This is a genomic window from Micromonospora sp. DT233, from assembly GCF_049841815.1.
GTDB lineage: Bacteria > Actinomycetota > Actinomycetes > Mycobacteriales > Micromonosporaceae > Micromonospora.
Window position 1 is genome coordinate 610039 of record NZ_JBNCLB010000002.1, and the last position, 57671, is coordinate 667709.

The window sequence follows — 57671 nt, forward strand, 5'->3', positions numbered from 1 at the left end:
GGGCGAGCCAGCGTCAGCCGGGCGAGCCAGCGTCAGCCGGGCCAGCCCGCAGCGCGCAGGGCCGCCCGGAGTTGGGCGACTACCTCTTGGGGGCGGCTTCGGACGGCCCAGGACGGAAACCGGAGCACCCGGTCCCCGTCCACCCAGAGCGCGTTCTGCCGGAGCATGTCGGCCCACGCCTGTCTGGGGTCAAGGTGCTGACCACCATCGATCTCGACGTGCACCTGCCACTCGTCGAAGTAGGCGTCGAGGTAGCGGCGCCGGCCGGTGGAGTCGTACCGGACCTTCTGCCGGGTCGGCTCCGGCAGGCCGGCGCGGCGGACCAGGCCCAGGAAGTCCAGCTCGGCCAGGGAGTGCGCACCGCCGGCCGCATCCGCGGCGGTCGCCAGGATCAACCGCCGTCGCCGGATCCGGGGCAGCCGGTCGAGCACCCGATGCAGCTCGTCGCCGCCGATGAGCCGCTGCTGGAAGCCGGCGGCGATCACCGCCCTGGCCGCGTCGTCGTCCTGAGCCCACTGGGCCGCGTCGATGATCGACCGGGCGGGCATCGTCCGGCGAGGTTGCCCGACGGCGAGCAGATCCTCTTCCGGCAGCCGGGTGGTGCGGTGCGTCAGCACCCCCGGCGGCAACGGATCCCGCCGACAGGTGGCGGGCAGCAAAAGGTGGATCGGGGCGGTGGGGAACCCCCGCAGGCCGCCCGCCTGGGCGGCGGTCAGCCCACCGAGCACCGCCGACGGCCCGGCGGAGAGCACCGCGATCCAGCGAAGCTGGCCGGCGCTGACGGGGCCGTTGTGCGTGACGAAGACGGCCCGGTGCACCTGACGCCAGCGGCCGGTGGCGACCCGGTGCCGGATCGCCTTTCGCGACAGGTGCCGTAGGGCCTGACCGAAACCGATCACGTCCTCCTGGCGAAACAACAGCCAGGTCAGCTCGTCGGCGTCGTCGCCCGGCAGCGCCCGCCGCCATCCCGCCATCGACCTCTGCTCACGACTCCCCACACGTCGACCCTGCCCGATCCGACGCCTTTACCGCTGCCCCTGTGGACAACGTCGAGATCTTGGAAGGAAATGGCCCCCAGAGGGGCCATCAGCTTCCAAGATCTCGGGCGGGTTGGGTCAGTCGGTGGAGGTGGTGGCCTTTTTCGGGGTCGCCTTCTTGGCGGGGGTCTTCTTGGCGGTCGTCGACTTTGTCGCCGTGGCCTTTTTCGCCGTGGCCTTCTTCGCCGTCGACTTCGCCGCTGCGGACTTCGTCGCCGTGGCCTTCTTGGCCGGGGCCTTCTTGGCCGCCGCCTTCTTCTTCGGGGCCGGGCCCTTGGCGCGCTTCTCGGCGAGCATCTCGGAGGCTTCCTCGATGCTCAGCGCCTCCGGGGTCTGCCCCCGGCGCAGCGACGCGTTGAACTCCCCGTCCGTCACGTACGGGCCGAACCGGCCGTCCTTGATCACCAACGGCTTCTCGGTCAGCGGGTCGACGCCCATCTCCCGCAGTGGGGGCGCGGCGGCGCGGCGCTGGCGGGTCTTCGGGGCGGCCAGCAGGGCCAGCGCCTCGTCCAGGGTGACCGTGAACATCTTCTCTTCGGAGTCCAGCGAGCGGAACTCGTCGCCCTGCTTGACGTACGGGCCGTAGCGGCCGTTGTTGGCGATGACCTCGTCGCCGTTGGGGGCCACCCCGACCAGCCGGGGCAGGGTGAGCAGCTTCAACGCCTCGGTGAGGGACAGCGAGTCCGGCGACTGCGAGTTCAGCAGCGACGACTTCCGCTCGCCACTGGCCACGTACGGGCCGTACCGGCCGGACTTGAGCAGGATCGGCTCCCCCGTCGCGGGGTCGTCGCCGAGCTTGCGCTCGCCGCCCCCGCCGAGGAACAGCTCGTGCACCTTCTCGGGGGTCAGCTCGTCGGGGGCCAGCCCGTCGGGGATCGGCGCCCGGTCGCCCTGACCGCCGCCCTCCTCGCCCTCCCCGGTGGCCGCCGGCTCGCCGCCGGGCAACTCCCGCTGCAGGTACGGCCCGTAGCGGCCGACCCGGACGACGACCTCGCGCCCCTCGTCGTCGGTGAAGAGCGGGATCGAGTTGACGCTGCGCGCGTCGATCTCGTTGAGGTTCTCCGTGACGAGCTTCTTCAGCCCGCCGGAGCGGGCGATGTCCTGGTCGCCGGCGCCGGTGGTGCCGCCGAAGTAGAAGGCGGTGAGGAAGTCGACGGCCGCGTGGTCGCCGTCGGCGATCTCGTCCAGCTCGTTCTCCATGCTGGCGGTGAAGTCGTAGTCGACCAGCCGGGGGTAGTGCCGCTCCAGCAGGCCGGTCACCGCGAACGCCAGGAAGCTCGGGATCAGCGCCTGACCGCGCTTGGTCACGTACCCCCGGTCCTGGATCGTCTGCATGATCGACGCGTACGTCGACGGGCGGCCGATGCCCAGCTCCTCCAGGGCCTTGACCAGCGACGCCTCGGTGTAGCGCGACGGCGGCTGGGTGTGGTGGCCCTGGGCGGCGAGCGCGTCGGCGCTCAGCGGCTGGTCCTTGACCAGGTTGGGCAGCCGGCGCTCGGCGTCCTCGGCCTCGGCGTTCTCGTCGTCGGAGGACTCGACGTAGGCGCGCAGGAAGCCCGGGTCGGTGATGGTCTTGCCGGTCGCCCCGAAGTCGGCCTCCTCCTGGGCGGTGGAGACCGCGCGGATGCGCACCGAGACGCTGGAGCCGACCGCGTCGGTCATCTGCGAGGCGATGGTGCGCCGCCAGATCAGCTCGTAGAGCTTGAACTCCTCGGCGGAGAGCTCCTTGGCCACGTCGCCGGGGGTGCGGAAGTTGTCCCCCGCCGGGCGGATCGCCTCGTGCGCCTCCTGGGCGTTCTTCACCTTGCCGGTGTAGCGGCGCGGCTCCGGCGGCACGCTGCGCTCACCGTAGAGCTCGACGATCTGCCGGCGGGCCGCCGTGATGGCGGTCTCCGACAGGTTCACCGAGTCGGTACGCATGTAGGTGATGTAGCCGTTCTCGTAGAGCCGCTGCGCGGTGCGCATCGTCTGCTGCGACGAGAACCGCATCTTGCGGGCCGCCTCCTGCTGGAGGGTGGAGGTGATGAACGGCGCGTACGGGCGACGCCGGTAGGGCTTCTCCTCGACCCGGGTGACCTTGAACGGCCGGCCGTCCAGCCGGGCGGCGAGCCCGCGCGCCCCGCCCTCGTCGAGGTGCACCACCCCGGCGCCGGGCTTCACCCGGCCCGTGGTCGGCTCGAAGTCCTTGCCGGTGGCGATCCGGTCGCCGCCCAGCGCGACCAGGGTGGCGTTGAACGAGCGCGGCCCCTCGCCGGCGTCGCGCACGGCCAGGGTGGCCAGGATGTCCCAGTACTCGGCGGTGCGGAACGCCATCCGCTGCCGCTCCCGCTCGACCACGATCCGGGTCGCCACGGACTGCACCCGGCCGGCCGAGAGCTTCGGCATGACCTTCTTCCACAGCACCGGGGAGACCTCGTAGCCGTAGAGCCGGTCGAGGATGCGCCGGGCCTCCTGGGCATCGACGAGGTCCCGGTCGATCTCGCGCGGGTTCGCCACCGCGGCCTGGATCGCCGGCTTGGTGATCTCGTGGAAGACCATCCGCTTGACCGGCACCTTGGGCTTCAGCGTCTCGACCAGGTGCCAGGCGATGGCCTCGCCCTCGCGGTCCTCGTCCGTCGCCAGGAAGATCTCGTCGACCTCCTTGGCCAGCTTCACCAGCTTGCTGATCTGCTGCTTGCGGTCGGCGGAGACCACGTAGAGGGCGTGGAAGCCGTGGTCGACGTCGACGCCGAGGCGGGCCCACGGCTCGCCCTTGTACTTCGCCGGCACGTCGGCGGCGTTGCGCGGCAGGTCGCGGACGTGACCGAAGCTGGCCTCCACGACGTACCCCGGGCCGAGATAGCCCGAGATCGTCTTGGCCTTCGCCGGTGACTCGACGATGACCAGACGGGTGGTCCTGGCGTTGCTCGGCACGTCTCCTGCGACCTCACTCCTGCTCGTGGCCGGGCGGCCCGGGGTGCGGGTCGCCCTCGATCCGCCCGGGACCGTCGACGGTCCGGACGTCCAACGTAACGCGTCGCCCGCGTTTCGGGTTTCGCGGGCCGCGAACCGCCCGCCCGCGCTCGACAGCGCCGAGAACGGTCTTACCGGACGGCGCCACCGTACACCGTGGGTAGGCCCCTGAGCGGGTCACTGTGACGATGCGGCCCTTCGATCCGCCGTCGACCAGCCACTTCGCGCCGCAAGCGGCGTCAGGGGCGGGCCGGCCAGTCGTGGGCCGGTGCGGTGGGTGGGGGGTCGCCGATCAGGTCGGCGAGGCGGGCCAGCCGACGCCGGCCGGTGATCCGGTACGCCGGCCCGCCGGCCTCCGCGTCGAGCAACGCCCCGGGCAGCCCGACGGCGGCCAGGCCCGCGCCGACCCGCTCCTGGCTCACCGCGTCGGCCAGGCCGAGGCGCAGCAGGAAGCCGGGCGGGTCCGCCGTGCCCGCGGCGGCCACCCAGAGCCGCAGCCTCCGACCGTTGAGGTGCAACCCGGCGGGAGGCCGCTTCACCGCCACGGGGGGCGGCGGGTCGGGCAGCCAGGCCGTCGCCAGGGGCGCCAGCCGGCTGGTGTACGAGGTACGGACCAGGTGCCGCCCGTCGGGGGTCGCCGCCCAGCTCGCGGCGAGCCCGCGCCGGGCCAGTTCGGCCACGAGCACGTGCACCCGCCAGGCGGCGTCCACGACGATCGACAGCCGCGCGGTTCCCCCCATCCGGGACACCTCCCCCGGGCCGGCCAGCAGGCCGGCCAGGTCGGCCACGGAGGGGTCCGCCGCCTCGGCGCCGAACAGGGAGAGCTGGCGAACCGGGTCGGGCGGTCGGTCGGGGGGCGTCAGCGGCACTCCGGGACCTCGTCGAAGGCCTTCCTCAGTTCTTCGGAGCTGAGCCGGCTGGTGTCCAGGGCGCTGGCGTCGTACTCCTTGTTGAGGGTCTCCACGGCGGCGCGCACGCCGTCGTAGAAGGCGGTGGGCTCGCCGGTGCCCAGCCCGGCGATGGTGCCCCGGGCCCGGCCGTAGGCGTCGCGCACCTTCGCCAGCGACGCCTGGAAGCCCGCGGAGATCTCCGCGCCGTCGTCGGTCTCCGGGATGCCGGCGTCGTCGACCTTGCGGCGGGCGGTCTCGCTGGCCTGCTCCGCGCCGGCGAAGAGCCGCACCAGGTTCTCCTTCGCCTGCGCCGGGGTGGTCTTGGCGGTCATCTGCTGCTGGGTGCTGCTGGTCAGCTTGTTGATCTCGGCGCGCCACGGGGTCAGCGCCTCGCAGACCGACGCGGCCCACGCCCGGGGGGCCGGGCCGCCGCCGCAGGCGGCCAGCGTCAGGACGAGCGTGGCGAGGACCACCGTGAGCTTTCCGGCGGTCGCCGCCCGGCACGTGCGCATGCGTTGCAGCGTACGGCCTCCGCGCGGATGCGCCACCGCTCGGTTTGCCGGCGGTGGCGCAGCGGCGGCCGACCGCCCGCCCGCCCGCGCCGAAATCGAGACGGCGCGGGCGGGCACCCGGCCGGCGTGGGCCGACCGGGTGCCCGCCGCGTCACCGCTGGAGGGGCGAGCCGCTTCGCCGCTGGCGGCGGTCGACGGCAGCACTCCGACGAGCTGTGTCACCGCTCAGGTGTCGAGCTGTGTCACCGCTCAGGTGTCGAGCTGTGTCACCGCTCAGGTGTCGACGGCTGCGCTCAGGCGTTGACCGTCGCCGACCGCTGGTCGGCGCCGCCCGCGCCGGCGTCGCTGCCAGAGTCGTCCATCGCGATGCCCTTGCGCTTGCTGAACACCACGGCCGCCACGATGATCAGCGTGGCCACCAGCGCGATGCCGAGCCGCAGGCCGACGTTGCGCTCGTCGCCGACGCTCCACGCCACGACGGCCGGCGCGATCAGCAGCGAGACCAGGTTCATCACCTTGATCAGCGGGTTGATCGCGGGGCCGGCGGTGTCCTTGAACGGGTCGCCGACGGTGTCGCCGATGACCGTGGCGCCGTGCGCCTCGGAGCCCTTGCCGCCGTACGCGCCGTCCTCGACGAGCTTCTTGGCGTTGTCCCAGGCCCCACCGGAGTTGGACAGGAAGACCGCCATCAGCGTGCCGGCGCCGATCGCACCGGCCAGGTACGCCGCCAGCGCGCCCGGCCCGAGGCCGAAGCCGACCGCGATCGGGGCGAGGATGGCCAGCAGACCGGGGGTCATCAGCTCGCGCTGCGCGTCCCGGGTGCAGATGTCGACGACCTTGCCGTACTCGGGGCGCTGGGTGCCGTCCATGATCCCGGGCAGCTCGCGGAACTGCCGACGGACCTCCATCACGACCGCGCCGGCCGAGCGGGAGACCGCGTTGATGGCCAGGCCGGAGAAGAGGAAGACCACCGCCGCGCCGATGATCAGGCCGACCAGGTTGCGGGGGTTGGCCACGTTGAGCGAGGCGAGGATCTCCGCCCCGACGTCGCCCACGCCCGCGTCGGCGTACGCGGAGCGCAGCGTGTCGGTGTACGAGCCGAAGAGCGCGGTCGCGGCGAGGACCGCCGTGGCGATCGCGATGCCCTTGGTGATCGCCTTGGTGGTGTTGCCGACCGCGTCCAGCTCGGTGAGGATCCGTGCGCCGTTCTCGTCGATGTCGCCGGACATCTCGGCGATGCCCTGTGCGTTGTCGGAGATCGGGCCGAAGGTGTCCATCGCGACGATCACGCCGACGGTGGTGAGCAGGCCGGTGCCGGCCAGCGCCACGGCGAAGAGCGACAGCGTGATGGAGCCGCCGCCGAGCAGGAACGCGCCGAAGACGCCCGCGCCGATCAGCAGCGCCGAGTAGACCGCCGACTCCAGGCCGATGCTGATGCCGGCGAGGATGACGGTGGCGGCACCGGTCTGCGAGCTCTTGCCGATGTCCTGCACCGGACGCCGGTTGGTCTCGGTGAAGTAGCCGGTCAGCGCCTGGATCGCGGCGGCCAGCACGATGCCGATGACGACGGCGGCGATGGTCACCCCGCGCGGGCCCAGCGGCGGTTCCCCGCCGTCGACGCCGAGGCTGGCCCGCCACTCGGGGCCGAGCAGGTCGGCCCAGGTCGGCTTGAGGTAGACGTAGGAGGCGATGGCGACGAGCACCGCCGAGACGACGGCGGAGATGTAGAAGGCCCGGTTGATCGCGGTGAGGCCGTTGCGGTCGGAGGCGCGCAGCCGGGTGATGAAGACGCCGACGATCGCCACCAGCACGCCGATCGTGGAGATGATCAGCGGGAGGACCAGGCCCTCGTCGCCGAAGGCGGCCCGGCCGAGGATCAGCGCGGCGACCAGCGTGACCGCGTACGACTCGAAGAGGTCGGCGGCCATGCCGGCGCAGTCGCCGACGTTGTCGCCCACGTTGTCGGCGATGGTCGCGGCGTTGCGCGGGTCGTCCTCGGGGATGCCCTGCTCGACCTTGCCGACCAGGTCCGCGCCGACGTCGGCGGCCTTGGTGAAGATGCCGCCGCCGACCCGCATGAACATGGCCAGCAGGGCGGCGCCGAAGCCGAAGCCCTCCAGCACGGTCGGCGCGTCGCCCTTGAAGAGCAGGACGACCACCGCCGCGCCGAAGAGGCCGAGGCCGACGGTGAGGAAGCCGACCACCCCGCCCGTGCGGAAGGCGATCTTCATGGCGCCCTCCCGGCCGCCGACCGCCTCCCGGGCCGCGGCGGCGACCCGCAGGTTGGCGCGGGTGGCCAGCCACATGCCGGCGCCGCCGATGAACGCGCTGAACAGGGCGCCCACCACGAAGAAGGCGGACCGGCCGATCTTCACCGCGGTCTCACTGCCGTCGGTGTCGTGCACCGGCAGCAGGAAGAGCAGCACCACGGCGATCACTACGAAGATCGCGAGGGTCCTGAACTGCCGGAGCAGGTAGGCCGAGGCCCCCTCCTGTACCGCCCCGGAGATCTCCTGCATGTTGGTGGTGCCCTTACCGGCTGCCAGCACCGCCTTGGTCAAGGCGGCGGCGAAGACGAGTGCCACCAGCGCGATGACCGCGGCGATGACGACGTACGTCAGGTTGGCTCCGGTAAGGGACAGTGCGCCGCCGTCGGCGGCCAAGGTCCCGGACATCTGTGTCCTCCTGTACCGAACGCTCGGGCCGGCCGGTGGAGACGCACAGACCGACGCCTGGGGATGCGGATTCGCAAGCGCGCCGGACCCGGTCGGGAGAACGGCACACGGCACCCATACCCGCTGGCGGCGGAATGGATCACTTGCGACAACCCGCGTACTGTAGCCCTCGCTAGTGCAAGAGGTCACATCGGAGGGCACCGTGTCTGGATGATCTTCGTCGCTGTGTTATGAGAAAGAATCTGATATAGAGACCCGTCACGACGAGCAGGCCGCCCCTCCCGACGGGAGGAACGGCCTGATCAGCGAATCAGTGAATTGAGCGGCGAATCAGCCGGTGACGATAGTCGAAAAGCGCACGCGACTGATCGAAGGCTCAGCGACGGGCGGCGGCCCCCACAGGCCAGACCATCCGGACCTCGGTCCCGACGCCCTCGTCGACCGGGCGCACCTGAAGGTCCTCCACGAAGCCGGCGAGCAGGGCGAAGCCCACGCCCGTGGTGAGGTCGTCCTCGTCGAGCGACTCGGCGGCGAGCTGGTCGGCGTCCAGTGCGGCCAGGCCGATGCCCGCCTCGATCGGCGCCCGGTCCACCACCCGCACCGAGTACGACCCCGAGTCGGACATCTCCACCAGCACCGGCTCGGTCAGCCGGTACTGCCGGTGCAGGGCCACCGCCCGGGTGCACGCCTCACCGATGGCCAGCCGCACCTCGTCGAGCAGGTCCTCGCGCACGCCGGCCCGGCGGGCCACCGCGACGCCGACCAGCCGGGCGGTGCGCACGTGCACCGGGGCCGGGGAGAAGGAGAGCCGGACGGTGGCCATCACGCGCCGGTGCCGGTCGGGTCGGCGCCGATCGCCGCGTCGACCGTCGGGTGCAGCGGGAAGACCTGGTCCAGCGCGGTGATCCGGAAGATCTTCAGCAGCGGCTCCTTGTCGCAGACCAGCGCGAAGCTGCCGCCCGCCGTGCGCAGCCGCTTGAGCGCGCCGACCAGCACGCCGAGGCCGGTGGAGTCGAGGAAGTCGACCCGGCCCAGGTCCACCACGACGTGACGGGCCCCACCGTCGATCAACTCCAGGAGCCGTTCCCGCAGGCGGGGTGCGGTGTAGACGTCCACCTCACCGCCGACCTCGAGCACCGTGTGCTCCCCCACGGCACGGGTCGCCAGCGACAGCTCCATCGGTCCTCCTCGCGAGAGTCGTAAACTCTGCTGGGCATCTAACCATCCCCGCCGAAGCCCTCCACGAGGTCACCGGCGTGCGGCTACCCCTTACCCAGACCCGCGCCCTCCGACGCCGAACACCCGTGCGAGAGTGCAGAACGTGACCCCCGCAGCACCCGTTTCCGCAGGCCACGGCCCCGATCGCCCGCCCGTGGCGACGCCGGCCGAGCTGCTGCGTGGGCTGCGCGGGCGCACCGGCGGCGACCCGGTCACCCACGTCGAGCGGGTGCCGGCCCGGCCCGGGGAGCGCGCACCGTGGCCCGGCTGGGCACCCGAGGAGCTGCGGGCGGCCCTCGCCCGCCGCGGCGTGGTCGCGCCCTGGCGGCACCAGGCCGAGGCCGCCGAGCTGGCGTACGCCGGCCGGCACGTCGTCGTCGCCACCGGAACGGCGTCCGGCAAGTCCCTGGCGTACCAGCTTCCCGCGCTGGCCACCCTGCTGGCCGACCCCCGGGCCACCGTGCTCTACCTGGCCCCGACGAAGGCGCTCGCCGCCGACCAGCTCCGCGCCGTCGCCGACCTGGGCCTCGACGGGGTACGCCCCGCCTGCTACGACGGGGACACCCCGCGCGCCGAGCGGGACTGGATCCGCCGGCACGGTCGGTTCGTGCTGACCAACCCGGACATGCTGCACCACGGCATCCTCCCCGGGCACGGCCACTGGTCCGGCTTCCTGCGCCGGCTGGCGTACGTGATCGTCGACGAATGCCACACCTACCGGGGGGTCTTCGGCTCGCACGTCGCCCACGTGCTGCGCCGGCTGCGCCGCCAGTGCGCCCGCTTCGGTCGTACCCCCGTCTTCGTGCTGGCCTCGGCCACCTCCGGCGACCCGGCGACGGCGGCCGGGCGGCTCACCGGCCTCCCCGTGACCGCCGTCACCGAGGACGCCTCGCCGCGCGGCGGGGTGACCTTCGCCCTCTGGGAGCCGCCGCTGCTGCCCGCCGACGCCGACCGGGTCGACGCCGACCTCGCCACGGTCCGCCGGTCGGCGCTGCGGGAGACCGCCGACCTGCTGGCCGACACGGTCGCCGCCGGGGTACGCACCCTCGCCTTCGTCCGCTCCCGCAAGGGCGCGGAGGTGGTGGCCGCCAACGCGCGCCGCGCCCTCGACGAGGCGGTGCCCGGCCTCGGCGCGCGGGTCGCCGCCTACCGGGGCGGCTACCTGCGCGAGGAGCGGCGGGAGTTGGAGCGGGCGCTGCTGCACGGCGACCTGCTCGGGCTCGCCTCCACCAACGCGCTGGAGCTCGGCGTCGACCTGGTCGGGCTGGACGCCGTGCTGATCTGTGGCTGGCCGGGCACCCGGGCGTCGCTGTGGCAGCAGGCCGGGCGGGCCGGGCGCTCCGGCGGCGAGGCCCTCGCGGTGCTGGTGGCCCGGGACGACCCGCTCGACACCTACCTGGTGCACCACCCGGAGGCGCTCTTCGGCCGGCCGGTCGAGGCGACCGTGCTCGACCCGGCCAACCCGTACGTGCTCGCCCCGCAGCTCGCCTGCGCGGCGGCCGAGGCCCCGCTCACCCCGGCCGACCTGGACCTGTTCGGCGACGGGGCGAAGGAGGCCGTCGACTCGCTGGTCGAGGCGGGCGTGCTGCGGCAGCGGCCGACCGGGTGGTACTGGCGGGAGCGGGAACGCCCCCAGGTCGACCTGCGCGGCGAGGGCGCGGCCCCGGTCTGCGTGGTGGAGGCGGCCACCGGGCGGCTGCTCGGCACCGTCGACGGCGGCTCGTCGCACTTCCTGCTCCACCCCGGCGCGGTCTACCTGCACCAGGGCGCGTCGTACGTGGTCGACTCGCTCGACCTGGCCGACGGCTGCGCGCTGGTGCACCCGGAGGAGCCGGACTGGTCCACCCACGCCCGCGACGTCACGTCGCTGTCGGTGGTGTCGGTGCGCTCGTACGTCGACGCCGGGCCCGTCGGGCTCTTCCTCGGTGAGGTCGACGTGACCAGCCAGGTGGTGTCGTACCAGCGGCGGCGGATCGCCTCCGGCGAGGTGATCGACACCCGGCCGCTGGACCTGCCGGCCCGCGAGCTGCGCACCGTGGCGGTCTGGTTCACCCTCTCGCCGCAGTCGCTGGCCTCGGCCGGCGTCGAGCCGGCGGACGTGCCCGGCGCGCTGCACGCCGCCGAGCACGCGGCGATCGGGCTGCTGCCGCTGATGGCGACCTGCGACCGCTGGGACATCGGCGGGCTCTCCACCGCGCTGCACCCGGACACCGAGGCCCCCACCGTCTTCGTCTACGACGGCCACCCGGGTGGGGCGGGGTTCGCCGAGCGGGCGTACCGGACGGCGGGGCAGTGGCTGCGGGCCACCCGCGACGCCATCGCCGAGTGCGGCTGCGAGGCGGGGTGCCCGTCCTGCGTCCAGTCCCCGAAGTGCGGCAACGGCAACAACCCGCTGTCCAAGTCGGCCGCCGTCACAGTCCTCGACGTGGTGCTGACCAACCTGCCGGCCGACCCCCCGCCCCGGCAGACCGGCCCGGCCGACGCCCTCGACGCGGCGGCGGCCCGCCCGGCCGACGCCCTCGACGCGGAGACTGCCGGCGGCGGGCGGGAGCGCGACGGCTGACGGTTCGTTTCGGCCCGCCGGCGGCGGGGAGGAATAGATCACGGCTTGACGGGGCATTGATGTATGGGAGCGCTTCCATACGCTCGCGCACCCCACCACCGCCAGAGTTCGCGCTTCCCGCCGGAGGAGGAGTCGTGGCCGACACCATCGCCGAGACCGTCGACCTGCTCTACACCATCGACCAGGAACAACTCACCCCCGACCAGCAGATCGCCCTCGGCAGCGCGCTGGCCGCGCTGGCCCAGGCGGAACGGCTGGAACAGATCAACGAGCGGCTTCGCGGCATCCACCAGGTGCTCAACGCCTGGGCGTTCAAGGCCACGGTCGACGGCGGACGCTGAGCCGGCGACGGGCACTGCCCCGCGCAGGGACGCCCGGCGGCGGCGGGCGCTGGCGCGGCGGTTCCCCCTGGGCGCGGGCTCGGCGCGGCGCTGGCGCGTCGACTTGCCCTGAGCGCGGGCTCGGCGGGCGCTGGCGCGTCGGCTTGCCCTGAGCGCGGGCTCGGCACGCCCGGATCGGTTGGGCAGGCCCAAGGGCGCGCCGTCATCGATCTTGCGCGGTCCCCGGGGCACGGGCGGGGTCACACTCCGCGTCGAGGGCTGTGCGACACTCCGGCGACGCTTTAGAGGAGATTCTCATGCAGCTCGAGACCTTGCAGCACCAGCAGCAGTTCCACGTTCGGCAGCGGGTTCGGTTCATGGTCAACCAGTACCAGGTCCACGCCGTCAACCCCGACGGCTCGGAAGGCGAGATGCTCGCGTTCGCGCAGCAGAAGCGGCTCGCCTTCAAGGAGCAGGTGACCATCTACACCGACGACAGCAAGCAGTACCCGCTGCTCGGTTTCAAGGCCCGGCAGCGGCTCGACCTCGGTGCCACGTACGACGTGACCGACCAGGCCGGCAACCCGATCGGGCTGTTCCGCAAGGACTTCGCCCAGTCGATGCTCCGCTCGACGTGGCACGTCGAGCAGCCCGGCCTGCCCCAGATCACCGGCCAGGAGCGGAGCATGCCGGTGGCGCTGCTGCGCCGCTTCGTGGACTCGCTGTCCTGGCTGCCGTACCACTTCGACTTCACCGCGGGCGGCCAGCAGATGTTCTCGGTCGTCAAGAAGTGGGGCCTGCGCGACCGGTACGTCGTCGAGGTGCAGAACCCGCAGCTCGACCGCCGCCTCGTGATCGCCATGGCGGTCGGCCTGGACGCCCTCCAGGGTCGCTGACCCGACGGTCCCCGGTCCCGGCCGCACTGCCGGCCGGTACCGGGCCGGGCAGCGGTCAGACGACAGGTTCCCATCTCCTCGGCCGCGCACCGGGCGTCGCGGTTCGCCGCGCGGCGCGGCGCCGCGCGGCAGCGCGGAATCGGACGGCCCGACAGGGGAAGAGATGATTCTCCCGCTGGTGCGCGACCCCCGCCTCGTGACCATCCGGCGCGGTGGGTCACTCACGGATGCCGACCATCAGGCCCTTGCCCTCTGGGCAGCCACCTGCGCTGAGCACGTCCTGCCCCTGTTCGAGACAAGCCAGCCCGCTGATCAGCGCCCTCGGCAGGCGATCGAGGCGACGCGGACCTGGGCGCGCGGCGAGGCGGGAATGATGGCAACCCGGGCGCTCGGTGGTCATGCCATGGGCGCTGCTCGTCCGCTCAGCGGGGCGGCCCGCTTCGCCGCGTACTCCGCCGGTCAGGCCGCATGTGTGGCCCATGTCCCCGAGCACGACCTGGGGGCCGCCGCGTACGGGATCAAAGCGGTTCGCGCCGCTGCGGAGCCCGGGGCGGCACGACAGGCGGGACGAGCCGAACGCGACTGGCAACGCCGCCACCTTCCGGAACACCTTCGTGACCTGGTCATCGAGGACCAGGAGCGCAGGAACGCCATCTGTTGGTTCGTCTTCGACGACTGAGCGCCGGTTCGTCGCGGCCACGGTGTCGAGGCCGGCCCGAACCGGCCCGGCGCGGGAGGTCACCGTGGCGACCCGGGTGAGGCCGGGCACCGGGGTCACCGTCACCTGCGCCGTCACCACGGCGTCCAGCCCGTCCAGCCGGCAGCCGACCAGCCGTGCCCCGTTGGCCCGTACGACCTCGTCGGCGAAGGCGCAGGCCGCCGGGTCGCCGGCCAGGGCCCGGCCCGCCCCGGCCAGCGCGCCGAAGTCCGCCGCCACCCGGGCCTGTTGCCGGGCGACCCGGGCCGCGCCCACCGCCGCCCCGAACAGACCCACCACGACGAACACCAGCCCGACGGCCAGCAGGCACACCGTCGCCCCGCCCCGCTCGCGCCCGGGCCGGGCCGGGCCGCTGCCGCGCCGGGGCGGGTGGGCGCTGCCGGGAAACCCGGCCCGACGGCGAGAACCGCAGGCGGGTGCACGGCCGGTCACGGTGGCCCGGGGGTGCCTGGTTCGACGGCGGCGACGGCCGTGGCGACCACGACGATCCGGGGCAGCCGCGCACCGAGGGCGCGTACCGGTGCGCGCACCGTCGCGGTGACCCGCTCGCCGTCGACCACGACGGAGACCTCCGCCCCCGCCGGGGCCGCCTCGGCCCCCGCCGGACCGGCGGGCTGGCCCCGGGAGGCGGCGAGCGCCGCCTCCCGGGCCGCGCCCAGGCAGGCCGCCTTCGTCGTGACCGCGTCGACGGCGGTCAGCCCGGCCAACAGGAGCAGCAGCACCGCCGGCAGGCCAGCCGCCAGTTCGGCCGTGAACGACCCCCGATCCTGCGGCAACCGCGAGGATCGCGGCGACCCGAGGGACCGCCGCCACCCCGACGCTTCCCGGGTGGCCCTGGCCTGCCGGCGGTCGGTCACTTCAGCGCCCGGTCGATGACGGCGGTCAGCGCGGACTGCACGTTGCCCGAGGTCAGGACCTTGAGCAGAATGCCGGCGAACGCGACGGCGGCGAGGGTGCCGACGGCGTACTCGGCGGTGTTCATCCCGGCGTCGCCGCGCAGGCGAATGAGGATCTTCCGCATGATTTTCCCTTCTCGACGGTCGCCGCCGGCCGACTGGTCGGCGGCGCTCAGAGCACGTCGCCGAGCACGGCGACGATCACCGGCACCAGGCCAGCGAGAATGAAGGCCGGCAGGAAACAGAGCCCCAGCGGCAGCACGATGAGGACGCCGGCGCGGCGGGCGGATGCCTCGGCGGCGGTGGACCGGTCGGCGCGCAGGTCGTCGGCGAGGCGGGTGAGCGCGCCGGCCAACGCCGCACCGCTGCTCGACGAGCGCAGCGCGGCAGCGGCCAGCCGCTCGGCACCGGGCACCGGAACCAGGTGGGACCAGGCATCCTCGGGTCTCCCCCCGAGCAGCAGGGTCCGGCCGACCCGTCCGAGGCGGTCGGCCAGCGGGCCGCCGAGGGCATCGGCGACCGCCAACACGCACCGGTCGACCGGCGCACCGGCCCGCAGCACGGCCGCCAACAGGTCGGCGGCGAGGGGCAGGTCGGCGGCCTCCCGGAGTCGCCGCCGCCGAACGGCGGGAGGCTCGATCCGACGCAGCCCGCGATCGGCCGCGACGGCGGCGACGATCCCGCCGAGCGCGCCGGGCCAGCCACCGATCACCACGAGGACCGCCGCCCCGGCCAGCCCCGCCCCGAGGCGGATCCGGTCGGGCCACCATCCCGGGCGGGGTCGTCCGAGCGACCCGGCCCGCCCGGTCAGGCCGCGCAGTCGCCGACTGGCCCCTGCTCGCGCCCCGGCGGGGAGGGCGAGCAACGCCGCCGCAACGACGAGACATCCGGCGGCCACCGCCTGCCGGGTCATCAGCGGTTCCCGTCCGGAACGGCGCCGAGGCGCTCCGCCCAGAACAGCCCGACCAGTTGGAGTACGACGGCGGCGACCGCGCAGCCACCTCCGACGGGCGTGTGCAGCAGGACGGCCACCGGATCGACGCCTACGCCGTAACCGAGCCCGATGCCGCCGAGCGGCAGGGCGGCCAGCAGCCACGCGGTGGCCCGCGCCCCGGCCGCCTGCGCCGCCGCGCCGGCCAGTCCACGGTCTGCGGCGCGGGCGTCGGCCTCGATCCGTTCCAGCAGGTCGGCCAGGGGTGCCCCGGTCCGGTCCGCGAGCCGGACCGCCGCCCGAGCCAACTGGACCAGCCGGTCCGGCTCGGGGACGACGGCAGCCGGGCCGTTGGCAGGCGGGCCGGCACCGGGTGTCGCCCAGGAACCGCCGACCGGATCGGAGCCGCCCGGCCAGCTCTCCGGCGCGGGTCTCCGGGGACGCGATGCGAACCCGGACAGCATCCGTTCGCCGCGCTGGGCCACGCCGGCCGTCCGCTCGATGCCGCCGCCCGGGGCTGCCCGGGGCGGCAGCGCGGCGGCGGCCACGGTGGCCTCTGCCGGTGGCGGCAGGACCAGGGTCGGCGCGGTCGACCAGCGGGCGTCGTCCGGGGTGGCGCTGGACGTGGCGATCGGTGCGGAGGCGCCGGGTGCGGCCCGGGGCAGCCCCGTGGCCGTGGGCGGTGCGGTGGCGGTGAGCGTCGCGGCGGCGGTCAGCACCGGAACGCCGGCCCGCAGGTCCGCCGCGAGGGCGCACAACTGGTCCAGGCCGTGCCGCCGGGCCCGCTGGGCTCGGCGCGCGGCACCCCGGCGGATCAGGGCCCGCACGGCCCAGGAGCCGTACGCGGAGAGCACCACGGCGGCCACGGGCCCGGCCGACGACCAGCCCGCTGCGACGCCCACCGCTGCGGCCAGTGCCAGGACCCGCCGGGGCGAGGCGGACGGCCACCCGAGCCCCCGCAGCCACCGGGTGCTGTCCGCACCGCGCAGGGACGTCGCCGGCGAGCCGGGGTGGTCCAGGGCAGCGGCGGGGCGGCGCGGATCATGACGGCCGGGCGGACCGGACCGCGAGCGGCTGCCGGCCGGGCCGATGGACGGTCGCGGGCCGATGGACGGTCGCGGGCCGATGGACGGTCGCGGGCCGGGCTGCGGGCGCGCACCCGGGCACCGGGCGCTCGGCCCCGACGGTGCCGGCCCGACCCGCACGCGCGGGCCGGAATCCCGATCGGCGCGGGGGCCGCCCTGCCGATCCGTCGCCGCGTCGGCGGCGCCTTGCGCGGCCCCTCGTCCGAGCCACCACGGGGTGCCACCCTCCCCGGCCAGTTCACCGCCGCGACCGGGCCTGGCCGAAGACGCCCCGAGGACCCGTCGTCGCCGGGCCCGGTTGCTGCGCACCGGCCAGGCCACGGCCGTCGCGGCGGCCGCAAGCAGGACCGCCACCAGCCAGCCCGTCGTGATCACTCCGGGCCGCCGTATCGGCGATCCTCACCGGCCGAGTCGGGCCGCTCGGGACGACCCGGCCACACCTCGCAGAGCACCGGCGGAACGGGCACCTCTCGTTCGCGCAGCAACCTGCCCAGGGCCGGTGCGGCCGGGCCGGGACCATGGCCGCGCACCCAGGCGGGAACGACGGTGACCAGGCGCTCCGGGCCCTCGGGAAGTAGCAGGCAGACGGACTCCAGGACCCGCCCCCGGGCGCCGCGACGGACCTGGAGCAACACCTGGAGCGCGGCGGTGACCTGGGCGTGCAGGGCGGCCCGGGGCAGTCCGCCCAACATGCCGAGGGCCTCCAGCCGGGCCGGCACGTCCGAGGGGGCGTTGGCGTGCAGCGTTCCCGCACCACCGTCGTGGCCGGTGTTCAACGCGGCGAGCAGGTCGACGACCTCCCCGCCCCGGCACTCCCCGACGACCAGCCGGTCCGGCCGCATCCGCAGGGCCTGCCGGACCAGGTCGCTGAGCCCGACCACGCCCGAGCCCTCCACGTTGGCGGTGCGGGCCTGGAGCCCGACCACGTGCGGATGCACGGGCCGCAGCTCGGCGGCATCTTCGACCAGGATGATCCGCTCGGTGTCGGGGACCAGCCCGAGCAGGGTGTTGAGCAGCGTGGTCTTGCCCGAGCCGGTGCCCCCGACCACCAGGTACGCCAGTCGGGCCGCCACCACGGCGGCGAGGACCGGGGCGACCGGCCGGGGCACGGTGCCCTGCCGGACGAGGTCGTCGAGGGTGAACGGGCGTTGCCGGAACGTACGCAGGGAGAGGTAGGGCCCGTCCGTGGCGACCGGGGGCAACACGGCGTGCAGCCGGGTCCCGTCGGGCAGCCGGGCGTCGGCGTACGGCGAGCCGTCGTCGAGGCGGCGGCCCGCCCCGGCGGCGAGGCGCTGGGCCAGCCGCCGTACGTCGTCGATCGTGCCGACCGGAACCGCGACCTGGCGCAGCCCCTGCCCCCGGTCCACCCACACTCGCGTGCCGTTGACCAGCACGTCGGTCACCTCGGGGTCGGCGAGCAGGGGGGCCAGCGGGCCCGCGCCGACGAGGTCGTCGTGCACCCGCCCGGCGATGCGCAGCACGGCGGTGTCGCCGAGGACCGCTGCGGCGGGTTCGGCGCGGACGGCGGAGACGACCGCGGCCGGCGTCACCGGGGTGGCCTCGGCGGCGAAGCGCTGGCGCACCCGGTGGGAGAGCTCGTCGCCGGCGGGCCCGGTCATGCCGCGCCCGGCACGGGAAGACCGGTCAGGTCGCCGACGATCCGCTGGCAGAGCGCAGCGAGCGGGCCGCGCCCGTCGGCGGCGGGTGCCTCCCCCCGTTCGAGCCCCCGGCACAGCCCCGGCTCGGGGCGCAGCGTGCCCGCCAGCGGCAGCCCCAGGGCGCGAGCCACCTCGACGGCCTTGAGCCGGCCCGGTGCCGGACCGCGCACCACCACGGAGAGGTGGGCGCAGTGCGGCGTGGCGGCCGCGACCACCCGGGCCGCCGACGCGGTGGCCCGCAGCTCGGCCGGCACGACCAGGAACGCCTGGTCGGCGGCCTGCAACGCGAGCACGGCCGGGTCGTCGAGGTGCCGGGGCAGATCGGCCACGACGAAGTCCCGCCCCCGGCGGGCCGCCTCGAGGGTGGCCGCCATCGCCGGGGCGGGCAGCGGCAACGGATCGCCCCGGTCCCAGGAGAGCACCACCAGGTCACCCCGGCTGGGCAGCGCCCGGACCAGCGCCGGTGGGTCGACGCGACCCTCGGCGTCGGTGAGTGCCGGCCAGCGCAGCCCTTCCAACTGCTCCCAGCCGAGCACCAGGTCCAGCCCGCCGCCGAGCGGGTCGACGTCGACGAGGAGGGTGCGCAGCCGGGCGCGGGCGGCGGTCACGGCCAACCCGCCGGCCAGCACGCTCGCCCCGGCACCGCCCCGCCCGCCGAGCACCGCGACCACCCGGGCGGCCCCGTTGCCGGCCCGGTCGGGCGCGTGCTCGGCGAACCTGTCCACCAGCCACGGCTCGGCGGCCGGGAGGACCGCGACGTGCTCGGCACCGATCAGCTCGGCGACCTCCCAGCCGGGATCGAGCCGGCCGGAGCGGCCCACGAGGACCACCCGGGGCCGGCGCGGCAGCCGGGCCCGCAGGCACGCCTGCGCCTGGTCGTCGCCCACGAGCACCAGCGGCGCGGGTGACCAGCGGGTCCGGGCCGCGGCCGGGTCCGCCGCCACCTCGACCTCGGTGCCGCCCGCGGCGGCCAGCCGCAGCAGGTGGTCGAGCAGGTCGTCGTCCGAGGTCACCAGCAGGGGCAACCGGCGGTACGGCGGGAGCGGGGTACGGGGTGGCATCGCGGCCTCCAGCAGTCGGGCTCGGGGGTGCTGCCGAAGAGCGTGCCGGGAAGCCGTCCGCCCCCGCCGGCGCAGGAGGCCCGCCTGTGGACAACCGAGGGCCCTGTGGACAACGGCCGAAGGGCGAGTTGATCTGCTATGGCGGCGCGCGCCTCACTCGACCTCAGTGAGGAGGGCAAGCAGTGTCCATCGAGCCGATCGTGGCAGCCGGGTCTTGGGCCATCGCGGCAGGCAGCGATCATCAAGGCGACGTCTGACCTGTTCCGGTGGTGGCGTCGGTGATCAAGCGCGGGTAACCACCCTCGGCGCTCGGCGAGGTTGCGGAGCTTCTGCCAGTCTCCGCAGCCCCGCCGGCTGCACGAAGATCTCCCGTCTAGCCACCGCGTCGCCCGTGGCGTCCAACTCGTACCCGTCGAGCCAGATCCAACGCTGGTAGGTGATCAGGTCGTGCCGGACCTTGATCAGGCGGAACATGATCGGCTTGATGAACTGCACGCTGCACGCGGCGGTGATGTGCAGGACGTCGCCGGCCTTCAGCGCGATCATCGGCGCGGGCCGTACCGTCGCCAGGCCCTGATCCGGGCCCGGGCCAACTCCACTAGGGGACACCAGCCGCTCGGGTGGCAGGCGGCGCACTGCCGGTGCTTGTGCCAGTCGAGGGCGCGCACGGCATCCAGGATCAGCCAGGACAGCCGCCGCGTGGTCACGTCGCCCTCCTGGACGACCCCGCAGTCCGGGTGAGGTCCAGCCGGTCCCGACCCCGCCACAGCCACCACACGCAGGAATCCCACCGAAGTCCTGACGCGGCTTTACGAGGATCAGGTGTCGAGCGTCGCGCAGCGCCATCGGTGCCTCCCAGGGGGTCCGGTTGCTGCGGCACCCCGCCCCGCCGAGCACAGCTCCACCAGGGCGGGGGCACCGCGCCACTGATTGCACATCCCGGATTGCCCCCCTATCAATCTGGGGACCCCCGCACGTGTATCCCCAGGCGGGTATCCCCGCCTGGGGAGGCCCAGGCAGACCTACCTTCACACCATGGGTGCAGGGCCAGGCCGACTGATGGGCCCCTGGGAGATCTGCCAGCGACTTGGTGTCTCCCGGTCGCGATTCCAGCAACTCTCGCTGCGGCCCTCGTTTCCGAAGCCGTATCAGGAACTGCGGGCCACCAAGGTGTGGTTAGCTGCCGACGTCGAAGCGTGGATCGCCGAGTACCGCCGTCCCCGGCCGCCAGCGAACGACGACGAGCAGGGCTAAGGGCAACCCCCGGCAGAGTCGATCCGCCGGGGGCGACGGGCAGCGGCTGGTCAGGCTCGACGCCTCTTCGGCAGCCGCACCGGCAGTGAGGGCTCGGCCATCTGACCCGGACCGGTCGCGTGGCCGCAGACGCCCTGCTCAGGGCCCCTTCCGGGCGCTACCGCGAGGTCGTACCTATGATGGCCGCACGCGTTGAGGAGGCACCAATGGCAGAGCAGGTCGGCCTCGATCCGTTCCTGGACGGGCTGGACAACCCCATGTTCGTCGTCACCACCGTGCACCGGGACTCGGGCGAGCGTTCGGGCTGCCTGGTGGGCTTTGCCTCGCAGTGCAGCATCGAGCCGGACCGGTTCGTGGTCTGGCTGTCGCAGAACAACCACACGTACCGGGTCGCCATGCACGCCGACTTCCTGGCCGTCCACAGCCTGGGTGCCGACCAGCGAGATCTGGCCGAGCTCTTCGGCACCGAGACCGGCGACGAGGTCGACAAGTTCGACCGGTGCGGATGGCAGCCGGGCGAGGCGGGGGTGCCGGTCCTCGACAGCTGCCCGCGCCGCTTCGTCGGCCGGATCCTCGACCGGACGGCGTGGGGCAACCACACCGGGTTCCTGCTCGAACCGGTGTCGGCGGCGGGCGGGCCCGAGCGACCGCCGCTGATGTTCTCCACCGTCAAGCACCTGCGCGCCGGCCACGGGGCCTAGCCGGACGCCGCCGGCGTCGTCGTCGCCGCTACGCACGTGGCCGCTCACTGCCCCGGATCGGGCTTCCACACCAGCCACTTGCGTTCGACCTCGGCCTGCAAGTCGACTCCGTGGTGTCGAGCCATCAGCAACACCTGCGCCAGCACGTCGGCGAACTCTGACCGGAAGCTTTCATCGAGCTGTTGCTTGGAATGCCCCTTGTCCCTGGCCTGGCCGGCACGCATGAGGAAAACCTGAGTTAGCTCCCCTACCTCTTCTTGGAGCTTGAGCAGGAACCAGGTCGTATCGCGCTCGATCCCGTGCTTTTTGGCGTAGTGACTCGAAACCGCTTCAACCTCATCGGTAAGTTGCGTCAGGTCCACCACGGCAGCGTAGGGCAGTCGCTCGACCGGTACCCACACGCCGGGAAGCACGTCCTGAGGTCATGTGTCGGTGAGCGAATGCGCGGGCCTCGCCGCCCGGCCAGGCCCCGGATATCAGGTCTGGCGATGTCATTTCGGAGAGGTTAGCGTCAGCGGCATGGCCAAGGCTTTCGACGTGTCCCGCGCTAGCCGGCGGCCCCGATTCCGGCCCCTCGCTGTCGTCTCCGTTTTCGTCACGCTCGCCGCAGGTCTCGTCGCCGCGCCCACGCCGGCCAGAGCCGAACCTTCCACCCCGAGCATCATCATCGACACCGATTTCGGGCAGTGGTGGGATGACGTGGCCGCCCTCGCCACCGCCCATGCCGCCGCCGACGCCGGACAGGTGCGGCTGCTCGGCGTAATGACCGACGTCGACAACCGTTGGAACGCCCCCGCGATCGACGCGCTCAACACCTGGTATGGCCGGCCCGACCTGCCCATCGGCGTCGCCACCGGGGCACCCCGGGTGCCCGAGGCGTACAGCCGGTTGCTGGCCGAGCAGTGGCCGCACACCGGCCGGGGCGTCGACGCCCTCACCCTGTACCGGCGGTTGCTCGCCGCCCAGCCCGACCACAGCGTCACCATCGTCGCCATCGGCGCTCTCACCAATCTCTCCCAGCTCATGCGCACCGATCGGGATCTGGTCAGGCGCAAAATCGCCCGGACGGTCATCATGGGCGGCGAGTACCCGCAGGCCACCACGCCGGAGTGGAACTTCGGCCTCGACCTCGACGCGACCCGGCGGGTCGTCCGTGGCTGGCCGAGCCCCGTGGTCTACGACGGCTACGAGATCGGCGCGCGGATCTTCGTCGGCAACGGCGTCTGCGCCGCCCATCCGCCGAGCAGCCCGGTCCGTGCCGTCTTCGACCTGCTGTACGGCTGCGGCACAACCCAGCGGGACGGCACCTGGGACCCCACCGCCATCCACTACGCCATCCACGGCACCGCCGGCGCCCTGCGGCATGCCGGCGCGGGCGGCCGCAACACCGTTACCGCCGACGGCCTCAACCGCTGGCAGCCCGGCGGTCACCGCCAGCGCTATCTGGTCCTCACGGATCCAGCGAGACTGAGCAGCCAGATCGACACCCTGCTCAACCGCCGTTGACCTGACCGCCGAGTCACCTACGCAAAGGGACGACCCCCGTCGGGGGATGACGGGGGTCGTCGGGCGGTTCGGCTCCGGGGGGATTGAGCCGAACCGACTCAGCGGTCACGGGGGGTGCAACCGCCGAGGGCCTGCTGTCGTACGACACGTGAAACCTCGTCGTACGACAAGCATGCCTGAGCAGACCCGTATACGTCGAGTACTGCCGCCTCCACACACCGCGAAATATGTTCGGAGGGTGTGACCGCCGTCACTGACCGCAGGGGTCGCCGAGGTTGATCCAGGGGTTCGACCAGAGTCCTCACCCCAGGCACCCGCCGACGATAGTCCATCCCGCTAGACTTTCGCGCCGTGGGCCGAAGTGCCGCTTTTTTCGATCTGGACAAGACCGTCATCGCCAAGTCGAGCGCCTTGGCGTTCGGTCGGCCGTTCTACCGGGATGGGCTGATCACCCGGCGGGACGTGGTGAAGTCGGCGTACGCGCAGCTCATGTTCCGGCTGGGTGGCACCGACGAGCAGACCATGGCCCGGACCCGGGACTACCTCGCCGCGCTCTGCAAGGGCTGGCAGGTGGAGCAGGTCCGCCAGATCGTCGCGGAGACCCTGCACGAGCTGATCAACCCCTACGTGTACGCGGAGGCCGCCGCCCTCATCGAGGAGCATCAGGCGGCCGGCCGGGACGTCGTGCTGGTCTCCGCCTCGGGTGAGGAGATGGTCCGGCCGATCGGCGAGCTGCTCGGGGTGACCGACGTGATCGCCACCCGGATGTCGGTGCGCGAGGGCCGCTACAGCGGCGAGGTCGAGTTCTACGCGGCCGGCCCGAGCAAGGTTCAGGCGGTCAGCGAGCTGGCCGAGCGCCGCGGCTACGACCTCGCCGACTCCTACGCGTACTCGGACTCGATGAGTGACCGGCCGCTGCTGGAGTGCGTGGGCCATCCGACGGTGATCAACCCGGATCGGGCGCTGCGCCGGCTGGCGGCCGAGAACGCCTGGCCGGTGCTGGCGTTCCGGCACCCGATCCCGCTGGGCCGCCGGCTGCGGGAGCGCCCCGCCGTCCCGGTCGCCGCGGCGGCTCTCGGCGTCGGCGTCGGGGTGGCCATCGGCATCGCCTGGTACGGCCGCCACCGCCGCACCCGCACCGCCTCGATCGCCTGACCCGCGCCCCACCGGCGCCACAACCTCGCCGGGGCCACCACGGCGGCCGGCGGCGCTCAGGCGGCGGCGAGGACCTCGTCGCCCACGGCGGTGAGCTCGTCGGCGCCCAGCTCGACGGCCGCCAGGTAGTGCCGCAGCCAGGAGCGCAGGCCGTCCGGGGTGCCGGTGGCGAAGGCGCCGGCCGCGCCGACGTACTCGGGCTCGCGGTCGCGGTGGCCCACGTCGACGCCGACCAGGCCGCGCGGGTCGAAGCCGGTGGACATCAGCACCAGCCGGGCCGCGCCCCGGGCGACCAGCCCGGACGGGCCGGCGAAGGGGCGCAGGTTGAGCAGCTCGCCGTGCACGACGGCGGCGAGCACCAGCGGGGGGGCCGTCGTGCCGCCGGCGACCAGCGCGGCCAGGGCGTCCAGCCGGGCACCGACCACCGGGTCGGCCACCGGCCGCCCCAGCTCGTCGGCGGGTACGGCGTCCCGGGCGGCGAGCACGTGCAGCCGGGCGAGGACCTGTCGGGGCGCGGTCGACCAGCGCTCGCTCAGCCCGGGCAGCGCCCCGGCGACCCGCAGCGCGCCCTGGATCACCGGGTCGGTGACCGTCCCGGCGCGGACCGCCTCGCGGTCGTGGGCGTACCCCTCCAGGGCGGCGCTGGCCACGGCGCAGCGGAGGCTGACCTCGGCCGCGACCTGGCCGCCGTGCCGGCGCAGCGCGCGGTGCCGCATCGCCTGGTCGACGCGGTCGCGGGCCCGCTCGACGGCGGGGGCGATGTCGGCGAGCGCGAGCAGCGGGGCGAGCGGGTCGGTGGTCACCCCGCCAACGCTAGCGACCCCGGCGGCGCATCCCGCGCCCAACCACCCACCACGGGCGGTGACGGCCCTCGCCGACAGCTCGGCGCGTGCCGGGGGCCGCTCGGCGCGTGCGGGCTCCGGGAGCTGTCGCGGGCCCCGGCCGCCCCGGCTAACCTCTGCGGGGACAGGGGACGCAGGTCACGGACGCGACGAGGGAGTCACCGGATGAGCGAGGCACTGGCCAACTTGCTGAACGAGACGCGGCAGTTCCCGCCCCCTGCCGAGCTTGCCGCGAACGCCAACGTCACCGCCGCCGCGTACGCCGAGGCCGACGCCGACCGGCTGGCCTTCTGGGAGCGGCAGGCCGGGCGGCTGACCTGGGCGAAGCAGTGGGACCAGACGCTCGACTGGTCGAACCCGCCGTTCGCGAAGTGGTTCGTCGGCGGCGAGCTCAACGTGGCGTACAACTGCCTGGACCGGCACGTGGAGGCGGGCCTGGGCGACCGGGTGGCGATCCACTGGGAGGGCGAGCCGGGCGACACCCGCACCCTGACCTACGCCGACCTGCACGCGCTGACCTGCCGGGCGGCGAACGCGCTGACCGAGCTCGGGGTGCGCGCGGGCGACCGGGTGGCGATCTACCTGCCGATGGTGCCCGAGGCGGCGGTGGCGATGCTGGCCTGCGCCCGGATCGGCGCGACCCACAGCGTGGTCTTCGGCGGCTTCTCCGCCGACTCGCTGAGCAACCGGATCTCCGACGCCAGCGCCAAGGTGGTCATCACCGCCGACGGCGGGTACCGCCGGGGCAAGCCGTCGGCGCTGAAGCCGACGGTGGACGAGGCCGTGGCGAAGTGCCCGTCGGTGGAGCACGTGCTGGTGGTCCGCCGCACCGGCGAGGACGTGGCCTGGACCGACAAGGACCACTGGTGGCACGAGACGGTGGAGCGGGCGTCGGCCGAGCACACCGCCGAGCCGTTCGACGCCGAGCACCCCCTGTTCATCCTCTACACCTCCGGCACCACGGCCCGGCCGAAGGGCATCCTGCACACCACGGGCGGCTACCTGACCCAGGCGGCGTACACGGCGCACGCGGTCTTCGACCTCAAGCCGGAGACCGACGTCTACTGGTGCACCGCCGACATCGGCTGGGTGACCGGGCACTCCTACATCGTGTACGGCCCGCTGGCCAACGGCGTCACCCAGGTCATGTACGAGGGCACCCCGGACACCCCGCACAAGGGCCGGTTCTGGGACATCGTCGACAAGTACCGGGTGAGCATCCTCTACACCGCGCCGACGCTGATCCGGACGATGATGAAGTGGGGCGAGCAGATCCCCGCCGGGCACGACCTGTCGTCGCTGCGGCTGCTGGGCAGCGTCGGCGAGCCGATCAACCCCGAGGCGTGGATGTGGTACCGCGAGCACGTCGGCCGGGGCGAGCTGCCCATCGTGGACACCTGGTGGCAGACGGAGACCGGCGCGATCATGATCTCGCCGCTGCCCGGTGTCACCGAGGCCAAGCCGGGCTCGGCGATGACCCCGCTGCCCGGGATCGTCGCCGACGTGGTCGACGACCAGGGCCAGTCGGTGCCCAACGGCGGGGGCGGCTACCTGGTGCTGCGGGAGCCGTGGCCGTCGATGCTGCGCACCATCTGGGGCGACGACGACCGGTTCGTCGAGACGTACTGGTCGCGCTTCCAGGGCATGTACTTCGCCGGGGACGGGGCGAAGAAGGACGACGACGGGCACATCTGGCTGCTCGGCCGGGTCGACGACGTGATGCTGGTGTCGGGGCACAACATCTCCACCACCGAGGTCGAGTCGGCGCTGGTGTCGCACCCGTCGGTGGCGGAGGCGGCGGTGGTCGGCGCGACCGACCCGACGACCGGGCAGGCGATCGTGGCGTTCGCCATCCCGCGCGGCACCACCGACATCTCGGGCGAGGCGGGCGAGAAGCTCATCGTCGAGCTGCGCAACCACGTGGCGAAGACCCTCGGCCCGATCGCGAAGCCCCGGCAGATCATGCTGGTGCCGGAGCTGCCGAAGACCCGCTCCGGCAAGATCATGCGCCGGCTGCTGCGCGACGTGGCGGAGAACCGCTCGCTGGGCGACGTCACCACGCTCCAGGACTCCTCGGTGATGGAGCTGATCTCCTCGGGGATGGGCGGCGGCAAGTCCGACGAGGACTGACGACAGGCGTACCCCTCGGTGGGTGGCGGTCCGCGCGGGCCGCCACCCACCGTTTCTTCGTGGGTACGGCCACGGCGCGTGACCGGTCGCTCTCGGTCGGTCGGGTGAGGGCGACCGGTATGAACGGACACAGGGGACCCTCCCCACTGTCGTAACAGCCCGTTCTCCTTTAGGTTCAGGCTCATCGGCCGGTTCGACGGTCATCTCTGTCGCCCGTCCGGTGGGTTCCTCTCCATGTCCGAGAAACGGAGCGGCATGCACATCCTTCCGCAGTCCGGGTCGCGCCGACGGATACTCGTCGCGCTGCCCGCCATCGCCCTCGCGGCCTCGTCACTGACGGTGATCGGGCCCGCGTCGGCCGGCACGTCGGCCCCGGCCCCGGCCGCCATCGGGGCGAGCGAGCACTACATCAACTACGCCGAGCCCGAGGTGCAGCCCGACACCACCGGCAAGGAGGTCAAGGGCGCCAACGGCGTCTACGCCCCGGCCGTCGACGAGGCTCGCGCGTACGACCGCAAGTTCGCCACCGGCAACCCGGTGGCCGCCCGGCAGCTGGCGAAGCTGGAGGCCAAGTCGATCAAGACGGGCCAGAGCCCGCGCCAGCTCAAGCAGGCCGCCAGCGCGAAGGCCAGCAGGCAGGCCGCCGGCCCGCAGAAGGCCAAGCTGCTCACCCTGCTGGTCGAGTTCAACACCCAGGCCAACGACGACTTCACCGGCGTGATGGTCCCGAAGACGGTCTTCGAGGACCGCAGCTGCGTCCCCGGCACGGTGCAGAACGGGCCGACGCACAACCAGATCGCCAACCCGGCGAGCCTGCCGCACAAGGACAACAACTCCATGTGGGTGCCGGACTTCTCCCCGGCGCACTACAACAAGATGCTCTACACCACCACGGGCATCACCGAGCGGGTCCGCAAGGACCTGGTCGGGCCGGACGGCAAGAAGGGCGTCAGCCTGGCCGGCCGGACCATGAACAACATGTACCTGGAGATGTCCAAGGGCGCGTACGGGGTCGACGGGCAGGCCAGCCCGTGGATCACCGTGCCGCACTCCGAGGGCTGGTACGCCGCGTCGCGCTGCTTCCAGGACGAGGACGGCAACTGGGTCGCCGGCCGTGAGCAGGCGATGAACGGCCACCCGGCCAACCCGGCGGGGGCGGGCCGGCTCGCCACGGACGCCATCGACGCGCTCGCCGCGGCGGACCCGAACTTCCCGTGGGCCGACTACGACACCGAGGACCAGGCCGACCGCGACGGCGACGGCAACCTCCTCGAGCCCGACGGCGTGATCGACCACCTGGTGCTGGTGCACGCCGGCCAGGGCAAGTCGCGCGGCGGCGGCGCCGAGGGCGTGTACGCCGTCTGGGCGCACTCCTCGACCGTGCCGGGTGGTTACACCATCCCGGGCACCGCCCTGAAGGTGTCGAACTACATCGTGCAGCCGGAGGACGCCGGGGTCGGCGTCTTCGCCCACGAGTTCGGGCACGACCTGGGTCTGCCGGACCTCTACGACACCTCCGGCAACGCCGACTCGGACGTGGACTTCTGGGACCTGATGGCGTCGGGCTCGCACAGCGGCGAGATCTTCCAGGCGCTCCCCACCCACATGGGCATCTGGGACAAGTGGGTGCTGGGCTGGGCCGAGCTGGAGACCATCGCCCCCGGCAGCAAGCGGCGCGACATCCAGTTGGGCCAGACCTCGCGCACCCCGGCCGGCACGGCGGAGGGCATCAAGGTCGACCTGCCGGACAAGGTCCTCACCCTGGCCACGCCGCACAGCGGCACGAAGATGTGGCACAGCGGCGCCGACCAGGTCTGGGCGGACGTCAAGCTGAGCCGCCAGGTGAGCGTGCCGCAGGCGGCCGACGCGAAGTTCTGGATGTGGAACAACTACGTCATCGAGGCGGACTGGGACTACGGCTTCGTCGAGGTCTCGACCGACGGCGGCACGACCTGGTCGGAGCAGAAGGTCTACGACGCCACCGGCGCCCTGGTCAGCACCAATGACAACTACCCCGACCCGAACGGCCGGATGGCCGACTTCGGCGGCAAGAAGTACGGCCTGACCGGCTCCACCGGCGGCTGGCGGCACGACTACGTCGACCTGTCGGCGTACGCGGGGCAGACGGTGCAGCTCCGGCTGCGGCAGGCGACCGACGAGGCGTTCAACGAGCGCAACTGGTTCATCGACGACTTCTCGGTCACCGGCGGCGGCGCCACCACCTTCACCGACGACGTCGAGGGCGGGACGAACGGCTGGACCGCGACCGGTGGCACCTTCACCGACACCACCGGCGCGGGCTTCAACATCAACAGTGGCACCGAGCGGCGGGCGCACTACTACCTGGCCGAGTGGCGCAACTACGACGGCTTCGACAAGGGCCTGAAGTACACCTACGACACCGTGTACTCCCACGAGGCGTGGCGGGTCGACAAGATCCCCTACAACGCTCCGGGCATGGTGGTCTGGTACCGCGACAGCGCGCTGGGCGACGTCAACCACGTCACCGGGCAGATGGCCGCGCTGCCGAGCTACGGGGCGAAGGGCGGTCTGCTGATCGTCGACTCGCACTTCGACCCGTACCGGCGTCGGGGCGCGGCGGCGGAGAAGGACCCGTCGGTGCTGGACAACCTGCCGAGCCGGCCGCAGTCGGCGAACGCGGCGTTCGGCCTGAACAAGACCCCCGGGTTCCGCGAGTGCTTCGAGGCGCCGGACGAGCCGTACAGCCAGTACTGCACGTGGTTGGCGTCGCAGAAGCCGGTGCGGGGCTTCACCGACGCCAAGGGCTGGTACCCGGGCGTCGAGATCCGCGACGGCTCGGCGTACGCGCGGGACAACGACGCCTCCGTCGTGGTGCCGTCGAAGGGCAACGCGCCGTACACCACCCGGGTGGTCAACCCGGACGGCACGCCGGCGACGTCGTTCTACGGCGTGGTGCTGGGCACCGGGATCGTGCTGGGCACCGGCAACCCCGGCGACGCCGGCGTGAGCTACGGCGTCACGCTGACGGTCAAGGAGGCCGCGGCGGGCAACGAGAGCGCCAGGATTCGGGTGACCTCGGCCCGCCCCTGATCCACGGGTAGGTCGGAACACCGGGCGGGGTCCGCGCGGAGCAGAACGCTCCGCGCGGGCCCCGCCCCTCGTCGTTGATCGTGGCCGAAAAGTAATGCGGCAAGTCGGCCCGCGCACCCCCCGGTTGGCCCCGATTTGATGCCCTTTACCGGGCCACCGGACCGATAGTCACCGCCGATCGGCCAGTGACAACGGCCGCTTCCTCTGCGAGGGTGACAGGCGAATCTCATGACAGCCTCGGCTCCGGCCGGACTTGTCATGTAACAGTTCCACAAAGGAGGAGAGACCTTTGAGGAGACGAGTCACAGCCGGTCTGGCCTCGGCCGCGGCCGCGCTGCTGGCGGCCGGTGTCGTCACGACGGCCCCGGCGTCCGCCGCCCCGGCTGCTGCCCCGGCGGCGAACCCGGCCCCGAGCGCCGACAAGACCAAGCACCGCAGCGACAACCTCGCCGACCCCAAGGCCGACCAGCACCAGGAGCTGCGTAAGCAGGCGGTCGCCGATCTGCTGGCGGGCAAGGCCAAGCTTCTGACGCGCAACGGGTCCAAGGTCATCCAGATCAAGAACGACAAGTTCGTCGAGTACCAGCAGGCCCCGAAGACCGACCCGATCTTCACGATGCTGGTGCAGTTCGGCGACCAGACCGACCCCCGCACCGGCGGCACCGCCGGCCCGAAGGTCAACCAGATCCCCGCGCCGGACCGCAACTGGGACGGCGGCGCCACCGACGACAACAGCACCCTGTGGCGGTCCGACTTCAACCGGGCCCACTACATGGACATGTTCTACGGCGAGGGCGAGTCGTTCAAGGACTTCTACCTCAAGCAGTCCGGCGGCCGTTACACGGTCAGCGGTGACGTCAGCGACTGGGTCACCGTGCCCTTCAACGAGGCCCGGTACGGCAGCAACGCCATCTCCGAGGCCGACGGCTACTGGAACTTCATCAAGGACAGCTCCACGTCCTGGTACGACTCCCAGATCGCCGCGGGCAAGACGCCGCAGCAGATCAAGGACTACCTCAAGCAGTTCGACATCTGGGACCGGTACGACTTCGACGGCGACGGCAACTTCAACGAGCCCGACGGCTACGTCGACCACTTCCAGGCCGTCCACGCCGGTGAGGGCGAGGAGGCCGGCGGCGGCGCCGAGGGCGAGGACGCCATCTGGTCGCACCGCTGGTCCGCGTTCCCGAACCTGGCCGGCAGCGCCGGCCCGGCCGGCAACCTCTCCGGTGGCGTGCAGATCGGCGACACCGGCATGTGGATCCGTGACTACACCACGGAGCCGGAGAACGGCGGTCTCGGGGTCTTCGCCCACGAGTACGGCCACGACCTCGGCCTGCCGGACCTCTACGACACCAACGGTGGCGACAACGGGGTGGGCTTCTGGAGCCTGATGGCCTCGGGTTCGTGGCTGAGCCGCGGCACCGACGACATCGGTTCGACCCCGGGTTACATGGACCCGTGGTCGAAGCTCTACCTCGGCTGGCTGAACCACTCCACTGTCGAGTACGGCAAGGGCACCACCATCCTGCCGCTCGGCCCGGCCGGTGACAGCGACGGGCCGAAGGCCCAGGCGGTCGTGGTGAACCTGCCGCCGAAGACCCAGACCACCCCGTACAACACCCCGTTCGCGGGTGCCAACGAGTGGTGGGGCGGCAGCGCCGACGACCTGGACAACAAGCTCACCCGTGAGCTCGACCTGACCGGTGCGACGTCCGCGTCGATCAACGCCAAGGCCTGGTACGACATCGAAGAGGACTACGACTACCTCTACGCGGAGGTCTCCACCAACGGTGGCACCACCTGGCAGTCGCTGACCAACTCGCTCGTCGACCCGGGTGAGACCGGGGTCGATGGCTCCACCAGCGGTGCGTGGGTGGACCTGAACTACGACCTGTCGGCGTACGCCGGGCAGACCGTGCAGTTCCGGTACCGCTACCAGACCGACGGCGGCGTGCACCTGGCCGGCGCGTTCCTGGACAACATCACGCTGGTCAAGGGCGGCGCCACGGTCTGGACCGACGGCGCGGAGTCGCTGGACCCGGCGTGGACCGCCAAGGGCTTCACCCGGATGGGTGGCTCGGTCACCGACACGTACCCCCGCTTCTACATCGCGGAGAACCGGACGTACTTCGGGTACGACGACACTCTGCGCACCGGTGGGTACAACTACGGTTTCGCCAACACCCGCCCGAACTGGGTGGAGCGTTTCTCGAACCGGCCCGGTCTGCTGGTCTGGTACGTGAACTACGCCTACGGCGACAACAACACCTCGCAGCACCCGGGCTACGGCTTCAACCTGCCGGTCGACGTCCGCCCGGGGCCGATCAAGGTCGGCGCCGGCACGATCACCAACCGGCGCAACGGCTACGACGCCACGTTCAGCTGGTACCCGAAGCCGGCGCAGACCTTCCACGTCAACAGCGTGGCGGGCACCGTGCCGGCGCTGAAGCCGAACCCGCAGTTCAGCGACAGCAACGTCGACCGTTACTGGTCGGCCGAGAACCCGCAGAACTCGGTGAAGGTGCAGGGCTCCGGCACCACGATCACGATCGTGACGCAGGGCACGCAGCCCAACAGCAACATGATCGTCGCGGTCAAGAACTGACCCGTTGATCGACCGAAGGGGCCGGTGGCGGCGACGCCATCGGCCCCTTCCGTTCGCCCCGATACCCGCTAATCGAAAACTGTCACGGAAATTGAAAGTTGGCCCGAATCGACGCACGTGTCTTCCCACCGGTCCCAGGAAGTTCTATGTTCACCATTGGTCCCACCAATGGGGCCTCCCCACCGGCCCGTCCTTCATTGGGCCGGTTCCCTGACACCGGAGGTACCACGTGCGGAAAGTCGCAGTGGGTCTGCTCGGGCTCTCGCTGACCGCGACGGGGCTGGTGGTCGGCACGTCCGCCAGCGCCGCGCCGACGCCGAAGCGCCCGGCGGCCGCCCAGTCGGCCGCCGAACCCCGAGTGGATCACGATCTGCCGGACAAGCTGGAGGAGAAGCGCCGCGCGCTGCGCCAGGAGGGGATCAGCAACGTCCTCTCCGGTCGGGTCAAGCCGCAGAAGATCAACGGCAGCACGGTCGTCAAGGTCGGCGAGACCGCCGGCGGCCCGGCCGCCCGCAGCGCCAACAGCGGCCCGACCGACCAGTACGTCGAGCTGGCCCGGGAGCGCACCGACAAGATCTTCGTGATCCTCGCCGAGTACGGCGACCAGCGGCACCCCGACTACCCGGACAAGGACATCAACCCCGACATCCAGGGGCCGGCCACGTTCGACGGGCCGCAGCACAACGAGATCCCCGAGCCCGACCGGGCGGTGGACAACTCGACCGTGTGGCAGGCCGACTACAGCGCCGACTACTTCCGCAAGCTCTACTTCGGCACCGGCAAGGGCAACGAGTCGGTCAAGCAGTACTACGAGTCCCAGTCCTCGGGGCGGTACACGGTCAACGGCACGGTCACCGACTGGGTCAAGGTGAAGTACAACGCCGCCCGTTACGGTCGCTCCGACGACCCGATCGCGGACGAGGACGAGAACCCGGCCAACGACCCGGCCGTCTGCGCCGACAACGTCTGCTCGAACACCTGGAACCTGGTCAGCGACGCCGCCAACCAGTGGGTCGCCGACCAGTTGGCCAAGGGCCGCACCGACGCCCAGATCAAGGCCGACATGCGGGCGTTCGACCAGTGGGACCGGTTCGACTACGACGGCGACGGCAACTTCAACGAGTCGGACGGCTACATCGACCACTTCCAGATCGTCCACTCCGGCGGCGACCAGGCCGACGGCGACCCGATCCTGGGTGAGGACGCCATCTGGAGCCACCGCTGGTCGGTGGCCGGCAACGCGCCCGTCGGGCCGGTCTACAACCGCAGCGGCGGCACCCAGATCGGCAACACCGGCATCTGGATCCGCGACTACACGATCCAGCCGGAGAACGGCGGCCGCAGCGTCTTCTACCACGAGTACGCGCACGACCTCGGCCTGCCGGACGACTACAACAACATCAACGGCGGCGACAACAACAACGAGCACTGGACCCTGATGGCCCAGAGCCGGGTCAGCGCCAAGAACGAGCAGGGCATCGGCGACCGCGGTGCCGACCTCGGCGCCTGGAACAAGCTCCAGCTCGGCTGGCTCGACTACGAGGTGGTCAAGGCCGGCCAGAAGAAGACCCTGGAGCTCGGCCCGGAGGAATACAACTCCGCCAAGCCGCAGGCCGCCGTGGTGGTGCTGCCGCCGCGCAGCTACACCTACGACTACGGCCCGCCGTTCGCCGGCACCAAGCAGTTCTTCTCCGGCAACGACGACGACCTGGACAACAGCCTGACCAGGGCGATCGACCTCACCGGCAAGACCTCGGCGGCGGTGTCGCTCAAGGGCCGGTTCGACATCGAGACCGGCTACGACTACCTCTTCTTCGAGGCCTCGACCGACGGTGGGGCCACCTGGGACGCGCTGCCGGGCACCGTGGACGGCCAGCCCATCCCGCCGGTGTCGGCCACCGACCCGACGCCGGGGCTCAGCGGCAGCAGCGAAGGCCGCTGGACCGACATCAACATCCCGCTGAACTCGCTGGCGGGCAAGGTGGCGCAGTTCCGCTTCCACTACGTCACCGACGGCGGCGTGTCCTCGGGTGGCTTCTTCGGCGACGACATCACCGTCACCGCCGACGGCCAGCCGATCTCCACCGACGGGGCCGAGACCGGCACCGGCGCCTGGGTGGCCCAGGGCTGGAGCGTCGTCGGGGAGACCTACACCCGGCTCTTCGACAACTACTACATCGCCGGCCACCGCTCGTACGTCTCGTACGACAAGTACCTCAAGACCGGCCCGTACTACTTCGGCTACGGCACCACCCGCCCGGACTACGTGGACCACTACGCGTACCAGGAGGGTCTGCTGATCTCGTACTGGAACCTGCGGTTCACGGACAACGACACGTTCGAGCACCCGGGTGAGGGTCGCAACATGATCATCGACTCGCGCCCGAAGCCGCTCTACAACCTGACCGGCGCCCCGTGGCGGGCCCGCGTCCAGGTCTACGACGCGCCGTTCAGCCTGACCAAGGCCGACTCGTTCACCCTGCACATCAACGGCCGGCCGCAGTACATCCGGGGCCAGGCCGCGCAGCCGCTCTTCGACGACACCAAGCAGTACTGGTACCCGGAGCTGCCGAACCACGGCGTCAAGCTCCCGGCCACCGGCACCAAGATCAAGGTTCAGGAGCGGAACGGGACCTCGATGAAGGTCCGCTTCTCCTGATCGACGAAGTCCGTCGATCGACTGACCTACCGGTCGGCTGACCTACCGGTCGGCTGACCTACCGGTCGGCTGACCTACCGGTCGGCTGAGCCACCGGTCGACCGCAGCACCGATCGACCGCAGCACCGTGATGCCCGGGCGGGCCACCCGCCCGGGCATCGCCCTGTTCCACCCCGAAGTCCCGCTTCCGCCCCGGAATCCCGCTCCGAGCGCCCTCGCCCGACGGGCTGCGCGCATCGGGGCCCTAGGCTGTCGGCATGACCGAGCAGCGCGGCGGGGCCGTCGACGAGTCCTGCGTCCTCACCGAGGGGCCGTGGGCGCACCGCTTCGTCGGCGCGAACGGCAGCCGCTTCCACGTGGTCGAGGCCGGCACCGGCCCGATGGTGCTCTTCCTGCACGGCTTCCCCGAGCACTGGTGGGCGTGGCACGAGATCCTGCCGGCGGTCGCCGACGCCGGCTTCCGGGCGGTCGCGGTCGACCTGCGCGGCTACGGGGCCAGCGACAAACCCCCACGCGGGTACGACGGTTACACCCTCGCCGCCGACGTGGCCGGCCTGATCCGGGGCCTCGGCGAGCGCTCCGCCACCGTGGTCGGCACCGGGGCCGGCGGCATGATCGCCTGGACCGTCGCGTCGTTCCATCCGTCGCTGGTCCGCCGGCTCGTGGTGCTCGGCGCCCCGCACCCGCTGCGGCTGCGGGCGGCGATCTTCGCCGACCCGCGCGGGCAGTTCACCGCCTCGACGCCGGCCCTGAAGTTCCAGCTACCCCGCTACGAGCACGTGCTCGCCCGCGACGACGCGGCGGCCGTCGAGGAGATGCTGCGCCAGTGGGGTGGCCCGCGCTGGGTGAACGGGCCCGACTTCCCCGCGTACGCCGAGCGCTGCCGGGAGGCGATGCGCATTCCGCAGGCGATGTTCTGCGCGCTGGAGGGCTACCGGTGGGCGTTCCGGTCGGCGCTGCGGCTGCACGGCTACCGCTTCGTCCGGCTGATGCAGAAGCCCCTGGTCACCCCGACGCTGCAACTGCACGGCGCGCTCGACGTCGCCTCCCTGCCGCGCACCGCCCTGGGCTCCGGCCGGTACGTGGTGGCCCCGTACGAGTGGCGGCTGCTGGAGGACGTGGGGCACTTCCCGCACGTCGAGGCCCCCGACCTGGTGCTCGGCGAGATCCTGCGCTGGGCGAAGTCCTGACCGGAGCGGGCCGGGCGGCGGCGCCTCCCGCATAGGCCCGGTCGCCGGCGGTTCCCGCGCCGATCCGTCAGAGGCGCTTCTCGCGCAGGTCGGCGACCTCGCTGGACGGGGCCCAGCCCTGGTAGACGCCGAAGTCGAAGACCTCCAGCCCCATCGCCCGGGCGACCGGCCACCGCCCGCCGGTGTACTCCACCCGCAGCCAGCCGTCGTGCTCGGCCAGGACGATGAACGGCTGCCCCTGCCAGGTGCAGGTGGTCCGCACGTAGCTCAACTCGTCGACCTCGGTCGCCGGGAGCACCCGCACGTACCGACCGGGGCGGATCTCCTCGAACCCCTCCTCGGGCTCCGGCTGGTACAGCCGGACGTCGTCGCCGTCCGGGCTGGCCTGGTACTCCCGGCCGTGCCAGCGGGCCACGTAGCCGTCGCGCATCAGGGCTCACCGACCCGTCGCCAGAGCAGCGCGTCGGTGTCCAGGATCGCCACCACCCGCTCGGTGCCCTCCGCTCCGATGCGCCACAGCTGCGCCCCGTGCGGCAGCCGGGCGCTGTCCACCTTGAACTCCGCCACCACGTCGCTGCTCTCCCCCGGGGCGAAGCCGTTGCCCCGGAACGGTGGGCGTTCGATGACCCAGCCCTCCATGGCCCGCATGGCACCCTCGTTCTGTCCCCCGTACGGGATCCGGTAGAGGTTCGGCCGGTGCGCCGGCCAGCGCAGCACGTAGATCTGCTCGGCGTCGCGGGAGAAGGGCGAGTCCGGGTAGCCGAGCCCCAGCGCGTCGTGGAGCTGGGCCGGGGTGTTCAGATGGGCCAACTCGTTGGCCCGATGCACGAAGCCGGAGACCCGGTCGTAGCCGCGATCGAGGTAGTAGGAGAGCTGGCTCGGCGCGATCGCCTTCTGCATCACCACCGGCCGGGTCGGGTCGACCGGTGGCGGGACGTGCCGGACGGTGCCCGGGGACGCCTCGGCGGCCGGCGGCGGCTCCGGTTCGTTTCCCGCGTCGTCGCCGAGCCCCATCTCGGCGGCCCAACTGGCCAACGCCACAATCTGCTCGCCGGGCAGCTTCGCCCCCACCGGCGTGTTCGGGTTCACCGCGAACGACCAGGCGTCGTCGGGCCAGCGGCGGATGAGCTGGACGAACTTGACCCGCACGGTCTCCAGCGGCTCGTCGACGTGATCGGCCAGCCGCTCCGGGGACGTGTAGACCACCACGTACCGCTCGCCGTCCAGCCGCTCGGTCCGCCAGACGAAGCCCGGTTCCCCCGGCCGACTGTCGGCAGCGGAGTCGGGCGCGGTCGGCAGCAGCACCCGGGCCAGCAGCAGGGTGGACAGAAAGGTGTCGGTGCTGCCGGTGCCCGCGGCGGCCAGCAGGTCCTCCTCCACCGCGTTGGCCGGCTGGAACTCGGGGGCGGGCGTCGTCGGCTCCGGCTCCCGGTCCGCCGCCCCGCCCGCCGCAGGCCCGGTCGACAGCGACCCGGTCGACAGCGGCTCCGTCGGCGACGAGTCGACCGGCGCGGGCTCCGCCGCCCACGAGTCCAGCGCCGACGAGTCCGCCGGCAGCGGCTCGGCCGGCCCGAACAGGGACTCCGTCGGCGGCTCGGGCGCAACCGGCTCGGCCCGCGCGGACGGCGTGAAGAACGAGGTCTGGGCCGTGCCGCCGCCGGTGGTGGATGCTGCGGCGGCGTCCGGGGTGCCGATGGGCGACGCCGGGGCGGTCGCGGGCAGGTCCCGCGACTCGATGATCGTTCCCTCGATGACGATGGGCGAGAAGGAGCGGCGGGACGAGGACGATCCGGAGATCGACTCGGTCACGGTTGGCGTCTCCGTCACCTCCTCGATCGGCGTGGCGACGGGCCGCTCCGGCCGGGGACGCTTGCCTTCCTCACCGATGCCACCGGGGCGGGGACGCGGGAACGCCTGAGCGGCCCCGGCTCCCGGGCGGCGCGGAGGCTCGTCACCCGTGCCGGCACCCCCGAACCCGGAGGGCCGGGTCGTACCGCCGGCCCGGCCGAGGGGACGGGTCGCCTCGGCCGCCGCGCCGGCCGCGTTCACGCCGAAGTGGTGGGTGGGCTCGTCGGGCGCGGCGACGGGACGGAACGCCCGGGTGGCCTCGTCCTCGGCCGGCGGGCGGTGCGGCTCCGGCGGCCCGCCCGCACCGGGACGCAGCGGCTGGGTGGCCGCCTCTGGGGCGGCGGCATCGTCGCGCGCCGGTCGAGCGGCCGATTCGGCGCGGAACGCCCGGAGGCCGTCACCGAGCGCACCGGTACGCAGGGCCTGAGTCGCCTCCTCGGGAACGACCCCACCCAGCCGAAACGCGCGGGTGGCCTCGTCGGCGCCGCTGCCACCGGGCTGGAATGCGCGGGTGGCCTCGTCGGCGCCCACAACGTCGGGTCGTATCGGCTCAGCCGCCGACGCGGGCGGCGCAAACGCGGCGGCGGCCGGCGGCGGGAACGCGGCGGGCGGTTCTGCGGGGGTGGCGGGGCGCGCGGCGTGGGGGGACTGCTCCGGCGGCGGGTCCGAGGCCGGGCGCCGCCGGGGAAAGGGCTGACCGCCCCCGGCGAACCGGGACGGCGGAGCGGCCCGTTCGACGGGACGACGGGGATCGCCCAGCGGCCGGGCGGCCCGGTTCCGGCCGGACGCCGGCTCGAAGAAGGAGGCGGGCTGGGCGGGCGCGGCGGGGTGAGCCGGCTGAGCCGGCGCGGCGGGCTGGCCCGGCTGGGCAAGGCCGGCGGGCTGGGCGGGCGGGGCGGGACGTTCGCCGGCCCGGACGTTGCCGTCCGTCGCCGCGCCGGTCGGCGTCGACTCGGGCACCCGCCGCCGGGGCACGTTCAACCACGCCGAGCCCTCCACCACGGGCGGGGCGCCCGGCCCGGTCCCGCCGTCGACCTGCTCGCCCGTGCGAGGCGCGGCGGAAACGGATCGACCGTCGACGCTCCCGTACGGCGGGGCGGTCACGGGACCGCCCACGTCGGCGGGCGGCCGGTACGCCGGTGCCCGGGGGGCCGGCGGCGGCGCGGCGGGCAAGGGCCCGGTCGCGGGGCGGCCGGGGGGCGCTCCGACGGTCGGCGGGGCGGGCACCGGGGACGGCGGTGGCGGCGTCTCCCGACCGGGGACCACCGCCGTGGCGCGGGTCCTGGCGGCGTTCTCCGCGCGCTCCAGGCGGGCCCTGGCCCCCATGGTCCGGCCGGGCAGCCGCACGTCGCCCCGGGAGAGCTGCGAGACGAACCAGGCGGGAAGATATCCCTCGATGGGCAGGCCGGGGTTGACCGCCAACCACCACTCGTGGTTGGGCCAGTCGGCGGCGAGTTCGGCGTAGGCGCTGCGCCGGCTGGCCGCCGGATTGCCGCCCAGGCATGCCTGCAGCGCGGCGGGCGAGGTGAACGCGAGCACGTGCGTGCGGCCGCCGGTGGTCCAGGTCCCCCAGCCCAGCGGGGCCTGCCCGGCGAGCGCCTCCGTCGAGACGGGCAGCAGCAGGTCGGTGCGGGCCAGGACGCGGAAGTAGAGCTCCTGGTCCTGGGCGCGAAGCGCGTCGCGCATCGCCGCTTCGGCCTCGGTAGCCGGCTCCCAGTCGGTCACGGCCACCTCTCCTCCCGCGAACAGGCCATAGGCATCGCCTACAACCTACAAGGTGGTAACAAGATCACAATGGCTGGCCAACGACGCCCCGCCGGGCGACCCCGCTGGGACTAACATCCTGTTCCGCAGCCGACACGATACGGAGGCGATCGATGCCCCGGCCCACCCCACGCCCGGCGCTCGCCGCCCTGACGGTGGCCCTGTTGACCGCCCTGCCCGCCGTCCCGGCGCAGGCCAACGCCGCGATGGGCGCGTTGGCCCCGACCGGCGCGGCACCCCGCTGCGCCGTCCCGCTCGCTCCCGTCCGGCCCGTCGCGGCCACCCCCTGGCCCCAGCGACGGTACGCCCCCGAGCGGCTCACCGCTCTGGCCACGGGTGCCGGGATCACCGTCGCGGTGATCGACTCGGGCGTGGACCGGCGACACCCGCAGCTCGCCGGGCGGGTCCTCGACGGGGCGGACTTCCTCGACCCGGGGGGCGACGGCGGCCGGGACTGCGCCGGGCACGGCACCGGCGTGGCGAGCGTCATCGTCGGTGAGCCCCGCCCCGACGTCGCGTTCCGCGGGCTCGCGCCCGACGCGCGGATCCTGCCCGTGCGGGTCAGCGAGCAGCAGGTGGTCGAGGGCCGCGAGTCGGGGCGCACGGTCGGCGCGGCGCAGTTCGCCCGGGCGATCCGCTGGGCGGTCGACCACGAGGCGGATGTGCTCAACCTCTCCGTCGTGCTGTACGCCGACAACCCGGCCGTCCGGGCGGCGGTCCGCTACGCGGCGGCCCGGGACGTGGTCGTGGTGGCCGCCGCCGGCAACCTGCACGACGCCGGGGACCCCCGCCCGTACCCGGCCGCGTACGACGGGGTGCTCGGCGTGGGCGCGATCGGACCCGACGGCCGCCGCGCCGATTTTTCGCAGACCGGCCCGTACGTCGACCTGGTCGCCCCCGGCGGCGAGGTGCTGACCGCCGCTCCCGGGCAGGGCCATCGCGCGGCGGAGGGCACCAGCTACGCCGCCCCGTTCGTGGCGGCCACGGCGGCGCTCGTCCGTCAGCACCGGCCGGAACTGACCGCCGCCCAGGTGGCGCGGCGGATCGTCGCCACGGCCGATCCCGCGCCGGGCGACGGCACCGGCGCCGGGGTGCTCAACCCGTACCGGGCCGTCACGGAGACCGGCGCGGGACGGGACCGGCGGGAGGGGCGCGTCGAGGCGCTTGCCGTGGAGCGCAACGATCCGGCCCTACGCGACCGGCAGGCCCGGCGCGCGGCCGCCCGGGACCGGGCGCTGGTCGTGGCCGCCCTCGCCACGTCCGCCGTGGCGGCCGTGGTGCTGCTGGCCGTGGTGCTGCCCCGAGCCGCCCGCCGACGCTGGCGGCCGGCAGCCTGATCGCCCGGCGCCCGAGGCGGACGTGGCCCGGCACCGGCCCGAACGCGACCCGGGGCGCGGCTCGGACGGAACGCAGGGCGCGGCTCGAACGGCGGGACGCGGGACGCGGGGTGGGCACACGCCCCACCCGGCGGCGGTGGCGTCCGAACCTGCGCCCGGACGCCACCGGCGGTGGCTCAGTGGAACAGGTTGACGTTCCGCTTCTCCGTGTCCAGGTAGTCGGACGCGGAGTCGTCGACGGCGAGCTTGATGTCGCGCAGCATCGCCTGGAGGTCCTGCGAGGCGGACCGCCACCGGAGCTGGCGCTGCTCGTACGCCTGCCGGGCCTCGCCGTTCCAGGTCGCCACCAGCGGCGCGGCGTCGCGCTCGAGCTGCCCGAGTTGGTTGTCCAGAGTGTTCAACGCCCGCTGGATGTCCGCGCCGGCCTGTTGCAGCGCGGCGAAGTTGACGACCAGCACACCGTGGTCCATCGGATTGTCCCCTTTCCGGGAGGTGTCACAGCGGCAACTGGATGCCGCGGTTGGTGCCGGCGACCCGGCCGGCGGCCTCGTTGTCGGCGACGTCGTACTGCTGGCCGGCGGTGCGGATGGCGGCGGCCGTCTCCCGCAGCGCCCGTTGCAGCGCCTTCTGGTCCTGCGACCACTGCTGCTTGACCTGCTCGAAGGAGCGCCCACCGGCGCCACGCCAGGCCTGCTGCAACACCTCCAGCTCGGCCAACAGGCCGGTCAACATGGCCTGCAGGGACTGATCCGCCTGCTCGAACTTCGCTGCGGTCTGCTGCATCACCGCGGCTTCTGCCTGGGTCTGGGACACCCCGGACGTCACCTCGTCTCCTCGATCGTGGCTGGCCGTCGGACGCGCCCGCTGCGGACGCGCCGCCTCCCCACCGCACCGGCGGCACCGCCAGTGGGCGGAGTCGGCAGACTCGTCGCCGACGGTAGCGGCCCGGTGCGCCTTCTGCTACCCCGCCCCGCTCTCCTGTGGACAACCACGGTCCCGCCGTGTCGGGACGGAGTCATACGATGACCCTGCGGCACCCACCGCGCCGACGCGGCGGCCGGCTGCGGCACCGGGGGAGCGCGGAGGAGGCACGGTGACAGCCAGGACGACCACCGTCCCGCAGCGGCGGCGGGCCCCGTCACCCGCCGGCCGCGAGCCCGCCGGCCTGGAGCCCGCCGGCCGCGAGCCCGCCCGGCTAGAGCCCGCCGACCGAGAACCCGCACGCCGAGCGCCCGTCCACCCGGGAGCCGCCGGCCGAGAGCCCGTCGACCTGGCGACCGGCCGCGAGCCCGTCGACGCCCACCGGCAGCCGCTGCCACCGCAGTGGATCCCCGCCGCCGTGCGCCGGCCGGCCCGGGTGCGCGCCGGTCAGGTGGTCGCCACCCAGCTGGCGGTGGCGGCGCTGGCCGCTGCGGCCGGCCGGGGGGCGGTGCCGACCGGGGCCGCCGTGCTGGTGGCCGCGCTGCTGCTGGCGGGCGGGTGGCTGCGATTCCGGGGGCGCTGGTTCTTCGCCTGGTTCGGCGTCGCCGTCGACTACCTCTACCGGCGGCGGGCCCGGCCCGCCGCCGGGCCGGGCGCGCTGCTGACCCGACTCGTCCCCGACGCGACGGTGCAGGCTGCGGAGCTGGCCGGCGGCCCGGCGGCGCTGGTCGACGACGCCGCCGGCCTGACTGCGGTGCTGGAGCTCGGTGACCCGGCCGACCTGCTCGGCGACGGCGCGCGGGCCCTTCCCGCGCTGTCGACGCTGCTGCCGCCGGCCGCACCGGAGCTGCCCCCACTGCGGCTCCAGCTCCTGTTCACCTGCTCCCCCGCCCCGGCCGCCGCCGCCGAGGGCAGCACGGTGGCGACGTCGTACCGGCAGCTGACCGACGGGCGGCTGGCCGCCCACGGCCGGGCGTTGCTGGCGGTCCGGGCGCTGCGGATGGCCGGCTGGACCGACGAGGAGCTGCGGGTCGCCCTCTCCGGGGTGCTCCGGCGGCTGGTCCGCCGGCTCGGGCCGGTGACCGCGCGCCCGCTCGGCGTGCGGGCCACCCTGCGCGTCCTCGCCGACCTCGCCCACCACGACCAGGGTGACCCGGTGCTGGAGTCCTGGTCGGCGGTGCGCACCGGGCCGGTGCTGCACACCGCGTTCCGGCTGCGCCGTGCCCCGGAGCCGCGCGCCGATGGCGCACGCCGGCTGGTGCCCCGGCTGCTCGTCCTGCCGGCGGCGGCGACCACGGTCGCGCTCTGCGTCGGGCCACGCATGGGGGCCGACGACGTGGACGTGCCGGCGGAGCTGACCGTACGGGTGAGCGCCTGGACGCCCGCCGAGTTGTCGCTGGCGGCGCAGGCCCTACGCCGGCTGGTGGAGACCGCCGGCGGTGCCGTGGAGCGGCTCGACGGCCAGCAGCTACCGGCGCTGGCCGGGACGTTGCCGCTGGCGTCGGCGGTGCCGGGCCCGACGCTCGACGCCGCGGCCCTGACCGACCTGGAGCTGTCGATCGGTGGGGCGGGGCTGATGGTGGGTGCCAACCGGCGCGGCGGGGCGGTGACCATCCGCCTGTTCCGCGCCGAGGGCACCCGGTTGATGCTGGTCGGAGGGGTGCGCGCCGCGCAGCTGCTGGCCCTGCGGGCGATGGCGTCGGGTGCCCGGGTGGTCGTGCAGACGACCCGGCCGCGCGCGTGGGAGCCGTTCGTGCGGGGCGTCGGTGCGCCCGGCGGTCCGATTCCGGTGCTGCCCCCCGGCCGACCCGTGGCCGGGGTGGCCGCCTCCGTCCTGCGGCCGCTGCTGCTGGTGGTGGACGGCGGGCCGGCACCGGCGGCCGCCGGGCCGGCACCGTCCTGGCAGTCCACGCTGGTGCTCCGGGACGAGCTGACCCCCGCCGACGTCGACTCGCTGGGCCGGGCCGACCTGGCCGTGCTGCAACCGCTGAGTCCCGCCGAGGCCACGCTGGCCGGGGCGGCGCTCGGCCTGGGCGGCTCGGCGCAGTGGCTGACCCGGATCCGCGAGGACATGGTGGCGGTGGTGAACCGGCGGGCGCTGCGCTGGGCGCTGCTCTCGCCGACCCCGATCGAGGCGCAGCTCATCGGCCGCCCGGCGCGACGCTGAGGCGACCCGGCCCGGCGCGACGCTGCGGTGACCCGCGCCGGTGGCCGGGCTGCGGCGGGTTCCGTCCCTGGCGGGGTCGTGACACCATGCGTGGCCATGGAGTTCCTCACAGGTCTGCTGATCAGGCTGGGCAGCACGGCGGTGGCCTTCTGGCTGGCCACCCTGCTGATCCCGGGCATCACGCTCGACACCGCCTCGGCCACCGAGGCGGTCGGCACGCTGCTCCTCGTCGCGGTCATCTTCGGCGTCGTCAACGCCGTGCTCCAGCCGATCGTCAAGACCGTCGGCTGCGGCTTCTACCTGCTGACCCTGGGCCTGATCGCGCTGGTGGTCAACGGCCTGCTCTTCCTGCTGACGAGCTGGATCGCCGGCGAGGCCGGGCTGCCGTTCCACGTGGACGGTTTCTGGCCGGCCGCGGTGCTCGGCGCGCTCCTCGTCGGGGTCGTCACCTGGCTGCTGGGTCTCCTGCTCGACCGCGAATAGCCGGGACTAGCGTGCGAACGTGTTCACTCTGACCCGTGCGGACGGCCACCTGCTCAGCACCGACGCGGCCCGGCTCGACCTCGACCTGGTGCACCACTGGCTCTCCACGGACGCGTACTGGGCCCTCGGGCGGGACCGGGACACCCTGGATCGGGCGTTCGCCGGCTCGCTGCCGTTCGGCGTCTACCGTCCCGGTGACGGCCGTCAGGTCGCGGTGGCCCGGGTGGTCACCGACGGGGCGACCTTCGCCTGGCTCTGCGACGTCTACGTGGACCGGGCGGCGCGGGGCTGCGGGCTGGGCACCTGGCTGGCCGGTGCCGCCCGCGACCACCTGGCCGAGCTCGGCGTACGCCGGATCCTGCTGGCCACCGCCGATGCGCACGCCGTCTACGCGAAGGTGGGCTTCACCCCGGTGGAGCCGGGGACCTGGATGGCGTACGACCGGCGGGTGAAGCCGGTCACGGGAAAGGAGCCGACGGCGGGTTGACCCCTTACGATCGAAGCCGTGAATCCGCTCCGCCTCGGATACCTCTACGGCCTCGGCGCGTACCTGCTCTGGGGTTTCTTCCCGCTCTACTTCAAGCTGCTCAAGCCGGCCGGGCCGGTGGAGATCCTGGCGCACCGGATCGTCTGGTCGGTGCTCCTCGTCGCGCTGCTGCTCGCCGCGAGACGCAACATCGGGTTCCTGCGCGCCCTGGCCCGGCAGCCCCGGACGCTGGCCGGCATCGCGGTCGCCGCCGCGCTGGTCGCGGTCAACTGGGGCACCTACATCTACGGCGTGAACTCCGACCGGGTCGTGGAGACCGCCCTCGGCTACTTCATCAACCCGCTGGTGTCGGTGCTGCTCGGGGTGACCGTGCTGGGCGAGCGGCTGCGCCCCGGGCAGTGGCTGGCGCTGGGCGTCGGCGCGGCGGCGGTGGGCGTGCTCACCGTCGACTACGGACGCCCGCCCTGGCTCGCACTCGTCCTGGCGGTCAGCTTCGCCGGGTACGGGCTGGCCAAGAAGCGGCTCGGCCTGCCGGCGGCGGAGGGGCTCTTCGTGGAGTCGGCGGTGCTGGCCCTGCCCGCCCTCGGGTACCTCGGCTGGCTCGCCGCGTCCGGGGACGCCACCTTCGGCCACGTCTCCACCGGGCACACCGTGCTGCTGGTGCTCTCCGGCGCGGCGACCGCGATCCCGCTGTTGTTCTTCGCCGGGGCGGCCAACCGGCTGCCCCTGACCACGCTGGGCATGCTCCAGTACGTCGCGCCGATCCTCCAGCTCGCCTGCGGGGTGCTGATCCTGCACGAGCCGATGCCACCGGCCCGCCTCGCCGGCTTCGCCCTGGTCTGGCTGGCCCTGGTGGTCTTCACGGCCGACGCCGTCCGGCACGCCCGCCGGTCGCGGGCGGCCGGGCGGCAGGAGCCCAGCCCGGTCGCGGCTCAGCGGGTGTCGTAGATCAACGCCGGGGTGCCGTCGGCCTGCAGGAGTTCCAACCGGACCAGTTCGGCGTCGGTGAAGCGGGTGACGCCGGTGAACCGCAGCTCGTCGCCGGGGGCGGCCAGCCAGGAGCCGATCTGCTCCGTCGCGCCGTCCGGGCCGTGCGCCACCAGCCGGAAGGTGTACGCCTCCCGGTGGCCGTCGCGCCGGTCGTAGCCGCAGCGCATGGTGACCTCGGTGCCCCAGGAGGCACCGGTCAACGCGACCTCGGCGTGCACCGGCACCGCCCCGGCGAACGGCCGCATGGCGGCCATCGGCGCCTGCGGGGTCGGCGTCGGCAGCGCCGTCGGCGGCTCGGAGTGCGGTCGCAGGGCCCCCGCGCCGAAGCCGGTGACCAACGCCAGCGCGGCGGCGGCCAGCGTGGTCAGCACGTACCGGCGGCGGGTGGCCGACCGCTCGCGGCGGCGGCGCTCCCGGGCGTCGGCCAGCAGCGCCGGGACCCGGGTGGACTCGGCCGGGGGCTCCAGGAACTGCTCCAGCTTGGTCGGGTCGAGGCGACCGAGCAGGCCGGGCAGCACGGCGACCTCGGCCACCGCGTCCCGGCAGGAGGGGCAGCCGGCGAGGTGCCGCTCGTAGGCCGCCCGCTCGGCAGGGGCGAGCGCGCCCAGCACGTACGCGCCGTCGTCGTACGCGAACTCGCAGTGGGTCATCCGGTCACCCCCATCTCCGCCAGCACCAACCGTAATGATCGCAGCGCATAGTGGGTGCGGGACTTCACCGTTCCGGGCGGAACGCCCAGCCGCGCCGCCGCCTCCGCCACCGATCGTCCCTGGTAGAAGCACTCGACCAGCACCTCCCGGTGGGTCGGGCTGAGCCGGTTCAGCGCCTCGGCGATCGTCCACGCCTCCACCGCCCGCTCGGTCTCGTCGACCGTCTCCGGCGGCTCGGGCACCTCGTCGGTGTAGACCTCGCCGACCCGGCTGGAGCGTCGCCGCCAGGCGTCGATGGCCAGGTTCCGGGCGGTGGTGAAGAGCCACGCCCGCACCGAGCCGCGGGTCGGGTCGAGCGACTCCGGATGCCGCCAGGCCCGCAGCAGCGTCTCCTGCACCAGGTCCTCGGCCCGCGTCCGGTCGCCGTGGACCAGCCGCAGGGCGTGCGAGTAGAGCGCGTCGGCGTGCTCGTCGTGCAGGGCACGCAGCAGTTGGGCGTCGTGGTCGCTGATGGCGGCCCCCTCGGTCGTCCGGGAGTCCAGCGGGTTCCGCTGCCGAACGTCGACAGCGGCACTTCGCCCGGAAAGCACGTCCGCCGGTCCCGATCGGTTCAGTCGCGCGCCGACGAATTGGCGCACGGGGCCGGGCCGTCCGGAACGGCTCGGGGGCAAGTATCCACGCCGGCGTCGGCGCGCGTGCTCAGCCTTCGCTGGCGGCGGCGACGGCGACGGCGCGGGCCACGGTGAGCAGCTTGGCCCGGACCACCCGGGCGGAGGTCATCATGTCGTTGGCCGGCAACGCGCAGGCCAGCACCATCCGGCGTTCCATGTCCTTGTCGGGGGTGACCAGCACCCCCGCGCAGGCCACCCCCTGCCGGAACTGGCCCATTTCGAGCTGCATCCCCCGGCGGTCGCCGGCCGCCAGGTCCGCCTCGAACGCCTCCGTGCTGGTCAGGGTGGCGTTGGTGAACGGGCGCATGCCGTATTCCCGCAGGTAGCGCAGGCGCTGCTCGGCGGTGAGGGTGGCCAGCAGGGCCTTGCCGAGGGCGGTGGCGTGCGCCCCCTCGTCGAAGCCGGGGACCAGGTCCTCCAGGTAGGGCGAGCGGTGCCCCTCGGCCACGGCGATGATCGCCACCTGGCCGCCGACGAACCGGCCGAGATAGTGGCTGTAGCCGGTGTCGAGGGCGGCCCGCCGCAGGTTCTCGCCGACCGCCGCCGGGCCCCGGAACGCGGTCACCAGCTCGCGGTAGCGGTCGGCGATCTCCAACCCGACGATGTACGTGCCGTCCTCGCGGCGGATCACGTAACCCTCGTACGCCAGCGTGCGAACCAGGTGGTAGGTCGTGGCCACGGTCAGCTCGCAGCGCCGCGCGATCTGCTTGACGGTCAGCCCCTTCGGGGCACGGCCGACCGATTCGAGCACGCGTAGGGCGCGGGACACGCTCCGGATGAGGTCCGAAGGTTCCGCCAGGGGGTCGCGCACAACCACCTCCGCCGCCGGGGCTTACACCATATGAAATCCAGGCGTTCGGCGAAATGCCTGTTCGGATCGACGATGCCAGATCATCTTAAACGGTCCGTGGGCTGAGCGACACGATGAGTTGTCCGAGGGAGACTCGCGTACGTTTTACGGACCATGACGCGTGCCGCTTCACCCCCCACGCCCCCGACCGCCGGCCGCCCCCTGCGAGCCGGGGTGGGGGCCGTCGCCACCACCGTCGCCTGTGTCCTGCCCGTCTTCCTGGTCGGCGGGCTCGCCGTGCAGATGGGCGCGGACCTCGGCTTCTCCCCCGCCGGGCTGGGTCTCGCCGTGGCCGTGTACTTCGGCGTCGGCGCGCTCGCCTCCATGCCCTGCGGCGCCCTCGTGGAGCGGCTCGGCCCGGCGGTGGTGGCCCGCGCCGGCATCCTGCTCTCCGCCGCGACGATGCTGGCCGTGGCGGGGCTGGCCCGGTCGTACCCGGTGCTGGTCGTGCTGCTGGCGCTCGGTGCCGCCGCCAACGCGCTGGGGCAGCTCGCCAGCAACGCGGCCCTGGTCCAGCACGTGCCGCCGCGCCGGCAGGGCGTGTCGTTCGGGGCGAAGCAGGCGGCGATCCCGCTCTCCACCCTGCTGGCCGGCCTGGCGGTGCCGACGGTCGCGCTGACCGCCGGCTGGCGGTGGGCGTTCGTCGCGGGCGCGGTCGCGGCGCTGGCCGCGCTGGCACTCGTACCGGTGGCGGAAGCCCGGCCGGGGCGCACCGGTGGCGACCGGCGGGCCGGTGGGACGACGGGGGCGTTGGTGCTGGCGGGGGTCGCCGCGACGCTGGCGGCGGCCGCCGCGAACGCCCTCGGCACGTTCCTGGTCGACTCGGCCGCCGGCCGAGGGCTCTCGCCGAGCCTGGCCGGGCTGACCCTGACGCTGGGCGGCCTGGTCTGCGTGGTGGCCCGGGTGGGCTTCGGGGCGCTGGCCGACCGCCGCGCGGACGGTCACGTCGCGGCCATCGCCGGGATGCTCGTCGTCGGCGCGCTCGGGCTGGTGCTGCTGGCGCTGCCCGGCCCGGTGCCGCTGGTGGCGGGCGTGCTGCTCGGCTTCGGCCTGGGCTGGGCCTGGCCGGGGCTGATGACCTTCGCGGTGGCCCGGCTGCACCCGCAGGCCCCGGCCGCGGCCACCTCGATCACCCAGACCGGGGTGTACGCCGGCGGCTGCCTGGGGCCGCTGGCCCTGGGGGCGACCGCCACCACCTTCGGCTACCCGACGATGTGGCTCAGCGCGGCGGCGGCCATGCTCCTGTCGGCCACCCTGATGGTGACCGTCGCCCACCGCTCCCGGCGCCCACCGGACTGACCGAGCGGGTCAGCTCGTGCGGTCGGCGATGTAGTCGCAGAGGGATTCCAGGGCCCGCCGGGACGGGCTCTGCGGCAGCGGGGCGAGCTGGTCGCGGGCCTCCTCGGCGTAGCTGCGGACCGTCTCCCGCGCCCGCTTGAGCGCCGGGGACTCACGCAGCAGGCCCAGCGCCTCGGCGTGCAGCGCGTCGTCGACCAGCGGGCCGGTGGCCAGGAGCTGCCGCAGCCGCACCGAGGCGGCGTCGGAGTCGTCCGAGGCGAGCGCGTAGAGCACCGGCAGCGTCGGCACGCCCTCGCGCAGGTCGGTGCCGGGGGTCTTGCCCGACTGGGTCGACTCGCTGGCGATGTCGAGCAGGTCGTCGGAGAGCTGGAAGGCCACGCCGATGGTCTCGCCGTACCCGGCCAGGGCCTCGGTGTACGCGGCGGACGCCCCACCGAACATGCCGCCGAAGCGGGCCGACGTGGCGATCAGCGAGCCGGTCTTCTCGGCGATCACGCCGAGGTAGTGCTCGACCGGGTCCTGCCCCGCGCGGGGGCCGACGGTCTCGGCGATCTGCCCGTGCACCAGCCGGGCGAACGTGCGCGCCTGCAACCGCACCGCCTCGGTGCCCAGGTCCGCCGCGATGTCGGCGGCGCGGGCGAAGAGGTAGTCGCCGACGAGGATCGCCACCGAGTTGGTCCAGCGCGAGTTGGCGCTCGGCGCACCCCGGCGCACCGGGGCCTCGTCCATCACGTCGTCGTGGTAGAGCGTCGCCAGGTGGGTGAGCTCCATCACCACTGCGGCCGGGACGACCTGCGGGCCGGTGGGGTCGCCGAACTGGGCACCCAGCGCGACCAGCAGCGGGCGGAACCGCTTCCCGCCGGCCTCCATCAGGTGCCGGGCGGCCTCGGTCACCAGCGGGTCGGCGCTCGCCACGGCGGAGCGTAGTTCCGCCTCGACGGAGTCCAACAGGCCCAGCACGGACGCCTCGACGCGGGGGTCGGCCAGTTGCAGGCCGAGCGCGCCGAACTGACCCGTGCTCGCCCGACTCCGCCGACCGGAGCCGGGGGCATCTGAACGCTCGCCAGCCGGATTCACCACGCTATCCACCATGCCACACGCGTTCGACCTGCTCCGGACGGGGGATACGGCGACGGGGCCGGCACGCCCACGCGCACCGGCCCCGTCGCGGGGCAAACGGAGATCATCGGACGAAATCGGCAGCGCCGTTCGCGAGATCGAGCAGCGGACCGGGGACGACGCCCAGGACCAGCGTGGCCAGCACGCCGATCATGAGGGCCGCCGAGGTGAGCCCGCCCGGCACGGCGACCGTCGGGGTGGACTCCCCGGGCTCGGAGAGCCACATCATCACCACGACCCGCAGGTACGGGAACGCCAGCACCATGCTGGTCAGCACGCCGGCCACCACCAGCCACGAGTGGCCGGCGTCCAGCGCCGGGGCGAAAACGGCGAACTTGCTCATGAACCCGCTGGTCAGCGGGATGCCCGCGAAGGCCAGCAGGATGAAGGTGAAGAGCCCCGCGAAGAACGGCGAGCGCCGGCCCAGCCCGGCCCAGCGGGACAGGTGGGTGGCCTCCCCGTCGGCGTCCCGGACCAGGGTCACCACCGCGAACGCGGCGAGCACCGTGAAGCCGTACGCGACCAGGTAGAACATCGTGCCGGAGAGCCCGTCGGAGCTGCCCGCGAGCACCCCGACGAGCAGGTACCCGGCGTTGGCGATCGACGAGTACGCCAGCAGCCGCTTGATGTCGGTCTGGGTGACCGCCAGCACCGCGCCGATCAGCATGGTCAGCACCGCCACCACGCCGAGGACCGGGGTGAAGTCCCAGGCCGCACCGGCGAACGCCACGTGGAAGACCCGCAGCAGGGCGCCGAAGGCGGCAACCTTGGTGCAGGCCGCCATGAAGCCGGTGACCGGCGTCGGGGCGCCCTGGTACACGTCCGGGGTCCAGACGTGGAACGGGGCGGCGGCGGCCTTGAAGAGCAGGCCGATGGAGAGCAGCGCCATGCCGCCGAAGAGCAGCATCTGGCTGGCCGGGGACTCACCGACCGCCGCGTGGATGGTGGCGAAGTCGACGCCCGCCGTCCGACCCGGGATGCCCGAGGTGAAGCCGTAGATCAGGGCCACGCCGAAGAGGAAGAACGCCGACGCGTACGCGCCGAGCAGGAAGTACTTCATCGCCGCCTCCTGGCTCAGCAGCCGCCGGCGACGGGCCAGCGCGCAGAGCAGGTACAGCGGCAGCGAGAAGACCTCCAGGGCGATGAACATGGTCAGCAGGTCGTTCGCCGCGACGAAGATCAGCATGCCGCCGATGGCGAAGCTGACCAGCGGGTAGACCTCGGTCGCCCCGTTGCTCCCCTCGGCCTGCCGCCGGTCGTCGGCCGACTCGGCGGTGATCGCGGCGTGGGCCACGAACGCCCCGCCCCGCTCCACCGAACGCTCGCCCATCAGCAGCAGCGACATCGCGGCCAGCACCAGGATGCCGCCCTGCAGGAACAGCGCCGGCCCGTCCACCGCGACGGCCCCACCGGCGGTGATCAGGCCCGCACCGGTGTCGGTGAGCAGCCGGTCGGCGTTGAGGATCACCATCACCAGCGACGCGAGCACCGCCAGCAGCCCCAGCGAGAGCTGCACGACGTGGCGCTGCTTGCGGGGCACGAAGGCCTCGACCAGCACGCCCAGCAGCGCGACGCCGAGCATGATCAGGATCGGAGCGAGCGCCGCGTAGTCGATCGACGGCAACTTCAGCTCGGTCATTTGGCGGCCTCCTGGACGCTGCCGACCTCAGGGGCGGGATCGGTCCGACCGACGTCCTCCATGGTGGCCCGGACGGCGGGGTTGATGACATCGGTGACCGGCTTGGGATAGAAGCCGAGCAGCACGATCAGCGCGATCAGCGGCGCGACCACGGCCTTCTCGCGCAGGTTGAGGTCGCGGCGCATCGGCGCGATCTCGGTCAGGGCCGGGTTGAGCGTGCCCTGGGTGGTGCGCTGCACCATCCACAGCACGTACGCGGCGGCCAGGATGATGCCGAGCGTGGCGATCACCGCGACCGGCTTGTTGACCGTGAACGTGCCGATCAGCACCAGGAACTCGGAGACGAACGGCGCGGTGCCCGGCAGGGCCAGGGAGGCCAGACCGGCGAAGAAGAGCACCCCGGCCAGCAGCGGTACCAGCTTGCCCGCGCCGCCGAAGTCGCTGATCAGGGCCGAGCCGCGCCGGGCCACCAGCATCCCCACCACCAGGAAGAGCAGGCCGGTGGCGAGGCCGTGGTTGAGCATGTAGAGCACCGCGCCGGTGCCCGCCTGGGTGGTGAAGGCGAAGATGCCGACCCCGATGAAGCCGAAGTGCGCGATCGAGGTGTACGACACCAGCCGCTTCAGGTCGTTCTGGCCGACCGCGAGCAGCGCCGCGTAGATGATGCCGATCACCCCGAGCGCCAGCGCCCACGGGGCGAACCACCGCGACGCCTCCGGGAACAGCGGCAGGCAGTACCGCAGGATGCCGAAGGTGCCCACCTTGTCCAGCACGCCGACCAGCAGCGCGGCGGCCCCGGCCGGGGCCGCGCCACCGGCGTCGGGCAGCCAGGTGTGGAACGGGAAGAACGGGGCCTTGATCGCGAACGCGATGAAGAAGCCGAGGAAGAGCCAGCGCCCCGTGCCGGTGGAGATGTCGATCTGGGTGAGCGCCTGCCAGTCGAAGGTCTTCCCGCCGACCACCCAGAGGCCGATCACGGCGGCGAGCATGAACAGGCCGCCGACGAGCGAGTAGAGGAAGAACTTCACGGCCGCGTACTGCCGCTGGTGGCCGCCGTAGCTGCCGATGAGGAAGTACATCGGCACGAGCATGACCTCGAAGAACACGTAGAACAGGAAGACGTCGGCGGCGGCGAAGACGCCGATCATCGTGCTCTCGAGGACGAGCAGCAGGGCGAAGTAGGCCGGCACCGAGCGCTTCGACGGCTCGGCGTCGTGCCAGGACGCCAGGATCACCAGCGGCACCAGCACCGCGATCAGCATCAGCATCACCAGCGAGATGCCGTCGGCCGCGAAGGTGAACCGGGCGTCCCACTGCGGGATCCAGGTGTACGACTCGCGGAACTGGAGCCGGTCACCGCCGGCTTCGAAGGTCACCCACATGACCACCGACAGGACCAGCACCAGCAGCGACCACCCGAAGGCCACCTGCTTGGCCAGGTCCGGCCGCCGGCGCGGCAGGACGGCCACGACCAGCGCGCCGACCAGCGGCGCCACGGTCAGCACCGAGAGGAACGGGAAGTTGGACATTATGCGGCCTTACCTCCGTCGTCACTGCGTGGTCCGCCGGCGGGGGCGGCCGGGAAGAGGTCGTTCACGCCAGCCACCCCGCCTGCACGGCCAGGAACGCCGCCACCACCAGCAACGCGCCGGTCAGGATGGAGGTCGCGTACGACCGGACGAAGCCGGTCTGGAGCCGCCGGAGCCGGCCCGAGCCCCCGCCCACCGCGGCGGCCAGGCCGTTGACCAGCCCGTCGACGCCCCGGTTGTCGAGGTAGACCAGCGCCCGGGTGAGGAAGACGCCCGGCTTCTCGAAGACCGCCTCGTTGACGGTGTCCGTGTAGAGGTTGCGCCGGGCGGCGGTGACCAGCACGCCCGCCGGCTGCGGCTCGGTGGCGGTGCCGGCGCGGAACAGGAACCAGGCGAGCCCGGCCCCGGCCACGGTGACCAGCAACGACAGGATGTTGATCGCCGTGTGCGACAGCACGCCGTGCGCCTCGCCGGCCTCCTCGCCGAGCACCGGCGTCAGCCAGGAGACGACGCCGCCGTCCCAGGCCATCAGGCCACCGGCGACCACCGAGCCGACAGCCAGCAGGATCAGCGGAATGGTCATCAGCTTCGGCGACTCGTGCGGGTGCTCGATGTCGGAGGTCCAGCGCTTCGGGCCGTGGAAGGTGAGCACGAAGAGCCGGGTCATGTAGAAGGCGGTGAGCCCTGCGCCGAGCAGCGCCGCCCCGCCGAAGAGCCAGGCCGTCCAGTCGTCGCGCTCGAAGGCCGCCGCGATGATCGGCTCCTTCGAGAAGTAGCCCGACAGCGGGGGGATGCCGATGATCGCCAGCCAACCCATCATGAACGTCAGCCAGGTGACCTTCATGTACTTCGACAGCCCGCCGAAGCGGCGGATGTCCACCTGGTCCTTCATGCCGTGCATGACCGAGCCGGCGCCGAGGAACATGTTGGCCTTGAAGAAGCCGTGCGCCAGCAGGTGGATGATCGCCAGGGCGTACGCCCCGCCGCCCAGGCCGACGCCGAGGAACATGTAACCGATCTGGCTCACCGTCGACCAGGCGAGCACCCGCTTGATGTCGTCCTTGGCCGCGCCGATGATGCAGCCCAGCAGCAGGGTGAGCGCCCCGACGCTGACCACCACGAGTTGCAGCGTCGAGTTCGCCGAGAAGATCGCGTTGGAGCGGGCGATCAGGTAGACGCCCGCGGTGACCATGGTGGCCGCGTGGATGAGCGCGGAGACCGGGGTCGGGCCCTCCATCGCGTCCGGCAGCCACGCCTGCAGCGGGAACTGGCCGGACTTGCCGGCCGCACCGAGCAGCAGCAGCAGGCCGAGCACCAGCACCGTGGTCGCGGTCAGCGAGCCGACGCCGTTGAACACCTCGTCGTACTGGGTGGTGCCGAGGGTGGCGAACATGATGAAGATGCCGATGGCGAGGCCGGCGTCGCCGACCCGGTTCATCAGGAACGCCTTCTTGCCGGCGGTGGCGGCGCTCGGCCGCCCGTACCAGAAGGAAATCAGCAGGTACGACGCCAGGCCGACGCCCTCCCAGCCGAAGTAGAGCATCACGTAGTTGTTGCCGAGCACCAGCAGGAGCATCGCGGCGACGAAGAGGTTGAAGTAGGCGAAGAAGCGTCGCCGGCCCTCGTCGTGCGCCATGTACTCGACCGCGTAGAGGTGGATCAGGAAACCCACCCCGGTGATCAGCAGGACGAAGACCGCGGCCAGCGGGTCGAAGAGCAGGCCGAAGTCCACCTTGAAGTCACCGACCGCGATGAAGTCCCACAGGCTCAGCTCCGCCGACTTGTTCTCCAGGCCGCGTAGCTGGAAGAAGTAGGTCAGGCCGAGCACGAAGGAGGCGCCGATCGCGGCCACCCCGAGCCAGTGCCCCCAGCGGTCGGCCCGCCGGCCCAGCAGCAGCAGGATCGCCGCGCTGACCAGCGGGATCGCCACCAGCAGCCAGACGCTGCCGAGCAGCCCTTCCGCCGGAGCGTAGGCGACGGCACCTGCCGGCTCAGCCGGGGTGTTCATCAGAATCTCTCCCACCGCAGGGCCCCTCAGTACTTCAGCAGGTTGGCGTCGTCGACACTCGCGGAGCGCCGGGTCCGGAAGATCGCCATGATGATCGCAAGACCGACCACGACCTCCGCCGCGGCCACCACCATCACGAAGAACGACATGATCTGGCCGTTCAGGTCACCGTTGATCCGGCTGAAGGTGACCAGCGCCAGGTTGGCCGCGTTCAGCATCAGCTCGACGCACATGAACAGCACGATCGCGTTGCGCCGGACGAGCACCCCCGACGCGCCGATGGTGAACAGCACCACGGCCAGGACCAGATAGAAGTTCGGGGTCACTTGTCCGTCCCCTTCAGCGAGATCTCCTCAGGAGTCATCTCCCGGACCGGCATGATCTCGGGGATGCCGCGCTCGGTCAGCCGGCCGTCGGGCAGACGGGACGGGGTGGCCACCGACGAGGAGGTGGCGAAGACACCCGGGCCGGGCTTCGGGCCGGGGTAGTTGCCGGGCGCGAAGCGGGCCTTCATCGTGGCGACCTGGTCCATCTTGTCTTCCTTGCGCCGCTCGACGTGCGCCAGCACCATCGCGCCGACCGCCGCGGTGATCAGCAGCGCCGAGGTCAGCTCGAAGGCGAAGACGTACTTGGTGAAGAGCAGCCGGGCGATGCCCTGCACGTTGCCCTCCGCGTTGGCCTGCTCCAGGCCGACCGCCGTGACGCCGTCCAGCGCCCGGTACACGCCGACGCCGAGCAGGCCGGCGAAGCCGAGGCCGAGCAGCACCGCGGCGACCCGCTGGCCGCGCAGCGTCTCGATCAGCGAGTCCGAGGAGTCCCGGCCCACCAGCATCAGCACGAACAGGAAGAGCATCATGATCGCGCCGGTGTAGACGATGATCTGCACCATGCCGATGAACGGCCCGGCCTGGATGACGTAGAAGACGCCCAGGCAGAGCATCGTCAGCACCAGGAAGAGCGCCGAGTGCACGGCGTTGCGCGCCATGATCATGCCGATCGCGCCGATCAGCGCCAGCGGGGCGAGGATCCAGAAGGTGACCTGTTCGCCACCGGACACCTCGCCCGCCGCGGCGAGCACCGTCTGCGTGGTCATTTGTCGTCTCCCTTGCCCGCCGCCGCCCGCTGGGCGTGCTGCTCGGCACCGGGGAAGGTCACCCCGGGGTGCTCCTCGACCTGGTACCGACCCGGACTGTTGGTCGCGTGCTCGGCCCCGGCGGAGGTGCCCGGGTTCGTCAGCGCGCCGACGTAGTAGTCCTTCTCGCTGTCCCCGAGCCGCATCGGGTGCGGCGGCTGCTCCATGCCCGGCAGCAGCGGCGCCAGCAGCTGCTCCTTCGTGAAGATCAGGTCCTGCCGGTTGTCCCGGGCCAGCTCGTACTCGTT

The 57671-nt window shown here is 73.1% G+C and carries 48 protein-coding genes and 2 pseudogenes (1 of these 50 running past the window's edge); 18 read left to right on the top strand and 32 right to left on the bottom strand.

The genetic code is table 11. The annotated features are described in order from the left end of the window. Positions 1-32 precede the first annotated feature (32 nt). The 7 genes from ACLQ2V_RS06950 to ACLQ2V_RS06980 all read right to left on the bottom strand — a co-directional run bounded on the left by ACLQ2V_RS06950 (position 33) and on the right by ACLQ2V_RS06980 (position 9245). Positions 33-974 (bottom strand): DUF559 domain-containing protein, encoded by a 942-nt coding sequence (locus ACLQ2V_RS06950; RefSeq protein ID WP_425717522.1) that lies wholly within the window; start codon positions 972-974, stop codon positions 33-35. A 141-nt stretch (positions 975-1115) separates the two neighbouring features. Then, positions 1116-3950, bottom strand: coding sequence for a type I DNA topoisomerase (gene topA / locus ACLQ2V_RS06955; RefSeq protein WP_425717523.1), 2835 nt, complete (start codon positions 3948-3950; stop codon positions 1116-1118). Positions 3951-4228: 278 nt separating this feature from the next. Beyond that, entirely contained in the window at positions 4229-4858 is a 630-nt protein-coding gene (locus tag ACLQ2V_RS06960; protein ID WP_425717524.1) for a hypothetical protein, read from the bottom strand. Next, positions 4849-5391 carry a hypothetical protein gene (locus ACLQ2V_RS06965; RefSeq protein WP_425717525.1) on the bottom strand — a complete coding sequence of 181 codons (543 nt, stop codon included), beginning with the start codon at positions 5389-5391 and terminating at the stop codon, positions 4849-4851. Before ACLQ2V_RS06965 ends, ACLQ2V_RS06960 begins: the two co-directional genes overlap by 10 nt. Before the next feature lie 293 nt (positions 5392-5684). Continuing rightward, positions 5685-8066, bottom strand: coding sequence for a sodium-translocating pyrophosphatase (locus ACLQ2V_RS06970; protein ID WP_425717526.1), 2382 nt, complete (start codon positions 8064-8066; stop codon positions 5685-5687). Between the two features lie 376 nt (positions 8067-8442). Continuing rightward, a complete protein-coding gene (locus tag ACLQ2V_RS06975) occupies positions 8443-8889 on the bottom strand; it encodes an ATP-binding protein (RefSeq protein WP_425717527.1) in 447 nt (148 codons plus the stop codon). Next, positions 8889-9245 (bottom strand): STAS domain-containing protein, encoded by a 357-nt coding sequence (locus tag ACLQ2V_RS06980; RefSeq protein ID WP_425717528.1) that lies wholly within the window; start codon positions 9243-9245, stop codon positions 8889-8891. The genes ACLQ2V_RS06975 and ACLQ2V_RS06980 overlap by 1 nt, the downstream gene beginning before the upstream one ends. A gap of 142 nt (positions 9246-9387) precedes the next feature. Between ACLQ2V_RS06980 and ACLQ2V_RS06985 the strand changes: the two genes are divergently transcribed. From ACLQ2V_RS06985 to ACLQ2V_RS07000, 4 genes are all read left to right on the top strand, one after another. Then, positions 9388-11847 carry a DEAD/DEAH box helicase gene (locus tag ACLQ2V_RS06985; RefSeq protein ID WP_425717529.1) on the top strand — a complete coding sequence of 820 codons (2460 nt, stop codon included), beginning with the start codon at positions 9388-9390 and terminating at the stop codon, positions 11845-11847. A gap of 134 nt (positions 11848-11981) precedes the next feature. Next, a complete protein-coding gene (locus ACLQ2V_RS06990; RefSeq protein ID WP_425717530.1) occupies positions 11982-12188 on the top strand; it encodes a hypothetical protein in 207 nt (68 codons plus the stop codon). Between the two features lie 296 nt (positions 12189-12484). Next, positions 12485-13063, top strand: a complete 579-nt coding sequence (locus ACLQ2V_RS06995; RefSeq protein WP_425717531.1) for a hypothetical protein — start codon at positions 12485-12487, stop codon at positions 13061-13063. Between the two features lie 163 nt (positions 13064-13226). Then, the gene (locus ACLQ2V_RS07000; RefSeq protein ID WP_425717749.1) at positions 13227-13742 is read left to right on the top strand and encodes a putative immunity protein; all 516 of its coding nucleotides are present in this window, start codon (positions 13227-13229) and stop codon (positions 13740-13742) included. A gap of 36 nt (positions 13743-13778) precedes the next feature. On the opposite strand, the pseudogene ACLQ2V_RS07005 reads toward ACLQ2V_RS07000, so the two are convergent. From ACLQ2V_RS07005 to ACLQ2V_RS07045, 9 genes and pseudogenes are all read right to left on the bottom strand, one after another. Beyond that, positions 13779-14213 (bottom strand): annotated as a pseudogene (locus ACLQ2V_RS07005) (Rv3654c family TadE-like protein); the annotation flags it as partial. Beyond that, positions 14210-14557 (bottom strand): TadE family type IV pilus minor pilin, encoded by a 348-nt coding sequence (locus ACLQ2V_RS07010; protein WP_425717532.1) that lies wholly within the window; start codon positions 14555-14557, stop codon positions 14210-14212. The pseudogene ACLQ2V_RS07005 and the gene ACLQ2V_RS07010, both read right to left, overlap by 4 nt. Before the next feature lie 77 nt (positions 14558-14634). Then, on the bottom strand, positions 14635-14802 hold the full coding sequence (locus ACLQ2V_RS07015) for a DUF4244 domain-containing protein (protein ID WP_425717533.1): 168 nt from the start codon (positions 14800-14802) through the stop codon (positions 14635-14637). Positions 14803-14849: 47 nt separating this feature from the next. Further along, positions 14850-15590, bottom strand: a complete 741-nt coding sequence (locus ACLQ2V_RS07020; RefSeq protein ID WP_425717534.1) for a type II secretion system F family protein — start codon at positions 15588-15590, stop codon at positions 14850-14852. Beyond that, positions 15590-16006, bottom strand: a pseudogene (locus ACLQ2V_RS07025) (type II secretion system F family protein); the annotation flags it as partial. The gene ACLQ2V_RS07020 and the pseudogene ACLQ2V_RS07025, both read right to left, overlap by 1 nt. Before the next feature lie 1058 nt (positions 16007-17064). Next, positions 17065-18312: a TadA family conjugal transfer-associated ATPase gene (locus tag ACLQ2V_RS07030; protein WP_425717535.1), complete on the bottom strand. Its 1248-nt coding sequence runs from the start codon at positions 18310-18312 to the stop codon at positions 17065-17067. Then, positions 18309-19412, bottom strand: a complete 1104-nt coding sequence (gene ssd / locus ACLQ2V_RS07035) for a septum site-determining protein Ssd (protein WP_425717536.1) — start codon at positions 19410-19412, stop codon at positions 18309-18311. The genes ACLQ2V_RS07030 and ssd overlap by 4 nt, the downstream gene beginning before the upstream one ends. A 282-nt stretch (positions 19413-19694) precedes the next feature. Beyond that, the gene (locus tag ACLQ2V_RS07040) at positions 19695-19955 is read right to left on the bottom strand and encodes a hypothetical protein (RefSeq protein ID WP_425717750.1); all 261 of its coding nucleotides are present in this window, start codon (positions 19953-19955) and stop codon (positions 19695-19697) included. Continuing rightward, the gene (locus tag ACLQ2V_RS07045; RefSeq protein ID WP_425717537.1) at positions 19955-20119 is read right to left on the bottom strand and encodes a hypothetical protein; all 165 of its coding nucleotides are present in this window, start codon (positions 20117-20119) and stop codon (positions 19955-19957) included. The genes ACLQ2V_RS07040 and ACLQ2V_RS07045 overlap by 1 nt, the downstream gene beginning before the upstream one ends. Before the next feature lie 753 nt (positions 20120-20872). On the opposite strand from ACLQ2V_RS07045, the gene ACLQ2V_RS07050 reads away from it, so the two are divergent. Further along, positions 20873-21367 carry a flavin reductase family protein gene (locus ACLQ2V_RS07050; protein WP_425717538.1) on the top strand — a complete coding sequence of 165 codons (495 nt, stop codon included), beginning with the start codon at positions 20873-20875 and terminating at the stop codon, positions 21365-21367. A gap of 44 nt (positions 21368-21411) precedes the next feature. Here the strand turns inward: ACLQ2V_RS07050 and ACLQ2V_RS07055 are convergent, their stop codons facing one another. Then, entirely contained in the window at positions 21412-21729 is a 318-nt protein-coding gene (locus ACLQ2V_RS07055) for a pyrophosphatase (RefSeq protein WP_425717539.1), read from the bottom strand. Between the two features lie 157 nt (positions 21730-21886). Between ACLQ2V_RS07055 and ACLQ2V_RS07060 the strand changes: the two genes are divergently transcribed. After that, positions 21887-22873: a nucleoside hydrolase gene (locus ACLQ2V_RS07060; RefSeq protein ID WP_425717540.1), complete on the top strand. Its 987-nt coding sequence runs from the start codon at positions 21887-21889 to the stop codon at positions 22871-22873. Positions 22874-23224: 351 nt separating this feature from the next. Then, positions 23225-24028, top strand: coding sequence for an HAD family hydrolase (locus ACLQ2V_RS07065; protein ID WP_425717541.1), 804 nt, complete (start codon positions 23225-23227; stop codon positions 24026-24028). A 56-nt stretch (positions 24029-24084) separates the two neighbouring features. Here the strand turns inward: ACLQ2V_RS07065 and ACLQ2V_RS07070 are convergent, their stop codons facing one another. Next, complete coding sequence (locus tag ACLQ2V_RS07070) at positions 24085-24831, bottom strand: oxidoreductase (protein ID WP_425717542.1); 747 nt, start codon at positions 24829-24831, stop codon at positions 24085-24087. A 204-nt stretch (positions 24832-25035) separates the two neighbouring features. On the opposite strand from ACLQ2V_RS07070, the gene acs reads away from it, so the two are divergent. The 5 genes from acs (at position 25036) to ACLQ2V_RS07095 (ending at position 36529) form a co-directional block, all read left to right on the top strand. Continuing rightward, entirely contained in the window at positions 25036-27000 is a 1965-nt protein-coding gene (gene acs, locus ACLQ2V_RS07075) for an acetate--CoA ligase (RefSeq protein WP_425717543.1), read from the top strand. Positions 27001-27234: 234 nt separating this feature from the next. After that, a complete protein-coding gene (locus ACLQ2V_RS07080; RefSeq protein ID WP_425717544.1) occupies positions 27235-30072 on the top strand; it encodes an immune inhibitor A domain-containing protein in 2838 nt (945 codons plus the stop codon). Positions 30073-30361: 289 nt separating this feature from the next. Next, positions 30362-32680, top strand: a complete 2319-nt coding sequence (locus ACLQ2V_RS07085) for an immune inhibitor A domain-containing protein (protein ID WP_425717545.1) — start codon at positions 30362-30364, stop codon at positions 32678-32680. Positions 32681-32924: 244 nt separating this feature from the next. Then, positions 32925-35339, top strand: coding sequence for an immune inhibitor A domain-containing protein (locus ACLQ2V_RS07090; RefSeq protein WP_425717751.1), 2415 nt, complete (start codon positions 32925-32927; stop codon positions 35337-35339). A 257-nt stretch (positions 35340-35596) separates the two neighbouring features. Further along, a complete protein-coding gene (locus tag ACLQ2V_RS07095) occupies positions 35597-36529 on the top strand; it encodes an alpha/beta fold hydrolase (protein ID WP_425717546.1) in 933 nt (310 codons plus the stop codon). Positions 36530-36596: 67 nt separating this feature from the next. Here the strand turns inward: ACLQ2V_RS07095 and ACLQ2V_RS07100 are convergent, their stop codons facing one another. After that, positions 36597-36962 (bottom strand): hypothetical protein, encoded by a 366-nt coding sequence (locus ACLQ2V_RS07100; RefSeq protein ID WP_425717752.1) that lies wholly within the window; start codon positions 36960-36962, stop codon positions 36597-36599. After that, the gene (locus ACLQ2V_RS07105) at positions 36959-40102 is read right to left on the bottom strand and encodes an SseB family protein (RefSeq protein WP_425717547.1); all 3144 of its coding nucleotides are present in this window, start codon (positions 40100-40102) and stop codon (positions 36959-36961) included. The genes ACLQ2V_RS07100 and ACLQ2V_RS07105 overlap by 4 nt, the downstream gene beginning before the upstream one ends. 152 nt (positions 40103-40254) lie before the next feature. Between ACLQ2V_RS07105 and mycP the strand changes: the two genes are divergently transcribed. After that, complete coding sequence (mycP, locus tag ACLQ2V_RS07110; RefSeq protein ID WP_425717548.1) at positions 40255-41478, top strand: type VII secretion-associated serine protease mycosin; 1224 nt, start codon at positions 40255-40257, stop codon at positions 41476-41478. A gap of 176 nt (positions 41479-41654) precedes the next feature. Here mycP and ACLQ2V_RS07115 read toward each other — a convergent pair whose 3' ends face one another. Further along, entirely contained in the window at positions 41655-41948 is a 294-nt protein-coding gene (locus tag ACLQ2V_RS07115; protein WP_425717549.1) for a WXG100 family type VII secretion target, read from the bottom strand. 25 nt (positions 41949-41973) lie between these two features. Next, a complete protein-coding gene (locus tag ACLQ2V_RS07120; RefSeq protein ID WP_425717753.1) occupies positions 41974-42291 on the bottom strand; it encodes a WXG100 family type VII secretion target in 318 nt (105 codons plus the stop codon). 352 nt (positions 42292-42643) lie between these two features. Here ACLQ2V_RS07120 and eccE point away from each other — a divergent pair, with 352 nt between their 5' ends. The 4 genes from eccE to rarD all read left to right on the top strand — a co-directional run bounded on the left by eccE (position 42644) and on the right by rarD (position 46484). After that, positions 42644-44566, top strand: a complete 1923-nt coding sequence (gene eccE, locus ACLQ2V_RS07125) for a type VII secretion protein EccE (RefSeq protein ID WP_425717754.1) — start codon at positions 42644-42646, stop codon at positions 44564-44566. A gap of 96 nt (positions 44567-44662) precedes the next feature. Then, positions 44663-45049 carry a phage holin family protein gene (locus ACLQ2V_RS07130; RefSeq protein ID WP_425717550.1) on the top strand — a complete coding sequence of 129 codons (387 nt, stop codon included), beginning with the start codon at positions 44663-44665 and terminating at the stop codon, positions 45047-45049. Positions 45050-45068: 19 nt separating this feature from the next. Next, positions 45069-45536, top strand: coding sequence for a GNAT family N-acetyltransferase (locus ACLQ2V_RS07135; protein WP_425717551.1), 468 nt, complete (start codon positions 45069-45071; stop codon positions 45534-45536). Between the two features lie 18 nt (positions 45537-45554). After that, positions 45555-46484: an EamA family transporter RarD gene (rarD, locus tag ACLQ2V_RS07140; RefSeq protein ID WP_425717552.1), complete on the top strand. Its 930-nt coding sequence runs from the start codon at positions 45555-45557 to the stop codon at positions 46482-46484. Here rarD and ACLQ2V_RS07145 read toward each other — a convergent pair. The 3 genes from ACLQ2V_RS07145 to ACLQ2V_RS07155 form a co-directional block, all read right to left on the bottom strand. Beyond that, entirely contained in the window at positions 46469-47176 is a 708-nt protein-coding gene (locus ACLQ2V_RS07145) for an anti-sigma factor family protein (protein ID WP_425717553.1), read from the bottom strand. The genes rarD and ACLQ2V_RS07145 overlap by 16 nt on opposite strands. Further along, a complete protein-coding gene (locus ACLQ2V_RS07150; protein WP_425717755.1) occupies positions 47173-47688 on the bottom strand; it encodes a sigma-70 family RNA polymerase sigma factor in 516 nt (171 codons plus the stop codon). The genes ACLQ2V_RS07145 and ACLQ2V_RS07150 overlap by 4 nt, the downstream gene beginning before the upstream one ends. 187 nt (positions 47689-47875) lie before the next feature. Then, entirely contained in the window at positions 47876-48658 is a 783-nt protein-coding gene (locus ACLQ2V_RS07155; protein WP_425717554.1) for an IclR family transcriptional regulator, read from the bottom strand. Positions 48659-48811: 153 nt separating this feature from the next. Between ACLQ2V_RS07155 and ACLQ2V_RS07160 the strand changes: the two genes are divergently transcribed. Then, positions 48812-49996: an MFS transporter gene (locus ACLQ2V_RS07160; protein WP_425717555.1), complete on the top strand. Its 1185-nt coding sequence runs from the start codon at positions 48812-48814 to the stop codon at positions 49994-49996. Between the two features lie 9 nt (positions 49997-50005). On the opposite strand, the gene ACLQ2V_RS07165 is transcribed toward ACLQ2V_RS07160, so the two are convergent. The 7 genes from ACLQ2V_RS07165 to nuoI form a co-directional block, all read right to left on the bottom strand. After that, positions 50006-51088, bottom strand: a complete 1083-nt coding sequence (locus ACLQ2V_RS07165) for a polyprenyl synthetase family protein (protein WP_425717556.1) — start codon at positions 51086-51088, stop codon at positions 50006-50008. Between the two features lie 91 nt (positions 51089-51179). Further along, positions 51180-52754, bottom strand: a complete 1575-nt coding sequence (gene nuoN, locus ACLQ2V_RS07170; protein ID WP_425717557.1) for an NADH-quinone oxidoreductase subunit NuoN — start codon at positions 52752-52754, stop codon at positions 51180-51182. After that, on the bottom strand, positions 52751-54283 hold the full coding sequence (locus ACLQ2V_RS07175) for an NADH-quinone oxidoreductase subunit M (RefSeq protein ID WP_425717558.1): 1533 nt from the start codon (positions 54281-54283) through the stop codon (positions 52751-52753). The genes nuoN and ACLQ2V_RS07175 overlap by 4 nt, the downstream gene beginning before the upstream one ends. A gap of 64 nt (positions 54284-54347) precedes the next feature. After that, complete coding sequence (gene nuoL / locus ACLQ2V_RS07180; protein WP_425717756.1) at positions 54348-56291, bottom strand: NADH-quinone oxidoreductase subunit L; 1944 nt, start codon at positions 56289-56291, stop codon at positions 54348-54350. Between the two features lie 26 nt (positions 56292-56317). After that, positions 56318-56617 (bottom strand): NADH-quinone oxidoreductase subunit NuoK, encoded by a 300-nt coding sequence (nuoK, locus tag ACLQ2V_RS07185; protein ID WP_425717559.1) that lies wholly within the window; start codon positions 56615-56617, stop codon positions 56318-56320. Next, positions 56614-57384 (bottom strand): NADH-quinone oxidoreductase subunit J, encoded by a 771-nt coding sequence (locus tag ACLQ2V_RS07190; RefSeq protein WP_425717560.1) that lies wholly within the window; start codon positions 57382-57384, stop codon positions 56614-56616. Before ACLQ2V_RS07190 ends, nuoK begins: the two co-directional genes overlap by 4 nt. After that, positions 57381-57671 carry the final stretch of an NADH-quinone oxidoreductase subunit NuoI gene (nuoI, locus tag ACLQ2V_RS07195; protein ID WP_425717561.1) on the bottom strand. 351 nt of this gene lie beyond the right edge of the window, so 291 of the gene's 642 nt are visible here — the last part of the coding sequence; its start codon lies beyond the right edge, outside the window; the stop codon is at positions 57381-57383. The genes ACLQ2V_RS07190 and nuoI overlap by 4 nt, the downstream gene beginning before the upstream one ends.

Coding starts and splice junctions, on each gene's coding strand:
- ACLQ2V_RS06950 (WP_425717522.1), bottom strand. CDS start 974: ATGGCGGGATGGCGGCGGGCGCTGCCGGGCGACGACGCCGACGAGCTG.
- ACLQ2V_RS06965 (WP_425717525.1), bottom strand. CDS start 5,391: ATGCGCACGTGCCGGGCGGCGACCGCCGGAAAGCTCACGGTGGTCCTC.
- ACLQ2V_RS06970 (WP_425717526.1), bottom strand. CDS start 8,066: ATGTCCGGGACCTTGGCCGCCGACGGCGGCGCACTGTCCCTTACCGGA.
- ACLQ2V_RS06975 (WP_425717527.1), bottom strand. CDS start 8,889: ATGGCCACCGTCCGGCTCTCCTTCTCCCCGGCCCCGGTGCACGTGCGC.
- ACLQ2V_RS06980 (WP_425717528.1), bottom strand. CDS start 9,245: ATGGAGCTGTCGCTGGCGACCCGTGCCGTGGGGGAGCACACGGTGCTC.
- ACLQ2V_RS06995 (WP_425717531.1), top strand. CDS start 12,485: ATGCAGCTCGAGACCTTGCAGCACCAGCAGCAGTTCCACGTTCGGCAG.
- ACLQ2V_RS07000 (WP_425717749.1), top strand. CDS start 13,227: ATGATTCTCCCGCTGGTGCGCGACCCCCGCCTCGTGACCATCCGGCGC.
- ACLQ2V_RS07015 (WP_425717533.1), bottom strand. CDS start 14,802: ATGCGGAAGATCCTCATTCGCCTGCGCGGCGACGCCGGGATGAACACC.
- ACLQ2V_RS07020 (WP_425717534.1), bottom strand. CDS start 15,590: ATGACCCGGCAGGCGGTGGCCGCCGGATGTCTCGTCGTTGCGGCGGCG.
- ACLQ2V_RS07030 (WP_425717535.1), bottom strand. CDS start 18,312: ATGACCGGGCCCGCCGGCGACGAGCTCTCCCACCGGGTGCGCCAGCGC.
- ssd (WP_425717536.1), bottom strand. CDS start 19,412: ATGCCACCCCGTACCCCGCTCCCGCCGTACCGCCGGTTGCCCCTGCTG.
- ACLQ2V_RS07050 (WP_425717538.1), top strand. CDS start 20,873: ATGGCAGAGCAGGTCGGCCTCGATCCGTTCCTGGACGGGCTGGACAAC.
- ACLQ2V_RS07060 (WP_425717540.1), top strand. CDS start 21,887: ATGGCCAAGGCTTTCGACGTGTCCCGCGCTAGCCGGCGGCCCCGATTC.
- acs (WP_425717543.1), top strand. CDS start 25,036: ATGAGCGAGGCACTGGCCAACTTGCTGAACGAGACGCGGCAGTTCCCG.
- ACLQ2V_RS07080 (WP_425717544.1), top strand. CDS start 27,235: ATGTCCGAGAAACGGAGCGGCATGCACATCCTTCCGCAGTCCGGGTCG.
- ACLQ2V_RS07095 (WP_425717546.1), top strand. CDS start 35,597: ATGACCGAGCAGCGCGGCGGGGCCGTCGACGAGTCCTGCGTCCTCACC.
- mycP (WP_425717548.1), top strand. CDS start 40,255: ATGCCCCGGCCCACCCCACGCCCGGCGCTCGCCGCCCTGACGGTGGCC.
- ACLQ2V_RS07115 (WP_425717549.1), bottom strand. CDS start 41,948: ATGGACCACGGTGTGCTGGTCGTCAACTTCGCCGCGCTGCAACAGGCC.
- ACLQ2V_RS07130 (WP_425717550.1), top strand. CDS start 44,663: ATGGAGTTCCTCACAGGTCTGCTGATCAGGCTGGGCAGCACGGCGGTG.
- ACLQ2V_RS07145 (WP_425717553.1), bottom strand. CDS start 47,176: ATGACCCACTGCGAGTTCGCGTACGACGACGGCGCGTACGTGCTGGGC.
- ACLQ2V_RS07160 (WP_425717555.1), top strand. CDS start 48,812: ATGACGCGTGCCGCTTCACCCCCCACGCCCCCGACCGCCGGCCGCCCC.
- ACLQ2V_RS07165 (WP_425717556.1), bottom strand. CDS start 51,088: ATGGTGGATAGCGTGGTGAATCCGGCTGGCGAGCGTTCAGATGCCCCC.
- nuoN (WP_425717557.1), bottom strand. CDS start 52,754: ATGACCGAGCTGAAGTTGCCGTCGATCGACTACGCGGCGCTCGCTCCG.
- ACLQ2V_RS07175 (WP_425717558.1), bottom strand. CDS start 54,283: ATGTCCAACTTCCCGTTCCTCTCGGTGCTGACCGTGGCGCCGCTGGTC.
- nuoL (WP_425717756.1), bottom strand. CDS start 56,291: ATGAACACCCCGGCTGAGCCGGCAGGTGCCGTCGCCTACGCTCCGGCG.
- ACLQ2V_RS07190 (WP_425717560.1), bottom strand. CDS start 57,384: ATGACCACGCAGACGGTGCTCGCCGCGGCGGGCGAGGTGTCCGGTGGC.